This is a genomic window from Pigmentiphaga daeguensis (assembly GCF_039523035.1).
GTDB lineage: Bacteria > Pseudomonadota > Gammaproteobacteria > Burkholderiales > Burkholderiaceae_B > Pigmentiphaga > Pigmentiphaga daeguensis.
On the sequence record NZ_BAAAEN010000021.1, the window covers coordinates 57,345 to 112,059 of the forward strand.

The 54,715-nt window shown below is 67.0% G+C and carries 56 protein-coding genes, 2 tRNA genes and 2 pseudogenes (2 of these 60 only partly in view); 30 read left to right on the top strand and 30 right to left on the bottom strand.

From position 1 onward, the window contains the following. Positions 1-620: the 3' portion of a hypothetical protein gene (locus ABD104_RS22325; protein ID WP_343928222.1), read on the top strand. The gene continues 250 nt to the left of window position 1, outside the view; the window shows 620 of its 870 coding nt (coding positions 251-870); the start codon falls outside the window, past its left edge; the stop codon is at positions 618-620. A gap of 18 nt (positions 621-638) precedes the next feature. Here the strand turns inward: ABD104_RS22325 and ABD104_RS22330 are convergent, their stop codons facing one another. Beyond that, the gene (locus tag ABD104_RS22330) at positions 639-1,421 is read right to left on the bottom strand and encodes an IclR family transcriptional regulator (RefSeq protein ID WP_087841109.1); all 783 of its coding nucleotides are present in this window, start codon (positions 1,419-1,421) and stop codon (positions 639-641) included. Positions 1,422-1,520: 99 nt separating this feature from the next. Here ABD104_RS22330 and ABD104_RS22335 point away from each other — a divergent pair, with 99 nt between their 5' ends. The 6 genes from ABD104_RS22335 to purB are packed head-to-tail and all read left to right on the top strand — an operon-like array spanning position 1,521 to position 6,795. Then, complete coding sequence (locus tag ABD104_RS22335) at positions 1,521-2,687, top strand: CaiB/BaiF CoA transferase family protein (protein ID WP_087841108.1); 1,167 nt, start codon at positions 1,521-1,523, stop codon at positions 2,685-2,687. 47 nt (positions 2,688-2,734) lie between these two features. Then, positions 2,735-3,250, top strand: coding sequence for a cysteine dioxygenase family protein (locus ABD104_RS22340; RefSeq protein ID WP_338619158.1), 516 nt, complete (start codon positions 2,735-2,737; stop codon positions 3,248-3,250). After that, complete coding sequence (locus tag ABD104_RS22345; RefSeq protein WP_343928223.1) at positions 3,243-3,983, top strand: enoyl-CoA hydratase/isomerase family protein; 741 nt, start codon at positions 3,243-3,245, stop codon at positions 3,981-3,983. The genes ABD104_RS22340 and ABD104_RS22345 overlap by 8 nt, the downstream gene beginning before the upstream one ends. A 49-nt stretch (positions 3,984-4,032) precedes the next feature. Continuing rightward, a complete protein-coding gene (locus ABD104_RS22350; protein WP_343928224.1) occupies positions 4,033-5,004 on the top strand; it encodes a tripartite tricarboxylate transporter substrate binding protein in 972 nt (323 codons plus the stop codon). 32 nt (positions 5,005-5,036) lie between these two features. Continuing rightward, the gene (locus tag ABD104_RS22355) at positions 5,037-5,381 is read left to right on the top strand and encodes a carboxymuconolactone decarboxylase family protein (protein WP_338618829.1); all 345 of its coding nucleotides are present in this window, start codon (positions 5,037-5,039) and stop codon (positions 5,379-5,381) included. 55 nt (positions 5,382-5,436) lie between these two features. After that, the gene (purB, locus tag ABD104_RS22360; protein ID WP_132980283.1) at positions 5,437-6,795 is read left to right on the top strand and encodes an adenylosuccinate lyase; all 1,359 of its coding nucleotides are present in this window, start codon (positions 5,437-5,439) and stop codon (positions 6,793-6,795) included. A gap of 146 nt (positions 6,796-6,941) precedes the next feature. Here the strand turns inward: purB and lpdA are convergent, their stop codons facing one another. The 4 genes from lpdA to aceA form a co-directional block, all read right to left on the bottom strand. After that, a complete protein-coding gene (gene lpdA, locus ABD104_RS22365) occupies positions 6,942-8,369 on the bottom strand; it encodes a dihydrolipoyl dehydrogenase (RefSeq protein ID WP_279815071.1) in 1,428 nt (475 codons plus the stop codon). Between the two features lie 136 nt (positions 8,370-8,505). Beyond that, positions 8,506-9,738, bottom strand: a complete 1,233-nt coding sequence (odhB, locus tag ABD104_RS22370) for a 2-oxoglutarate dehydrogenase complex dihydrolipoyllysine-residue succinyltransferase (protein ID WP_343928225.1) — start codon at positions 9,736-9,738, stop codon at positions 8,506-8,508. 97 nt (positions 9,739-9,835) lie between these two features. Beyond that, entirely contained in the window at positions 9,836-12,703 is a 2,868-nt protein-coding gene (locus ABD104_RS22375) for a 2-oxoglutarate dehydrogenase E1 component (protein ID WP_343928226.1), read from the bottom strand. Between the two features lie 331 nt (positions 12,704-13,034). After that, positions 13,035-14,354: an isocitrate lyase gene (gene aceA, locus ABD104_RS22380; RefSeq protein ID WP_087841099.1), complete on the bottom strand. Its 1,320-nt coding sequence runs from the start codon at positions 14,352-14,354 to the stop codon at positions 13,035-13,037. Positions 14,355-14,728: 374 nt separating this feature from the next. Between aceA and ABD104_RS22385 the strand changes: the two genes are divergently transcribed. Next, positions 14,729-15,031, top strand: coding sequence for an ArsR/SmtB family transcription factor (locus tag ABD104_RS22385; protein WP_207222002.1), 303 nt, complete (start codon positions 14,729-14,731; stop codon positions 15,029-15,031). Then, positions 15,028-15,564 carry a rhodanese-like domain-containing protein gene (locus ABD104_RS22390; protein ID WP_343928227.1) on the top strand — a complete coding sequence of 179 codons (537 nt, stop codon included), beginning with the start codon at positions 15,028-15,030 and terminating at the stop codon, positions 15,562-15,564. Before ABD104_RS22385 ends, ABD104_RS22390 begins: the two co-directional genes overlap by 4 nt. A 135-nt stretch (positions 15,565-15,699) precedes the next feature. Here ABD104_RS22390 and gltA read toward each other — a convergent pair whose 3' ends face one another. The 7 genes from gltA to ABD104_RS22425 form a co-directional block, all read right to left on the bottom strand. Next, positions 15,700-17,010: a citrate synthase gene (gene gltA / locus ABD104_RS22395; protein WP_130358737.1), complete on the bottom strand. Its 1,311-nt coding sequence runs from the start codon at positions 17,008-17,010 to the stop codon at positions 15,700-15,702. A gap of 47 nt (positions 17,011-17,057) precedes the next feature. Continuing rightward, positions 17,058-17,318 (bottom strand): FAD assembly factor SdhE, encoded by a 261-nt coding sequence (locus ABD104_RS22400; RefSeq protein WP_192901812.1) that lies wholly within the window; start codon positions 17,316-17,318, stop codon positions 17,058-17,060. A gap of 7 nt (positions 17,319-17,325) precedes the next feature. Further along, positions 17,326-18,042, bottom strand: coding sequence for a succinate dehydrogenase iron-sulfur subunit (locus ABD104_RS22405; RefSeq protein WP_087841095.1), 717 nt, complete (start codon positions 18,040-18,042; stop codon positions 17,326-17,328). Between the two features lie 108 nt (positions 18,043-18,150). Next, positions 18,151-19,929: a succinate dehydrogenase flavoprotein subunit gene (sdhA, locus tag ABD104_RS22410; RefSeq protein ID WP_087841094.1), complete on the bottom strand. Its 1,779-nt coding sequence runs from the start codon at positions 19,927-19,929 to the stop codon at positions 18,151-18,153. Between the two features lie 3 nt (positions 19,930-19,932). After that, the gene (gene sdhD / locus ABD104_RS22415) at positions 19,933-20,316 is read right to left on the bottom strand and encodes a succinate dehydrogenase, hydrophobic membrane anchor protein (RefSeq protein WP_087841093.1); all 384 of its coding nucleotides are present in this window, start codon (positions 20,314-20,316) and stop codon (positions 19,933-19,935) included. Further along, complete coding sequence (sdhC, locus tag ABD104_RS22420) at positions 20,316-20,729, bottom strand: succinate dehydrogenase, cytochrome b556 subunit (RefSeq protein ID WP_087841092.1); 414 nt, start codon at positions 20,727-20,729, stop codon at positions 20,316-20,318. Before sdhC ends, sdhD begins: the two co-directional genes overlap by 1 nt. A gap of 215 nt (positions 20,730-20,944) precedes the next feature. After that, positions 20,945-21,685, bottom strand: a complete 741-nt coding sequence (locus ABD104_RS22425) for a GntR family transcriptional regulator (protein ID WP_207958678.1) — start codon at positions 21,683-21,685, stop codon at positions 20,945-20,947. Between the two features lie 382 nt (positions 21,686-22,067). Between ABD104_RS22425 and ABD104_RS22430 the strand changes: the two genes are divergently transcribed. Beyond that, positions 22,068-23,054, top strand: a complete 987-nt coding sequence (locus ABD104_RS22430) for a malate dehydrogenase (protein WP_087841090.1) — start codon at positions 22,068-22,070, stop codon at positions 23,052-23,054. Positions 23,055-23,528: 474 nt separating this feature from the next. Then, a complete protein-coding gene (locus tag ABD104_RS22435; protein WP_343928228.1) occupies positions 23,529-24,524 on the top strand; it encodes an HpcH/HpaI aldolase/citrate lyase family protein in 996 nt (331 codons plus the stop codon). A 15-nt stretch (positions 24,525-24,539) separates the two neighbouring features. On the opposite strand, the gene ABD104_RS22440 is transcribed toward ABD104_RS22435, so the two are convergent. The 3 genes and pseudogenes from ABD104_RS22440 to ABD104_RS22455 form a co-directional block, all read right to left on the bottom strand. Next, on the bottom strand, positions 24,540-25,496 hold the full coding sequence (locus ABD104_RS22440; RefSeq protein ID WP_343928229.1) for an NAD(P)-dependent oxidoreductase: 957 nt from the start codon (positions 25,494-25,496) through the stop codon (positions 24,540-24,542). A gap of 4 nt (positions 25,497-25,500) precedes the next feature. After that, positions 25,501-26,459, bottom strand: a pseudogene (locus ABD104_RS30350) (Bug family tripartite tricarboxylate transporter substrate binding protein). Between the two features lie 38 nt (positions 26,460-26,497). Further along, positions 26,498-27,658: a mandelate racemase/muconate lactonizing enzyme family protein gene (locus ABD104_RS22455; protein WP_132980288.1), complete on the bottom strand. Its 1,161-nt coding sequence runs from the start codon at positions 27,656-27,658 to the stop codon at positions 26,498-26,500. Between the two features lie 117 nt (positions 27,659-27,775). Here ABD104_RS22455 and ABD104_RS22460 point away from each other — a divergent pair, with 117 nt between their 5' ends. Then, complete coding sequence (locus tag ABD104_RS22460) at positions 27,776-28,681, top strand: LysR family transcriptional regulator (protein WP_343928232.1); 906 nt, start codon at positions 27,776-27,778, stop codon at positions 28,679-28,681. A gap of 12 nt (positions 28,682-28,693) precedes the next feature. Here the strand turns inward: ABD104_RS22460 and ABD104_RS22465 are convergent, their stop codons facing one another. Continuing rightward, positions 28,694-28,897 (bottom strand): hypothetical protein, encoded by a 204-nt coding sequence (locus tag ABD104_RS22465; protein ID WP_087841084.1) that lies wholly within the window; start codon positions 28,895-28,897, stop codon positions 28,694-28,696. Between the two features lie 153 nt (positions 28,898-29,050). On the opposite strand from ABD104_RS22465, the gene ABD104_RS22470 reads away from it, so the two are divergent. Beyond that, entirely contained in the window at positions 29,051-29,914 is an 864-nt protein-coding gene (locus ABD104_RS22470; protein WP_343928233.1) for an amidohydrolase family protein, read from the top strand. Then, positions 29,914-30,378: a MarR family winged helix-turn-helix transcriptional regulator gene (locus ABD104_RS22475; RefSeq protein WP_343928234.1), complete on the top strand. Its 465-nt coding sequence runs from the start codon at positions 29,914-29,916 to the stop codon at positions 30,376-30,378. The genes ABD104_RS22470 and ABD104_RS22475 overlap by 1 nt, the downstream gene beginning before the upstream one ends. Here the strand turns inward: ABD104_RS22475 and ABD104_RS22480 are convergent. From ABD104_RS22480 to uvrB, 11 genes are all read right to left on the bottom strand, one after another. Further along, positions 30,360-31,913 carry a TonB-dependent siderophore receptor gene (locus tag ABD104_RS22480; protein ID WP_087841081.1) on the bottom strand — a complete coding sequence of 518 codons (1,554 nt, stop codon included), beginning with the start codon at positions 31,911-31,913 and terminating at the stop codon, positions 30,360-30,362. The two genes, ABD104_RS22475 and ABD104_RS22480, sit on opposite strands and share 19 nt — an antisense overlap. A gap of 71 nt (positions 31,914-31,984) precedes the next feature. Further along, the gene (gene iscX / locus ABD104_RS22485; protein ID WP_087841080.1) at positions 31,985-32,176 is read right to left on the bottom strand and encodes a Fe-S cluster assembly protein IscX; all 192 of its coding nucleotides are present in this window, start codon (positions 32,174-32,176) and stop codon (positions 31,985-31,987) included. 30 nt (positions 32,177-32,206) lie between these two features. Next, a complete protein-coding gene (fdx, locus tag ABD104_RS22490; protein ID WP_087841079.1) occupies positions 32,207-32,548 on the bottom strand; it encodes an ISC system 2Fe-2S type ferredoxin in 342 nt (113 codons plus the stop codon). A gap of 45 nt (positions 32,549-32,593) precedes the next feature. Further along, the gene (gene hscA / locus ABD104_RS22495) at positions 32,594-34,456 is read right to left on the bottom strand and encodes a Fe-S protein assembly chaperone HscA (RefSeq protein WP_343928235.1); all 1,863 of its coding nucleotides are present in this window, start codon (positions 34,454-34,456) and stop codon (positions 32,594-32,596) included. 15 nt (positions 34,457-34,471) lie between these two features. Continuing rightward, entirely contained in the window at positions 34,472-35,005 is a 534-nt protein-coding gene (gene hscB, locus ABD104_RS22500) for a Fe-S protein assembly co-chaperone HscB (RefSeq protein ID WP_087841077.1), read from the bottom strand. Further along, positions 35,005-35,328: an iron-sulfur cluster assembly protein IscA gene (gene iscA / locus ABD104_RS22505; protein WP_087841076.1), complete on the bottom strand. Its 324-nt coding sequence runs from the start codon at positions 35,326-35,328 to the stop codon at positions 35,005-35,007. The genes hscB and iscA overlap by 1 nt, the downstream gene beginning before the upstream one ends. Before the next feature lie 9 nt (positions 35,329-35,337). Further along, the gene (gene iscU / locus ABD104_RS22510) at positions 35,338-35,724 is read right to left on the bottom strand and encodes a Fe-S cluster assembly scaffold IscU (RefSeq protein ID WP_087841075.1); all 387 of its coding nucleotides are present in this window, start codon (positions 35,722-35,724) and stop codon (positions 35,338-35,340) included. A gap of 15 nt (positions 35,725-35,739) precedes the next feature. Beyond that, positions 35,740-36,951, bottom strand: a complete 1,212-nt coding sequence (locus tag ABD104_RS22515) for an IscS subfamily cysteine desulfurase (RefSeq protein WP_087841074.1) — start codon at positions 36,949-36,951, stop codon at positions 35,740-35,742. Positions 36,952-36,983: 32 nt separating this feature from the next. Further along, positions 36,984-37,487, bottom strand: a complete 504-nt coding sequence (locus ABD104_RS22520; RefSeq protein ID WP_087841073.1) for an Rrf2 family transcriptional regulator — start codon at positions 37,485-37,487, stop codon at positions 36,984-36,986. Positions 37,488-37,726: 239 nt separating this feature from the next. After that, complete coding sequence (locus ABD104_RS22525; protein ID WP_087779776.1) at positions 37,727-38,218, bottom strand: low molecular weight protein-tyrosine-phosphatase; 492 nt, start codon at positions 38,216-38,218, stop codon at positions 37,727-37,729. Between the two features lie 249 nt (positions 38,219-38,467). Beyond that, on the bottom strand, positions 38,468-40,615 hold the full coding sequence (gene uvrB, locus ABD104_RS22530) for an excinuclease ABC subunit UvrB (RefSeq protein ID WP_087841072.1): 2,148 nt from the start codon (positions 40,613-40,615) through the stop codon (positions 38,468-38,470). 149 nt (positions 40,616-40,764) lie between these two features. On the opposite strand from uvrB, the gene ABD104_RS22535 reads away from it, so the two are divergent. From ABD104_RS22535 to ABD104_RS22565, 8 genes are all read left to right on the top strand, one after another. Then, on the top strand, positions 40,765-41,967 hold the full coding sequence (locus tag ABD104_RS22535; RefSeq protein ID WP_087841071.1) for an amino acid aminotransferase: 1,203 nt from the start codon (positions 40,765-40,767) through the stop codon (positions 41,965-41,967). Positions 41,968-42,164: 197 nt separating this feature from the next. Further along, positions 42,165-42,240: transfer RNA gene (locus ABD104_RS22540), tRNA-Asn, on the top strand. Positions 42,241-42,399: 159 nt separating this feature from the next. Further along, a complete protein-coding gene (locus ABD104_RS22545) occupies positions 42,400-42,684 on the top strand; it encodes a ribbon-helix-helix domain-containing protein (protein ID WP_087841070.1) in 285 nt (94 codons plus the stop codon). A 41-nt stretch (positions 42,685-42,725) separates the two neighbouring features. Further along, positions 42,726-42,977, top strand: a complete 252-nt coding sequence (locus tag ABD104_RS30355; protein ID WP_371696010.1) for a type II toxin-antitoxin system RelE/ParE family toxin — start codon at positions 42,726-42,728, stop codon at positions 42,975-42,977. Positions 42,978-43,192: 215 nt separating this feature from the next. Beyond that, the gene (locus tag ABD104_RS22550) at positions 43,193-44,161 is read left to right on the top strand and encodes a Bug family tripartite tricarboxylate transporter substrate binding protein (protein ID WP_087841068.1); all 969 of its coding nucleotides are present in this window, start codon (positions 43,193-43,195) and stop codon (positions 44,159-44,161) included. Positions 44,162-44,202: 41 nt separating this feature from the next. Continuing rightward, positions 44,203-44,562: a DUF2946 family protein gene (locus ABD104_RS22555; RefSeq protein WP_343928236.1), complete on the top strand. Its 360-nt coding sequence runs from the start codon at positions 44,203-44,205 to the stop codon at positions 44,560-44,562. A gap of 67 nt (positions 44,563-44,629) precedes the next feature. Next, positions 44,630-45,118 (top strand): copper chaperone PCu(A)C, encoded by a 489-nt coding sequence (locus ABD104_RS22560; protein ID WP_343928237.1) that lies wholly within the window; start codon positions 44,630-44,632, stop codon positions 45,116-45,118. A 137-nt stretch (positions 45,119-45,255) separates the two neighbouring features. Next, a complete protein-coding gene (locus ABD104_RS22565; RefSeq protein WP_087841065.1) occupies positions 45,256-46,074 on the top strand; it encodes an alpha/beta hydrolase in 819 nt (272 codons plus the stop codon). Positions 46,075-46,087: 13 nt separating this feature from the next. Here ABD104_RS22565 and ABD104_RS22570 read toward each other — a convergent pair whose 3' ends face one another. After that, positions 46,088-46,687: an IMPACT family protein gene (locus ABD104_RS22570; RefSeq protein WP_087841064.1), complete on the bottom strand. Its 600-nt coding sequence runs from the start codon at positions 46,685-46,687 to the stop codon at positions 46,088-46,090. Between the two features lie 73 nt (positions 46,688-46,760). Here ABD104_RS22570 and ABD104_RS22575 point away from each other — a divergent pair. The 4 genes and pseudogenes from ABD104_RS22575 (at position 46,761) to rnhA (ending at position 49,190) form a co-directional block, all read left to right on the top strand. Then, positions 46,761-46,836 (top strand) — tRNA-Asn (locus ABD104_RS22575). 178 nt (positions 46,837-47,014) lie between these two features. Continuing rightward, positions 47,015-48,424 carry an MATE family efflux transporter gene (locus ABD104_RS22580; protein WP_132980357.1) on the top strand — a complete coding sequence of 470 codons (1,410 nt, stop codon included), beginning with the start codon at positions 47,015-47,017 and terminating at the stop codon, positions 48,422-48,424. An 85-nt stretch (positions 48,425-48,509) separates the two neighbouring features. Beyond that, positions 48,510-48,629, top strand: a pseudogene (locus ABD104_RS22585) (DUF5710 domain-containing protein); the annotation flags it as partial. 93 nt (positions 48,630-48,722) lie between these two features. After that, the gene (gene rnhA / locus ABD104_RS22590; RefSeq protein WP_343928245.1) at positions 48,723-49,190 is read left to right on the top strand and encodes a ribonuclease HI; all 468 of its coding nucleotides are present in this window, start codon (positions 48,723-48,725) and stop codon (positions 49,188-49,190) included. A gap of 20 nt (positions 49,191-49,210) precedes the next feature. Here rnhA and ABD104_RS22595 read toward each other — a convergent pair whose 3' ends face one another. Further along, on the bottom strand, positions 49,211-50,128 hold the full coding sequence (locus tag ABD104_RS22595) for a LysR family transcriptional regulator (RefSeq protein WP_279819954.1): 918 nt from the start codon (positions 50,126-50,128) through the stop codon (positions 49,211-49,213). Between the two features lie 121 nt (positions 50,129-50,249). Between ABD104_RS22595 and ABD104_RS22600 the strand changes: the two genes are divergently transcribed. Continuing rightward, on the top strand, positions 50,250-51,224 hold the full coding sequence (locus ABD104_RS22600; RefSeq protein ID WP_279819952.1) for a Bug family tripartite tricarboxylate transporter substrate binding protein: 975 nt from the start codon (positions 50,250-50,252) through the stop codon (positions 51,222-51,224). Between the two features lie 51 nt (positions 51,225-51,275). Then, complete coding sequence (locus ABD104_RS22605) at positions 51,276-52,463, top strand: alpha/beta hydrolase family protein (protein WP_279819950.1); 1,188 nt, start codon at positions 51,276-51,278, stop codon at positions 52,461-52,463. On the opposite strand, the gene ABD104_RS22610 is transcribed toward ABD104_RS22605, so the two are convergent. Then, complete coding sequence (locus ABD104_RS22610; protein WP_233146089.1) at positions 52,460-53,764, bottom strand: pyridoxal phosphate-dependent aminotransferase; 1,305 nt, start codon at positions 53,762-53,764, stop codon at positions 52,460-52,462. The genes ABD104_RS22605 and ABD104_RS22610 overlap by 4 nt on opposite strands. Positions 53,765-53,935: 171 nt before the next feature. Between ABD104_RS22610 and imuA the strand changes: the two genes are divergently transcribed. Continuing rightward, complete coding sequence (imuA, locus tag ABD104_RS22615) at positions 53,936-54,688, top strand: translesion DNA synthesis-associated protein ImuA (protein WP_343928238.1); 753 nt, start codon at positions 53,936-53,938, stop codon at positions 54,686-54,688. Then, positions 54,618-54,715: the 5' portion of a Y-family DNA polymerase gene (locus ABD104_RS22620; protein ID WP_343928239.1), read on the top strand. Its footprint extends 1,372 nt past the window's final position; the window shows 98 of its 1,470 coding nt (coding positions 1-98); its start codon is at positions 54,618-54,620; its stop codon lies beyond the right edge, outside the window. The genes imuA and ABD104_RS22620 overlap by 71 nt, the downstream gene beginning before the upstream one ends.

The following is a 54,715-nucleotide window of genomic DNA, read 5'->3' on the forward strand; positions in this document are numbered from 1 at the left end:
ATGTCGACACGCTGGTGCGCGCCGGCCGCCATCTGTGCACGGGCGGCGGCATACGCGCCGGCACCGCCATCGTGGCCGGCAGCGACATCGAAGCCGCGGGCAACCTGGCCAGCGGCGGCCATATCCGCGCCGGCGGCGACATCTCGGCCGGCTGGGGCATCGAGGCAGCCACCCAGCTCGACGCGGGCGGGCATTGCCGCGCCAAGTGGGACATCCAGGCCGGCGGCGACATCGTGGCCGGGCTGATGCTCCAGGCCGACGGCAGCATCCAGGCCGGCCACGCGCTGCGCAGCGGCCGCGGCATCAAGGCAGGCGCCGACATCGGCGCCGGGCACGACCTGGTGGCCGTCCAGGGCATCCTGGCCGGCGGCAACGTCACGGCCGGCAATCACATCGAATCGGCATGGGGCATCAAGGCCCTGGGCGACATCCTGGCCCAGGGCTCGATCCGGGCCGGCGAAGGGGTCGAGGCGGGCGGCGAGATCGGCTGCGGAGCGGGCTACGGCATCTATGCCGGCCTGCAGGTCCGGCGCGACGCCTGGGCGGACAGCGCCCGCGTCCAGGCCCGGCAACGGCCGGACGGCCTGGTCAGCGGCCATTGGGCCGGCAGCGCGTGCTGAAAGCCGCTGGCGGGAGCGTCAGGGCCGCCAGGCGCTGGCCACGTGGGACAAACCATGGTCCGGCCCGCCGGACAGGCCCTCGGACAATTCCCGGGCGGCCAGGAGCACGCGCTCGGAGAACTCGCGCAAGCGGCGCGGCTTGAATCTCGCATCAGGTCCGGAGACGCCGATGGCCGCGATGACGTGGCCCATGCCGTCTCGTATCGGCGCCGCCACGCCGCTGACCGCCTCGCGCCACTCGCAGCGATTGACGGCGTAGCCCCGCTTGCGGATCTGCGCCATCTCGGCCGCGAAGGCGGCCGGATCGACGATGGTGTGAGGGGTATATGCCACCAGCTCCTGCGACATGGCCTGCAGCCACTGCGCAGTGCGAAAGGCGATCATCGCCTTGCCGGTGGCCACGCAATGGGCGGCCGCGCGTCCGCCTATCTGCGAATAGGCCCGGACCGGATTCAGGCTTTCGACCTTATGGACGTAGACGACCTCCTTCTGGTCGAGGACCGACAGGTGCACGGACTCGCCCGTGGCGTCCATGAGGGCATCCATGACGCCTTCCGCGTGGCGGCGCAGGTCGAACCCCGACAAGGCGGCCGAGCCCAGCTCCCAGAGCTTGATCGAAATGCTGTACGAACCGCCGTCGTGGCGGATCACGTAGCGCTGCCCGGCCAGCGCCTGCAACAGCCGGTGCGCGTTGCTCTTGGGCAGGCCCAGCGCCCGGGCGATGTCCGTGACGCCCATGGCGCCCTGGCTGCGCGCCAGCAACTCGATGACGGCCAGCCCCTTGAGCAAGGTGTTGTTCATGGTGATGCCTCGCTAGATCGTTCCATATTCTAGAACAGTTGTACCTCTTTTGAGAACGCTCATAAGCTCTCTCCAATTCGACAAGGAGACATAGCCCTCATGAGCGACATCGAACCCCGCGAACTGCCGTTGGCCGGCATCACCGTCATCGAGTTCTGCTCGATCGCGGCCGGCCCGTTCTGCGGCATGCTGCTGGCCGACCTGGGTGCCGAGGTCGTCAAGGTGGAGGCGCCCGGGGGCGACGCCATGCGCGCCTGGCCGCCGCTCAGCGAGGGATACAGCGAGAACTTCGCCTCGCTGAACCGCAACAAGCGCTCGGTGGTGCTGGACCTGAAGAACCCCGCGGACGCCGCCACCGCGCGCGCGCTGGTGGACAAGGCCGACGTCCTCATCGAGAACAACCGCCCCGGCGTCATGGACCGCCTGGGACTGGGCTACGCGGCGCTGTCGGCGCGCAATCCCGCCCTGGTCTATTGCTCGATCTCCGCCTACGGGCAGAGCGGCCCGCGCGCCCAGGAAGGCGGCTTCGACCTGACCATGCAGGCAGCCGCCGGCGTGATGAGCGTGACCGGCGATTCGGACGCGCCGGTCAAATGCGGCGTCCCGATCTCCGATTTCTCGTCGGGCCTGTACGCGGCCTTCACCGTGGCTTCATCGCTGCTGAAAGCGGTACGGACCGGCCGTGGCGCGCACCTCGACATTCCCATGTTCGGCTGCACGCTCGCCATCGGCGCGCTGCAGACCAGCGAATACTTCGGCACGGGCGTGAACCCGCGCAAGCTGGGCTCGGCCCACCCCCGCAACGCCCCCTACCAGGCCTATCGCGCCGCGGACGGCCATTTCGCGATCGCCGCCGGCAACGACAACCTGTGGCGCGCGGTCGTGCGCGCCGTCGAACTTCCCGAGCTGGCGCACGACCCGCGCTTCGGCAGCATCCTGGACCGGGCGCGCAACCAGGAGGCGCTGAAGGACATCCTGGAGACCCGCTTCGCGCTGCACGGCGTGGACTATTGGATCGATGTCTTCCGGCAGGCCGGCGTGCCCCATGCCCGCATCAACGACTACGCGTCGGCGCTGGCCGACCCCCAGGTCGAGCACATGGACTGGGTACGGGGACTGCGCCTGCCCGGCGGACGCGAAACGCGCACCTTCGCTTCGCCGGTCCGCCTGGACGGACGATCGCCGCCGATACGGCGTACCCCGCCCGCGCTGGGCGAACACGACGACGAAATCCGCAACGCCTTGAACCGGGAGCCCCAGGCATGACCGCCACGATCCCCCTACCCGGCCGGCTGGCCGCCTTCGTCCGCGGCATGGACGCCGCCCTCGGCACCGCGCCGGACGAGCCTCATGCCGTCGAGGCCTGCGCGGCGTTGCTACGCGAGCTCGTGGCTCATGACGACTGGCTGCCCGGGGACTGCTCGCGTCCGCACCCGGTCCATTATCAGCAATACCTGCTGCACCGGGATCCCGCCGGCCGCTATTCGGTGGTCAGCTTCGTCTGGGGCCCGGGACAGCGCACGCCCATACACGACCATTGCACCTGGGGCGTGATCGGCATGCTGCGCGGCGCCGAATACTCGCGCGCCTATGCCCGCGAAAACGGACGCCTGGTCCCCGCTGCCATCGAAGAGCGCATTGAGCCCGGGCAAACCACTTGCGTGTCCCCGTCCATCGGCGACATCCACCTCGTGCGCAATGCCTACGACGATCGGGTCTCGATCAGCATCCACGTCTACGGTACGGACATCGGCAAGCAGTCCCGCTATGTCTACGACGCCGAGACCGGCGCCGCCAAGTCCTTCGTCTCCGGATACGCCAATGCTTGAAGCCTTGCTCCAGATCGAGACCGATGCCGGCTCGGGCGTGCGCCGCCTCGTGCTCGACCGGCCGGCCTGCGGCAACGCCCTGTCGGCCGCCCTCGTCGCCGCGCTGTCCGAGGCCGTAAACGCCTGCGTCCGGGACGATGTGCGCTGCCTCGTGATCGAGGGCGCGGGCCGTCACTTCTGCACCGGCGTGGACCTGTCGGCCCTGGACCGGGAAACCGACGACTCCCTGCTTGCACGTTTCATCCGCATCGAACTGCTGCTGCAGGCCGTGCACCGGGCTCCCTTCGAAACGGTCGCCGTCGCCCACGGCCGAGTCGCCGGCGCCGGTGCCGACCTCTTCGCCGCCTGCCGGCGCCGGCTCATACGCGACGACGTTTCGTTCGCCTTCCCGGGCGCCGCCGGCTTCGGCCTGGTGCTCGGCACGCGCCGCCTGGCTGCGCTGGTGGGCGGCGACACGGCCCAGGACTGGATACGCTCCGGTCGCTGGATCGACGCCGACGAGGCCTTGGCGGCCGGCCTTGCCCAGGCACGCATCGATGCGGCGCGGAACCGGGATGTGCCTGCCGCGCACGCCCCGGACGCCGGCACCCAGGCCCTGCTGGACCAGGCGATGCGGACGGCGCAGGCCGACGATCCTGACCTTGCGCTGCTGGCCCGCTCGGCCGCCCGGCCAGGGCTCAAGCAACGCATCCAGGAGTACGCCGCGCGCGTGCGCGCGGCCAGGCAGCAGTAATCCCTTCCACCACAAGCGCCCTCGCAGAGGCGCCCGACAGGAGACATCCATGCTTCATCGTCTTGCCGCAGGCGCGGCACTGGTATTGCTGAGCCCGTTGTCCCAGGCGGCTTCCGATACCGCGTCCTTCCCGACCCGCGCGGTCAAGATCGTGGTCGGCTATACGCCCGGCGGCGGCACCGACATGACGGCCCGCCTGCTCGCGCAGCAGCTCGGGGAAAAACTCGGTCAATCCGTGATCGTCGAGAACCGGCCCGGCGCGGGCCAGAACATCGGCGCCACCTACGTTTCCCGGGCCGACCCCGACGGCTATACCCTGTTCCTGAGCTCGTCGGCGCTGGCGATCAACGTCAGCCTGTTCCCCAAGCTCGACTACGACCCCGTCAAGAGTTTCGCGCCCATCGCGGTATTCGGCCAGAGCCCCAACCTGCTCGTGGTCTCCAGCAAGCTGCCGGTCAAGGACGTCAAGCAGCTCGTCGCCTATGGCAAGCAGCATCCGGGGGCGTTGAACTTCTCCTCGTCCGGACACGGCAGCACCCAGCACCTGTCCGCCGAGCTCTTCAAGCTGCGGACAGGCATCTCGGCCACGCACGTTCCCTACAAGGGGTCGGGGCCGTCCATCAACGGCGTGCAGACCGGCGAGGTCCAGTTCACCTTCATCAACATCCCGTCCATGTCCGCGCTGATGGGTAGCGACAAGGTCAAAGTGCTCGGGCTGACCAGCTCGAAGCGGTCCGCCGCCGTGCCCGACATTCCCACGCTGGCGGAGGCCGGCGTGAACGGCATGGACGTGGCCGCCTGGTACGGCCTGCTGGCGCCGGCCGGCACCCCGCCGACCATCGTCAGGCGCCTGAACCAGGCGGTGAACGACGCGCTGGCGGACGAGAAATTCCGCAACCAGCTGATGCAGGCCGGGGTCGAGCCCATGAACAGCACACCGGAATTCTTCGCCTCTTTCCTTGCCGACGACATCGCCCTCTGGAAGAAGGTGATCAGTGCCGCCGGCACCAAGGTCGATTGACACGTCCCCATCCCCATAGACAGGAGCAACACATGTTCGAGAACTGGAAGGAACTGCTGGGCACCCTGCGCCAGTCGTCCAACAAGCTGGGCAACACCAACCCCAAGGTACTGGAGGCCTACCGGGGCCTGAATGCCGCGCTGGGCACCAACGACGCGCTGGATGCCAAGACGCGCGAGCTGATCGCACTGGCCGTGGCCGTCACCACCCGCTGCGACGGCTGCATTTCCTCGCATGCCGCGGCGGCGGTCAAGGCCGGCGCCACCGAAGCCGAAGTCAGCGACGCGCTGGGAACGGCCATCGCGCTGAATGCCGGCGCGGCCTACGTCTATTCGCTGCATGCCATGGAAGCCTTCCAGCAGAACGCCTCCGCGTGAAAGCGGATTGCGCCCGGCATCGCCCATTCACGCCCATCGACAGGAGACAAACCCCATGAGCGCCTACGTCATCGACAGCGCGCTGTTCCGAGACCAGTTCAGCACCGCCGCCACCCGGGCCATTTTCAGCGACGAACAGACCGTCCAGAAATGGCTGGACGTGGAAGCCGCCCTTGCTCGCGTGCAAGCCCGCATGGACATCATTCCCCGGCACGCCGCCGACGAGATCCAGGCCAAGGCCAGGGTGGAGCTCATCGACCTGGCGGAACTGAAGCAGGAAATGGATCGCACCAGCCACCCCATCGTTCCGCTGCTGCGGGCCATGAAGAAAGTGTGCGACGGCGACACCGGGGAATTCATCCACTGGGGCGCGACGACGCAGGACATCGTCGACACCGGCACCATCCTGCAGGTCAAGGAAGCGCTGGAACAGATCGAGGGCAACTACCGCCGGGCGCATGCCCATGTCATCGCGCTGGCCGAGCGGCATCGCGACCAGACCATGGCGGGACGCAGCCACGGCCAGCAGGCCTTGCCCATCACCTTCGGCTTCAAGGCCGCGGTATGGGCGGCCGAGATCGGCCGCAACCTGGAGCGCCTGCGGCAGATGAAGGAACGGGTGCTGGTCGGCCAGTTCTCGGGCGCGGTCGGGACGCTGGCCGCCCTGGGCGACCGCGGCATCGAGGTCCAGGAGGCCCTGTTCAAGGAACTGGGCCTGGCCTGCCCCGAGATCTGCTGGCACGTGGCGCGCGACGGCATCGCCGAACTGGCCTGCGTGCTGGCGATCTGCACCAGCACCGCCGGCAAGATCGCCCACGAGATCTACAGCCTGCAGAAGACCGAGACCGCCGAACTCGAAGAGCCCTTCACCCTGGGCAAGGTGGGCAGCAGCACCATGCCCCACAAGCGCAACCCGCCCGCCTGCGAGGGCATCGTGGCGATCTCGCGCGTCGTCCGCAGCACCGTGGCGCTGGGGCTGGAAGGCATGATGGCCGAGCACGAGCGCGACAAGATCGTGCTCCAGACCGAACGCGAGTTCGTCACCCGCCTGTGCTGCATGGCCGACGCGGCCTTCGCCAAGCTGGCCTACGTCACCGCCGGCCTGACCGTCCGGGGCAACAACATGGAACGCAATCTGTTCGTGCAGAAGGGCCTGCTGCTGTCCGAAGCCGTCATGATGAAGCTGGGCGACCACCTGGGCCGGCAGGAAGCCCACGAGCTGGTCTACGAGATCTGCATGGACGTATTCGAGCGCGGCGGCACGTTCAAGGACGGCCTGCTGGCCAACCCGACCATCGCCCGCCACCTCAAGCCCGAGGACATCGACCGCATGCTGGATCCCCAAGCCTACACCGGCGCCGCCGGCGCCTTCGTCGACCGCGTCGTGGCCGCCCACCGCGGCGCCACGGCCTGACCACCCTTCAAGGCAAAAAAAACGGCCTCACGGCCGTTTTTTCTCAGCATCCCGACTCCAGGGCACAGCGGATCCGGCTCCGCCGGTCCGCCAGTACCGCCCCCTTCAGGGGGCGCCCGAAGGGCGTAGGGGGTGGGCTTCCCTTGTCAGAAATTCAAAGAGCGCTTGTCCACCGCCAGCGCGGCTTCCTTGACCGCCTCGGACAGCGACGGGTGCGCATGGCAGATGCGGGCGATGTCTTCCGACGCCGCGCGGAACTCCATGGCCACCACGCATTCCGAGATCAGTTCGGAGGCCTGCGGGCCGATGATGTGCACGCCCAGGATCTCGTCCGTCTTGGCGTCGGCGATGACCTTGACCATGCCGGTCGTGTCGCCCAGCGCGCGGGCGCGGCCGTTGGCCAGGAACGGGAAGGTTCCGGCCTTGTAGGCGCGGCCTTCGGTCTTGAGCGCCTGCTCGGTCTGGCCCACCCACGAGATCTCGGGCGAGGTGTAGATGACCGACGGAATCGTGTTGAAGTTGACGTGGCCATGCTGGCCGGCGATGCGCTCGGCCACGGCAACGCCCTCTTCCTCGGCCTTGTGCGCCAGCATGGGTCCGCGCACGACGTCGCCGATGGCCCAGACGTTGGGCAGGCCGGTGCGGCAGTCCTCGTCGACCACGACGAAGCCCCGCTCGTCCAGCTTCAGTCCCACGCCTTCGGCGTTCAGGCCCTGGGTATTGGGCACCCGGCCGATGGACACGATCAGCTTGTCGACGACCAGCGACTGCTCGGCGCCGGCGGCGTCGGTGTACTTGACCGTGACGTTCTTGGCGGACGACTTCACGTCGGAGATCTTCACGCCCAGGTTGATCTTCAGGCCCTGCTTGGTCAGGACCTTCAGCGCTTCCTTGGCGATCTGCTCGTCGGCGGCGGGCAGGAAGGTCGGCATGGCTTCCAGGATGGTCACCTCCGAACCCAGGCGGCGCCACACGCTTCCCAGCTCCAGGCCGATCACGCCGGCGCCGATCACGCCCAGGCGCTTGGGCACGGCACCGATGGCCAGCGCGCCGTCGTTGGACAGCACCTGCTTTTCATCGAACGGCAGGTCGGGCAGCGCGCGCGGGCTGGAACCGGTCGCCACGATCACGTGCTTGGCGACGAGTTCTTCCTCGGCCGGGCCGGAAACCTTGATGGACCAGCCGCCGTCGACCTGGCCCGAGAACGCGCCCGTGCCGTGGAAGAAAGTGACCTTGTTCTTCTTGAACAGGAACAGGATGCCGTCGTTGTTCTGCTTGACGACGGTGTCCTTGCGGCTGATCAGCTTGTCCAGGTCCAGGCCCAGGCCCTTGACCTCGATGCCGTGATCGGCAAAGTGATGGCCGGCATGCTCGTAGTACTCGGACGATTGCAGCAGCGCCTTCGAGGGAATGCAGCCCACGTTGGTGCAGGTGCCCCCCGGGGCCGGACCGCCCTTGGCATTGCTCCAGGCGTCGATGCAGGCCACCGACATGCCCAGTTGTGCGGCGCGGATCGCGGCGATGTACCCGCCAGGACCGGCACCGATGACGACGACGTCGAATTGCTTACTCATTTCATTTTTCCAGTTAGAAGGACCCAACTACCCCAAGTGCCAACGCGGGTCTCAACCCAGGGCACCGCCGATCCGGCTCCGCCGGTCGGCCAGTGCCGCCCCCCTGGGGGGGCGCGCGTAAGCGCGTAGGGGGGGATTAAATGTCTAGCAGCAGGCGCTGCGGGTCTTCCAGGGCTTCCTTCATCGCGACCAGGCCCAGCACGGCCTCGCGGCCGTCGATGATGCGGTGGTCGTAGGACATCGCCAGGTAGTTCATCGGGCGGATGACGATCTGGCCGTTCTCCACCACGGCTCGGTCCTTGGTGGCGTGCACGCCCAGGATGGCCGATTGCGGCGGGTTGATGATGGGGGTCGACAGCATCGAGCCGAAGGTACCGCCATTCGAGATCGAGAACGTTCCGCCGGTCAGGTCGTCCAGGCTGAGCTTGCCTTCCTTGGCCTTCTGGCCGAATTCGGCGATCTTCTTCTCGATGTCGGCCAGGCTGAGCTGGTCGGCGTTGCGCAGGATGGGCACCACCAGGCCGCGCGGGCTGCCGACGGCGATGCCGATGTCGAAGTAGCCGTGGTAGACGATGTCCTTGCCGTCGACCGAGGCGTTGATGATGGGATAGCGCTTGAGCGCGGCCACGGCGGCCTTCACGAAGAAGGACATGAAGCCCAGCTTGACGCCGTGTTCCTTCTCGAACTTGTCCTTGTACTTGGCGCGCAGGTCCATCACGGCCTGCATGTTGACCTCGTTGAACGTGGTCAGGATGGCGTTTTCCGCTTGCGATTGCAGCAGGCGCTCGGCCACGCGGGCGCGCAGCCGGCTCATCGGCACGCGCTGCTCGGGACGGCCGTTGACCAGGGTCGCGGCTTCGTTGACGATGGGCGCGGCGGCGGGCTTGGAGGCCGGGGCGGCGGCGGCACCCAGGGCGTCGCCCTTGGTGATGCGGCCACCGCGGCCCGTGCCTTGCACGGACTCGGGGGCGATGCCCTGCTCGGCCAGCAGCTTGGCGGCGGCGGGCGACGGGATCGAGGTGGCAGGCGCGGCAACCGGGGCGGCGGCAGGAGCCGCTGCGGGAGCCGGCGCGGCGGCGGCCGGAGCGGGCGCAGCGGCGGCGGGCGCGGCGGCGGCACCGGCCTTGCCTTCCGTGTCGATCTTGGCGATCACTTCTTCCGAGGTAACGGTGCTGCCGTCGGCCTTGACGATCTCGGCCAGCACGCCGTCGGCGGGGGCCGGCACTTCCAGCACGACCTTGTCGGTCTCGATCTCGATCACGATTTCATCGCGCGAGATGGCTTCGCCCGGCTTCTTCTTCCAGGTCAGCAGCGTGCCTTCCGACACCGATTCAGAAAATTGGGGGACTTTTACGTCGACTATAGCCATGTCAGTTATTCCGCAAGTATGGGGAGTTCTTTCTTGGACCGGCGCCACGCGGCCGGGAGCCGGGGCCGCCTGCAAGCGGCGGTCCCGGACGTAAGGATCACTTGGTCAGCACGATGCCCTTGAGTCGGCCGAAGGCCTGGTCGAGCAGCGCCTTGAGCTGTTCCATGTGCTTGGAGTAGTAGCCGACGGCCGGCGAGGCCGAGGCCGGGCGGCCGGCGTAGGCGAGCTTCTGGCCTTCGCCCATGTTCTCGTACAGGTGATGCTGCACGTAGAACCACGGGCCCTGGTTCTGCGGCTCGTCCTGCACCCAGATCACCTCGGTGGCGTTCGGGTACTTCTTGAGCTCGGCGGCCAGGCTCTTGTGCGGGAACGGATACAGCTGTTCGACACGGGCGATGGCCACGTCGTTGGCGCCGCGCTCCTTGCGGGAGTTGACCAGGTCGTAGTAGACCTTGCCCGAGCAGACCAGCAGGCGCTTGACCTTGGAAGCGTCGATCGTCTCGTCGACTTCGCCGATCAGCGTCTGGAACGACCCCTTGCTCAGGTCGGACAGCGGCGAGGTGGCATCCTTGTTTCGCAGCAGCGACTTGGGCGTGAAGATGACCAGCGGCTTGCGGAACAGGCGGATCATCTGGCGGCGCAGCAGATGGAAGATCTGCGCGGCGGTGGTCGGCTGCACCACTTGCATGTTGGTATCGGCGCACAGTTGCAGGAAGCGCTCGATGCGGCCCGACGAGTGTTCGGGGCCCTGCCCTTCGTAGCCGTGCGGCAGCATCAGCACCAGGCCCGACTGGCGGCCCCACTTGGCTTCGCCCGAGCTGATGAACTGGTCGATCACGACCTGGGCGCCGTTGGCGAAGTCGCCGAACTGGCCTTCCCAGATCACCAGCGAGTTGGGCTCGGCGGTCGAGTAGCCGTACTCGAAGCCCATGACGGCCTCTTCCGACAGCAGCGAATCGATGACGCGGAACGGCGCCTGCGCTTCGGACACGTTCTGCAGCGGCACGTACACGCCCGAATCCCAGCGCTCGCGCTTCTGGTCGTGCAGCACGGCATGGCGGTGGGTGAAGGTGCCCCGGCCCGAATCCTGGCCGGTCAGGCGCACCGGGTAGCCGGCGGCCACCAGGCTGGCGAAGGCCAGGTGCTCGCCCATGCCCCAGTCCAGGTTCATTTCACCGCGCGCCATGGCGCGGCGGTCGGCCAGGACCTTCTCGACGATGGGGTGGACCTTGAAGCCTTCCGGCACCGTCGTGATGCGCTCGCCCAGGCGCTTGAGCTCGGCCTGCGGCATGGCGGTGTCGGCGGCGTCCGTCCACTTGCGGCCCAGGAAGGGCGACCAGTCGACGGCGTACTTGTTCTTGTAGTCGGTCAGGACGGGATCGACCGTGTGGCGGCCTTCGTCCATGGCGGCGCGGAAGCGCTTGACGTATTCATCGCCCTCGTCCGGGCCGATCACGCCCTGCACCGCCAGCTTGTCGGCGTACAGCTTGCGGGTGCCGGGGTGCTGGCCGATGCGCTTGTACATCAGCGGCTGGGTCAGCGCGGGCGTGTCCTGCTCGTTGTGGCCCAGCTTGCGGAAGCAGACGATGTCGACCACGATGTCCTTCTGGAACTCGACGCGGAAGTCCAGGGCCAGGCGGGTGGCGAACACGACGGCTTCGGGATCGTCGCCGTTCACGTGCAGCACCGGCGCCTCGATCATCTTGACCACGTCGGTGCAATACAGCGTGGAGCGGGTGTCGCGCGGATCGGAGGTGGTGAAGCCGATCTGGTTGTTGATGACCAGGTGCACCGTGCCGCCCGTGCCGTAGCCGCGGGTCTGCGCGAGGTTCAGGGTTTCCATGACGACACCCTGGCCGATGAAGGCCGCGTCGCCGTGGACCAGCACGGGCAGCACCTGCTTGCCGCCTTCCATGCCGCGGCGCTCCTGGCGCGCACGGGCGCTGCCCTCGACCACGGGGTTGACGATTTCCAGGTGCGACGGGTTGAACGCCAGCGACACGTGGACGGGACCGCCGCGGGTCGAGATGTCGCTCGAGAAGCCCTTGTGGTACTTCACGTCGCCGGCAGCCAGGCCGCCGTCGTCATACTTGCCTTCGAATTCGGCGAACAGGTCCTTGGGCATCTTGCCCAGCGTGTTCACCAGCACGTTCAGGCGGCCGCGGTGGGCCATGCCCAGCACCACTTCCTGGATGCCGCATTCGCCGGCATGCTGGATCAGCTCGTCGATGGCCGCGATGAAGCTTTCGCCGCCTTCCAGCGAGAAGCGCTTCTGGCCGACGTACTTGGTGTGCAGGTAGCGTTCCAGGCCTTCGGCGGCGGTCAGGCGGTCCAGCACGTGCTTCTTCTGCTCGGCCGTCAGGCTGGGCGTGGCTTGCGTGCTTTCCAGGCGTTGCTGGATCCAGCGCTTGATGACCGGGTCGGACACGTGCATGAACTCGACGCCGATGCTGCGGCAGTACGTGTCGCGCAGCGCCTTCACGATCTCGCGCAGCGTCATGTGCTCGGCGGTCGTGAAGTAGGTGTTGGTGGCGGAGTAGACCTTGTCCATGTCCGCTTCGGTCAGGCCGTAGAAGCTCGGCTCCAGCTCGGGGATGGCCGGGCGCTCCTGGCGCTGCAGCGGGTCGAGATCGGCCCAGCGCGCGCCGAGATAGCGGTAGGCGGCGATGATGGACTGGACGTGGACCTGCTTGCCCGCGACAGACAGGTCGCTTTCGGCGGTACGCGGCAGGAAGGCATTGGCGCGCGCGCGCTGGGCAAAGGATTCGATGACCGGCGCATGGGCCTGGTCGCGGGTGGATTCCTGGCCGTCAACCGCCGGCGTGTGCTGCAACTGGTCGAAGTAATTGCGCCAGTTGTCGGGAACGGAACCCGGATTGTCGAGGTAGGCCTCGTAGAGTTCTTCCACGTACGGCGCATTACCCCCGAACAGATACGAGGTGCTGGATTCTTGGATGCTGGACATGATTTGCGCTTCACCTTGCCGGGTGTTTCACCCGTTCGATGCAGGACGGACCTTCCGCGACACGGCTTGGCCGATTAGCGGATAGCTAGTGCAGAAGGCGGTTGATGGAACCTTTCGGTTGGAAGGAATTAAATCAATAAACCTGTAAAGCATAGCACTTAGGGACTTCCCTCGCTCGGAAAAGCCAGGCGAGTGTGGCGGTTTGAACGACAGCCACTGTACTGGATGACCCCGCGCATGTCCTTAAGTTCCGGTGCTGCAACGCAGCGCCTGTCCGCTCCCGATGCGGTGCATGCACCACACCGGGAGCGCCATCACGCCCTCTTCACGCTCACGCCACTTTCTGCTCGGCATGCTCCTCGAATTGCTCGGCCTCGGTCGAGCCGTGCAGCGCGGTGGTGGACGACCGCCCGCCCTCCACCGCCTGCGTCACCGCGTCGAAATAGCCGGTGCCGACCTCGCGCTGGTGCTTGACCGCAGTGAAGCCGCGCTCGGCTGCCGCGAACTCCTTCTGCTGCAGGGCAACGAACGCCGTCATCTGCTCGCGGGCATAACCGTAGGCCAGGTCGAACATGCCGTAGTTCAGCGCATGGAAACCGGCCAGCGTGATGAACTGGAACTTGTAGCCCATGGCGCCCAGTTCGCGCTGGAACCTGGCGATCGTGGCGTCGTCCAGGTTCTTCTTCCAGTTGAACGACGGCGAGCAGTTGTAGGCCAGCAGCTTGCCCGGATACCGGCTGTGAATGGCCTCGGCGAAGCGGCGCGCGTAGTCCAGGTTGGGGGTCGAGGTCTCGCACCAGATCAGGTCGGCATACGCCGCATAAGCCAATCCGCGGGAGATGGCCTGGTCGATGCCCGCCCGCGTGCGGAAGAAGCCTTCGACCGTGCGCTCGCCGGTAATGAACGGCCGGTCGTTCTCATCGACGTCGCTGGTGATCAGGTCGGCCGCGTCGGCGTCCGTGCGGGCCAGCAGCAGCGTCGGCACGCCCAGCGTGTCGGCGGCCAGGCGCGCGGCGATCAGCTTGGAGACGGCTTCGCGCGTGGGCACCAGGACCTTGCCGCCCATGTGGCCGCACTTCTTGACCGAAGCCAGCTGGTCCTCGAAATGCACGCCGGAGGCGCCCGCGTCGATCATGGCCTTCATCAGCTCGAAGGCGTTCAGGACGCCCCCGAAGCCGGCCTCGGCATCGGCCACGATGGGTGCGAAATAATCGATGTAATCCGGGGTGCCCGGCCGGCCGCCCTCCATCCACTGGACCTGGTCGCAGCGCTGCAAGGCGTTGTTGATGCGGCGCACGACCGACGGGACGGAGTTGGCCGGATACAGGGACTGGTCGGGATACATCTCGCCCGCCAAGTTGGCGTCGCCCGCGACCTGCCAGCCGGACAGGTAGATGGCGCGCAGCCCGGCCTTGACCTGCTGCATGGCCTGGTTGCCCGTCATCGCGCCCAGCGAATTGACGAAAGGCTCCTCGTTCAGCATCTTCCAGAGCTTCTCGGCGCCACGGCGGGCCAGGGTGTGCTCGGGCTGCACCGAGCCCCGCAGCGCCACGACGCGTTCGGCGTCGTAGCCCCGGCGCAGGCCCTTCCAGCGCGGGTTCTCGCGCCACTCCTGCTCCAGCTTCTCGATTTCGGCGTTGCGTTGTGACATGAATGTCTCCTTCAAGGGTAGGGAACGACGGTTGGAAATCCTGGCGGCCGCGGTGCCGGGTAAGAAACAATCTATAGATATGCTGCAACGCAATCAATCTTTCTTCTCTTGTATAAGAATTATTTTTTATTTAATAAAATCAATAACTTAAAATTTAAATTCCATGATGAGAAACAAAAAACCGGCCTATGAAAGCCGGTTTTTTTGCGAAGCAACGATTGGCTTCGCGCGATTTTGCGATGTGCGGGATCGAACCAAGATACGAGAATTGGCCATCTTGATGGACAATTTCCGCCCATTTATTTAGAATTATCTAAATTAGATTTTACTAATTAATCAAGACCATGCCCTCATCCCCGGAAGACAAACGCTTCATGCAAGAAGGAGCCGCCCAGGCCGCGGCGCTGCTGCGCTCGGTAGGCAACGAATCCCGGCTGCTGGTGCTGTGCCTGCTGATCGAACACGGCGAGCTCACCGTGGGCGAACTGCTGGCCCAGGTGCCGCTCAGCCAGTCCGCGCTGTCCCAGCACCTGGCCAGGATGCGCGACGAAGGCCTGGTCTCGTTCCGCAGGACGTCCCAGACCCTGCACTACCGCATCGCCAACCCCGACGTGGCGCGGCTGATCGCCACGCTCAAGGCGATCTTCTGCCCCCCTTCCAAGGACAGCACATCATGACGCCCCGCCTGCTTACCCCCCACGCCGCCTCCGCCCTGCTCGACCAGGGCGCCCTGCTGGTCGACATCCGCGATGCCGACGAACACGCGCGGGAACGCATCCCGGGCGCGCGCCACATACCGCTTGCCCGGCTGGCCGACGCCGGGCCGCTGGCGGCCCCCGGCACGTCCATCGTCTTTCACTGCCGATCCGGCAACCGCACGCGCATGCATGCGCAGGCGCTGGCCGCCCAAGCCCCTGGCGACGCCTGCATCCTGGAAGGCGGACTCGATGCCTGGAAACGCGCCGGCCTGCCCGTGGTGCGGGATCGCTCCCAGCCGCTGGAACTCCAGCGGCAGGTCCAGATCGTTGCCGGCACGCTGGTCGTGCTGGGCGTGGTCCTGGGCGTGACGATCAGTCCCTGGTTCCAGTTGGTGTCCGGGCTGGTCGGTGGCGGGCTGGTATTCGCCGGGCTGTCCGGCTTCTGCGGCCTGGCCCGTGTGCTGGCCAGGCTGCCGTGGAACCGGCGCGGCCTGGCCGCCCGAAGCCTCTGACCCGCGGCGATGCCCCCCCCCAAGGGGGCACTCTTTCCTCTTGGGACGGGCCCGGCGATGAAAAAAACCCGCCTGCAAGCAGGCGGGTTTCGGGGAAGGACCTCGCTCGCCGGCGGCAAGCCGCCGGCCAAGGGATCAGCGCTTGCCCAGGTCCGGCACGTCGCGCGCGGGCGAACCGGTGAACAGCTGGCGGGGACGGCCGATCTTGTAGTCGGGATCGGAGATCATTTCGTCCCACTGCGCGATCCAGCCCACGGTGCGGGCCAGCGCGAAGATGGCCGTGAACAGCTGGGTCGGGATGCCGATGGCGCGCTGGACGATACCCGAATAGAAATCGACGTTCGGGTACAGCTTGCGCTGGACGAAGTAGTCGTCTTCCAGGGCGATCTTTTCCAGGGCCATGGCCAGCTTGAACAGCGGGTCGTCCTGCAGGCCCATGGCTTCCAGCACTTCGCGGCAGGTTTCCTGCATCAGCTTGGCGCGGGGGTCGTAGTTCTTGTAGACGCGGTGGCCGAAGCCCATCAGGCGCACGCCCGAATCCTTGTCCTTGACCTTGGCGACGAACTCGCCCAGCTTGTCGACGCCGCCGGCGGCCAGCAGGTCTTCCAGCATCTGCAGCGCCGCTTCGTTGGCGCCGCCGTGGGCCGGGCCCCACAGGCAAGCCACGCCCGCCGCGATGGCCGCGAACGGGTTTGTGCCCGACGAACCGCACAGGCGCACGGTCGAGGTCGAGGCGTTCTGCTCGTGGTCGGCGTGCAGGATGAAGATGCGGTCGAGCGCGCGCTCGATGACCGGGTTCACGACGTACTCCTCGCACGGCGTGGCGAACATCATGCGCAGGAAGTTGCCGGTGTAGGACAGGTCGTTCTTCGGATAGACGTAGGGCTGGCCGACCGAGTACTTGTAGGCCATGGCCACCAGCGTGGGCATCTTGGCGATCAGGCGGATGGCCGAGATCTCGCGGTGCTTGGGCTGGGTGATGTCGATCGAGTCGTGGTAGAACGCCGACAGCGCGCCGACCAGGCCGGTCAGCACGGCCATCGGGTGGGCGTCGCGGCGGAAGCCGCGCAGGAAGAACTGCAGCTGCTCGTTGACCATGGTGTGATGGGTCACCAGGTGCTCGAAGTCAGCCTTCTGCTTGGCGTTGGGCAGTTCGCCGTTCAGGATCAGGTAGCTGGTTTCCAGGAAGTCGCACTTGACCGCCAGTTGCTCGATCGGATAGCCACGGTACAGCAGCTCGCCCTTGTCGCCGTCGATGTAGGTGATGCTGGACGAGCAAGCGGCCGTCGACATGAAACCAGGATCGAGGGTGAACATCCCGGTTTGCGCGTACAGCTTGCGGATATCCACGACCGACGGGCCGATCGTGCCTTCATAAACCGGAAACTCGGCACCCTGGCTCCCATCGGAGAAGGTCAGGGTCGCTTTCTTGTCGGACAGTTTCATCGGATGTTCCTCTTCCATCAAAATCAATTCACATGGACTCCGGCCGCTCACACCGAGCGCAGCCGCTTCAGCAAGTCCCGCATGGCTGGCGTAGCAAGGTCTCCCTCGGGTTCCTTGCGAGCCAACAGATAGTCCATCAGCTCGTTGTCGGACAGCTCGAGCAACCGGGTCAGCTCCGCCACGTCGGCGTCGGTAAGCCGGGATTCGTACGCATCCAGGAAACGCGTCAGTATCAGGTCGTTCTCGAGCAGTCCACGCCGGGCGCGCCAGCGCAGGCGCGTCCGGTCATGCAGGGAAAACTCCGGCACCACGGCGTCAGATCGCCCGCCGGGCCATCATTTCCTTGATCTTGCCTATTGCCCGGGTGGGGTTCAGCCCCTTGGGACAGACATCGACGCAGTTCATGATGGTGTGGCAACGGAACAAACGGTATGGATCCTCGAGGTTATCCAAACGTTCCCCGGTCGCTTCGTCGCGGCTGTCCGCCAGGAAGCGGTATGCCTGCAGCAGCCCGGCCGGACCCACGAACTTGTCGGGGTTCCACCAGAACGACGGGCACGACGTCGAGCAGCAAGCACACAGAATACACTCATACAGGCCGTCCAGCTCTTCGCGGGCCTCCGGCGACTGCAGGCGCTCCTTCTCGGGCGGCGGCGTGTCGTTGATCAGGAACGGCTTGACCGAGTGGTACTGGTTGAAGAAGTGGGTCATGTCCACGATCAGGTCGCGGATGACCGGCAGGCCGGGCAGCGGCTTGAGCACGATGGGCTGCTTCAGGTCGAGCAGGTTGGTCGTGCACGACAGGCCGTTCTTGCCGTTGATGTTCATGGCGTCGGACCCGCACACGCCCTCGCGGCACGAGCGGCGGAAGGACAGGCTGTCGTCGACGTCGTTCTTGATGCGCACCAGCGCGTCAAGCAGCATCTTGTCGTTCGGGCCCAGCTCGACCTCGAGCTTCTGCATGTAGGGACGCTCGTCCTTGTCGGGGTCGTAGCGGTAGATTTCGAACTTCACAACACGTTTAGCACTCATCAGAGCACTCCAAAAAAGTTGGGGTCCTCACCCTGGGCGCCGCGGATCCGGCTTTGCCGGTCCGCCAGCGCCGCCCCCTGGGGGGCGCGCGTCAGCGCGTAGGGGGGGTTAAAAAGTCCTAGCTTTGGGCGGGAAGCTGTCGACGGTCAGCGGCTTCATCGTCACGGGCTTGTAGTCCAGGCGGTTGCCTTCGGAGTACCACAGCGAGTGGCGCAGCCAGTTCTGGTCGTCGCGCTCGGGGAAGTCGCTGTGCGCATGGGCGCCGCGGCTCTCGTTGCGAGCCGCGGCCGACACGATGGTCGCCTTCGCCACTTCGATCAGGTTCTCCAGCTCCAGCGCTTCCACGCGTGCCATGTTGAAGACCTTGGAATGGTCCTGGAAGGCCACGCTCTTGGCACGCTCGGCCAGTTCCAGGATCTGCCCCACGCCCTCGTCCAGCAGCGCCTGGGTGCGGAACACGCCGCAGTGGCGCTGCATGGAGTTGCGGATGTCGTTGGCGACGTCCTGCACGCGCTCGCCCTGCTTGCGGCTTTCCATCGCGTCGACGCGGCCCAGCGTGAAGTCGGCGGCGTCGCCCGGCAGGGCCTTGTGGCTGCGGCGCTTCAGATCGGCGCCGACGATGTGGTTGCCGGCCGCGCGGCCGAACACCACCAGGTCGAGCAGCGAGTTCGTGCCCAGGCGGTTGGCACCGTGCACCGACACGCACGCGCACTCGCCGATGGCGTACAGGCCGTTGACCACGGCATTGGGATTGCCGTCCTTGGGCACGACCACCTGGCCGTGGTAGTTGGTCGGGATGCCGCCCATCTGGTAGTGGATGGTCGGAACGACCGGGATCGGTTCCTTGATGGGATCGACGTTCGCGAACTTGATCGCGATCTCGCGGATCGACGGCAGGCGCTTGTTGATGGTCTCGGCGCCCAGGTGGTCGAGCTTGAGCAGCACGTAGTCGCCGTTGGGGCCGGCACCGCGGCCTTCCTTGATTTCCTGGTCCATCGAGCGCGAGACGAAGTCGCGCGGCGCCAGGTCCTTCAGCGTGGGCGCGTAGCGCTCCATGAAGCGTTCGCCATCCTTGTTCAGCAGGATGCCGCCCTCGCCGCGCACGCCTTCGGTGATCAGCACGCCGGCACCGGCCACGCCGGTGGGATGGAATTGCCAGAACTCCATGTCTTCCAGCGGCAGGCCCGCGCGCGCCGCCATGCCCAGGCCGTCGCCGGTGTTGATGAAGGCGTTGGTCGAGGCGGCCCAGATCCGGCCCGCGCCGCCCGTGGCCAGCACGGTGGTCTTGGCTTCGAAGATGTAGATCTCGCCGGTTTCCATTTCCAGCGCGGTCACGCCCACCACGTCGCCCTCGGCGTCACGGATGAGGTCCAGCGCCATCCATTCGACGAAGAACTGGGTACGGGCGGCGACGTTGCGCTGGTAGAGGGTGTGCAGCAGCGCGTGGCCGGTCCGGTCGGCGGCGGCACAGGCGCGCTGCACCGGCTTTTCGCCGAAGTTGGCGGTATGGCCGCCGAACGGACGCTGGTAGATCGTGCCGTTGGGGTTGCGGTCGAACGGCATGCCGAAGTGCTCGAGCTCGTAGACCGCGTTGGTGGCCTCGCGGCACATGAATTCGATGGCGTCCTGGTCGCCCAGCCAGTCCGACCCCTTGACGGTGTCGTACATGTGCCAGAACCAGTTGTCCTCACTCATGTTGCCCAGCGAGGCGCCGATGCCGCCCTGCGCCGCGACGGTGTGCGAACGGGTCGGGAACACCTTGGAGAAGACGGCGACGCTCAGGCCGGCCTGGGCCAGCTGCAGCGAGCAACGCATGCCGGATCCACCGGCGCCGACGACCACCACATCGAACTGGCGGCGCGGAAGAGAAGATTTAACGGCGGCCACGACTTAGATTCTCCACAGAATTTGAGCGGCATAGACGACGGAGCCGACCAGCCACAGAACGGTCAGGACTTGCAGCGCCAGGCGGATGCCCGTCGGCTTGACGTAGTCCATCCAGATGTCACGCACGCCGATCCAGGCGTGATAGGCAAGCGACAGGAAGGCCAGCATGGCCAGCAGCTTGCCCAGGGGGAAGCTGAGCACTTCGAAATTGAACAGGCGCACCCAGTTTTCGTAGGTAAATTCCGGAGTGACCAGCGCGCCGATGCCCAGCACCAGCGTGTAGACGACCAGGATGACGGCGGTGATGCGCTGGAGGATCCAGTCCTTCACGCCGTAGTGCGCGCCGACGACCAGGCGCTTGGGACCGATATTTTGCGGGGCCGACATCAGAATACTCCGAACAGTTTCAAACCGAAGACGACGGTCAGCGCCAGGCTGACGACCAGCACGATGCCCGCGGTGCGCTGGGCGGTGTGCTTTTCCAGTCCCTTGTGCAGATCCAGCGCCAGGAACCGGATGCCCGCACAGAAATGATGCAGGTACGCCCAGATCAGGCCCAGCAGGACGATCTTGACCAGGGGATGGGAAACGAAATCGTGGAACTGCGCGAAGCCGATCTCAGAAATCAGGCTGCGCTCGAACAGCGGCAACAGCACCAGCGGCAGCGCCAGGAACAACGCGAAGCCGGAAACGCGGTGCAGGATCGACACCTTGCCGGCCAGCGGCAGCCGGTAGCGCGCGATCTGCGTGATATTGATGTTTCTGAACTGTGGGCGGGGTTTTGCGGCAGAGTCGGACATCACGACCTCGGGTAAAGTAAGCGAACCATGAAAAAAACCATTGTTGCGAGACTGGGCGTCAGGAGTCGTCTAGGAAAACCGGGCCGGCAGGCCAGGCTCTCGTCGGGGTTCCAGGAGCCGGCGTCGCAAAGCCGCCCGAAAGCCGCCGAGTAAGGCAAACCCTGCTATTTTCGCCCATTCAGCGCCACCGTATCAAATCGTGTCCCAAAACGGCATCAATTGAGGCTGTTCCGGTAGTGGTAGCGCGAAGTCAGATACAGCCCACGGCGCATCTCGACCGGGCGATCGCCGTAGGTGAACGAGATCCGCTCCACCTGCAGCAGAGGCGTTCCCGCCTCGATATCCAACAGCTCGGCCTCCGGCTCTCCGGCCGGGACCGCGCGGATCTTCTCGTCGGCGCGGATCATCCGCACGCCGAACTCGCTTTCGAACAGGCCGTACATCGGGCCCTTGTATTCGGCCAGGCGTTCGGCCGTCAGCCCCCTGAACAGGGAACCCGGCAGCCAGATCTCGTCGATGACGGTGGGGACCTCGCCGAATGACAGCACACGGCGTACCAGCACCACGCTGTCGCCCGCGCGCAGCTCGAGCGCCTTGGCCACCTCGGCTGGCGCGCGCAGGCGGCGGCACTCCAGGAAGCGGCTGCGCGAGCGGGCGTGCTGCCCGTCGTCGGGCGCCAGGCGCAGGAAGCGGAACCGGACGCGGTCCTCGTGATGGGTGGCGACGAAGGTGCCCTTGCCCTGCCGGCGCAGCAGGATGTTGTCGGCGGCCAGTTCGTCGATGGCCTTGCGCACCGTGCCCTGGCTGACCTTGAAGCGGGCAGCCAGGTCCAGCTCGCTGGGGATGGCCTCGCCCGGCTTCCATTCGCCGCGATCCAGGCTTTGCAGGATCAGGCCCTTGATTTGCCTGTATAAAGGACTGAATGCCGCGCCCGGGGCACCCGGCTCCGGGGCCATGGCCGGGCCAGCCGTCGCGGGCGCGTCGGTCGAGGCGGACAGGCAGGGCGGATGGGGCTTGAACGGCATGGCCGGGATTGTGTCACAGCGTAACCCGCGATGTCCAACCAAACCCGTAAAAAATCTTATGTCTTATATAAAACATAAGATATGTTTATTGACGCTCAACGGCGATTTTCCTACACTCCCACGATCATGCCGACCCACGCTTGCCGCGCCGCCCGCAGCACCCTGGCGCCCAGCCGCCCTGGCCTGGCCTGGCCGTGGCCGTCGATCTCCCGTCCCCGGTTCTCCATCGTGTATCGCGCCGTGCCCTTCCCTCGCGGAGTTACACTGCGCGTCGCGTCATTCTCACTCACCCCCATCCTCTTCGGAGACTCATATGACCAAGCCCGCAATGCGCGTCGCCGTCACCGGCGCCGCCGGCCAGATCGGCTACGCCCTGTTGTTCCGCATCGCTTCCGGCGAAATGCTCGGCAAGGACCAGCCGGTCATCCTGCAGCTGCTGGAAATCCCCGATGAAAAGGCGCAGAAAGCGCTCAAGGGCGTCATCATGGAGCTCGAGGACTGCGCCTTCCCGCTGCTGCAGGAAGTCACCGCCCACAGCGACCCCATGACCGCCTTCAAGGACGCCGACGTGGCCCTGCTGGTGGGCGCGCGCCCCCGCGGCCCCGGCATGGAGCGCAAGGACCTGCTGACCGTCAACGCGCAGATCTTCACGGCCCAGGGCAAGGCCCTGAACGCCGTCGCCAGCCGCAACGTCAAGGTGCTGGTCGTGGGCAACCCCGCCAACACCAACGCCTACATCGCGATGAAGTCGGCCCCGGACCTGCCCGCCCGCAACTTCACCGCCATGCTGCGCCTGGACCACAACCGCGCCCTGTCGCAACTGGCCGCCAAGGCCGGCTGCGCCGTCGGCGACATCGAGAAGCTCATCGTCTGGGGCAACCACTCGCCCACGATGTACCCCGACTACCGCTTCGCCACCCTGGCCGGCAAGCCCGCCCTGTCGGTGGTCAATGACGACGAGTGGAACCGCAACGTGTTCATCCCCACCGTCGGCAAGCGCGGCGCCGCCATCATCGACGCCCGCGGCCTGTCCTCCGCCGCCTCCGCCGCCAACGCCGCCATCGACCACGTCCGCGACTGGATCCTGGGCAGCAACGGCAAGTGGGTCACGATGGGCGTTCCGTCGGACGGCTCGTACGGCATCCCCGAAGGCATCATCTACGGCGTTCCCGTCATCACGAAGAACGGCGAATACGCGGTCGTCAAGGACCTCGAGATCGACGCCTTCTCGCGCGAGCGCATGGACCTGACGCTGAAGGAACTGACCGAAGAGCGCGACGGCGTCAAGCACCTGCTGTAAGGGAAGCCCACCCCCCTACGCCCTTCGGGCGCCCCCTCAAGGGGGCGATGCGGGTGGACCGGCAAAGCCGGATCCACCGCATCCTGGGGTAACACCGGGCTGGCGTAGAACGGCGTTCTTTTGGCCCGGCAAGGAAGCACGCGAGTACGATATCGTCTCGCGTGCTTTTTTTCGCCCCCCTACCCCTGCGGCGCGACAATATTCGCTGCCGCAGGCCGTGTCCGGGGCGGGCCTGAGGCGGGGCGCATTCGGCGCCGCCGTCGTCGGCAGGCTTGGCGGGGAAGCAAGGGCGCAGCTGTTCGAGCGCGGCAGTAGGGACAGTCCGGGGGACTGTCCCCGCGCGAGTTCTGCGACCGCCCCGCCAAGCCTGCCGACGACGGGAAGTCCCGCGCAGCGGGACCGGCGTCGCTGCGCCCCGCCTCAGGCCCGCCCCGGACACGGCCGTCTCAAGAACTCAGACAGAACATCGCACCCATGAAACACCCCTCCGAAGTCCTCCACCAGTCAGCCAAGCCCCCCGCAGTCCTCCCCGTCTGCGACCACTACGCCGGCTCCGAAAAGCTGATGCAGAAAAGCCTGGAACGCCAGGCCCAGGCCGGCCCCGTGTTCGACGTCACCCTGGACTGCGAGGACGGCGCTGCCGTCGGCCGCGAGGCCGAGCACGCCGAAATGGCCGCCCGCCTGGCCGCCAGCGATGCCAACCGCCACGGGCGCGTCGGCGTGCGCGTGCACGACGTCAACCACCCCTCCTTCATCAGCGACCTCGACATCCTCATCGGCATCGCCGGCCCCCGGCTCGCCTACATCACCGTCCCCAAGGTCAACTCCGCCAACGACGCCCTCAACGCCGCCGAATCCATCGAACGCATAGGCATGGAAATGGGACTGGACCGCAAGATCCCCGTCCACGTGCTGATCGAGACCCACGGCGCACTGCGCGAAGTCTTCCGCATCGCCGCCCATCCCGCCATCGAATGCCTGTCCTTCGGGCTGATGGACTTCGTGTCCTCGCACCACTGCGCCATTCCCGCGCACGCGCTGACCGCCGAAGGCCAGTTCGACCATCCGCTGATCGCGCGCGCCAAGCTCGAGATCTCGGCCGCCTGCCACGCCTACGGCAAGGTGCCCTCGCACAACGTCGTCACCGAACTGAACGCACCCGACGTGATCTCGCGCGCCGCCCGGCGCGCCGGACAGGAATTCGGCTATACGCGCATGTGGAGCATCCACCCCTCGCAGATCGACCCCATCGTCGAAGCCCTGTCGCCCACCGCGGCCGACGTCGCGGACGCCGAGCGCATCCTGCTGGCCGCCGCCCGCGCCGACTGGGGCCCCATCCGCGACGGGGATCCGCAAGCCGGCCGGCTGCACGACCGCGCCAGCTACCGCTACTACTGGGACGTGCTGCGGCGTGCCCATGCCGCCGGCGTGGACGTGTCGGCCGAGGCACGGCGCCAGTTCTTCTCCTGAACCGGGCCGCCGGCGTCAGTTGCCGCCGGCCTCCAGGAAGCGGGCGAGCAGCCCCAGGAAACGGTCGACGACCTCTTCGCGGTTGCCGTCCGAGGTCCCGGCCATGTGGGGCGTCACGAGGAAATCCTCGCAATCCCACAGGGGATGGTCCGGCGGCAGCGGCTCGGTATCGAAGACGTCCAGGTGGGCGTGGCGCACCAGGCCGCGCTCATGGGCAGCCAGCAGCGCCTGCGTGTCGATCAGGGGGCCGCGCGCCACGTTGACCACGCCCAGCGGCCGCTCGGCCCGCAGCGCCTCCAGCGTGCCCATGTTGAACAACCCCCGCGTGGCCGGCGACAGCGGGCAGGCGAAGAACACCCAGTCCACCTGCCCCACCCATTCGTGGAAGCGCTCGTAGCCGCCGGTGGCGACCACGCCGGCCACGGGTTCCGCGCTCTGGCGCAGCACCCGCAGCGGCATGCCGAGGGTGGACAGGTATTGCCCGATGCGGCTGCCGATCTCGCCCCACCCCACCACCATGGCCTCGGTGCTGCGCAACGCGCGCACCTCGTCGTGCGCCATCGGCTGCCAGCGCTTCTCCAGTTGCTGGCGGCGCGCCACGTGCAGCCGGCGGGCGAAATACAGGAACCCCGCCAGCGCCGTCTGCGCCACCGCGCCGGCGTTGGCGCCGGCGGAGTTGGTGACCTGCACGCCGCGCGCGCGCAGGTCGTGGTAGATGCGCCGGTCGGCGCCCGAGGCATAGGTGTGGACCCAGCGCAGCCTGGGGGCGGCAAGCATCGCGTCGTAGAACGCCGCGGTGGCCGGCGCCAGCCAGTCGTCGGTGGACGGCCAGACGATGTCGCGCGTCAGGAAGACCACGTCGGCCTGGTCGGCCTGCCCGATGCCGACCAGGTCGACCCGGCCGGGCCAGCGTGCCAGGAGGCCGGCGTCGGCCAGTTCCCGCGCGCCGCGTTCCGAACAAAGAATATTCATTGCCTTATTTCTTCTGCAGCGACATCAGGAACTGCCGCCGGTCGGCGACTTCGCCGGCGACGAAGCGCTGCAGGTCCGGTTGCGACAGGGGCATGCTGTCCTGCATGTTCTCGCGCATGAACGTCTTCCACGAGGGCCGCTTCTCGACATCCTCCATGCCCCGCACCAGCCGCGCCGTGACCGCGGGCGGCGTACCCTTGATCACCATCACGCCGCGCCACAGCGTTTCCACCACATCGTACCCCTGCTCGCGAAAGGTCGGCACGTCGGGAAAGAACTCGTTGCGCGACTCGCTGCTGATGCCCAGCAGGCGCACGTCGCCGCTGCGGATCTGGGCCATGGCCGTGCTGGGCGTGATCACCGCGGCATGCAGGTGTCCGCCCATCAGCGCCAGCAGCGCCTGGTGCCGCCCTGGTAGGGAATCCAGGTGGACTTGAAGCCGGCCTTCTGCTCCAGGCGGTACAGCACGTATTGGTGGAATCCGGCGGTGGCGTAGCCGCCGATATTGACCTTGTCGGGCTGGCGCTTCAGTGCCTCGACCAGGTCCTTCAGGCTGTGGTACGGGCTGTCCTTGCGCACCGCCACGCTGGACGGCTCGGTCTGCAAGGCGCGCAGGAAAATGAAATCGGACGGCTGGAAACGGCTGTCCTTCTCGGCCATCAGGAACGACGTGGACCCGGTGGCCGACACGACCGTGTAACCGTCGGCCGGCGCGTTCAAGGCCATGTTCATGCCCACCGCCCCCGTGCCGCCGGGGCGGTTCTCCACCACCACCGTCTGCCCGAGCACGTCGCCCAGTTCCTTGCCCAGCGCGCGCATCATCGTGTCGAGCGGCGAGCCGGCTGCGGAGGTCGTGATGAAGTGCAGCGGGCGCTCGGGCCATTCCGCCGCCCGTGCCGGCGACGCCGCCAGCATCATCCCCGCCAGGGCGCAGGCGCCCCACCAACGGACCGGAAAATTCATGATCGTCTCCTTGCTTGTCGTTGTCGTGGAACGCGCGGTCAGAACGTGGCTTGCAGATCGTCCTCGCTGTGCCGCAGGCTGCGCGTCGGATACGGACGCGAGGGCATGGACCGCAGCGCCGCCTCGTCGATGTCCAGCCCCAGTCCGGGCAGCTCGGGCACCCGGATGTGGCCGTCCACCGGCACGAGCGCCTGGCGCGAGATGCGCTGCGAGAACTCCTCGAAAGGAACGAAGTACTCGGTGATCGTGAAGTTGGGCATGCAGGCCGCCGCGTGCACCGTGGCCGACAGCGACAGCAGCGTCGAGTTGTAGTTGTGCGGGGACACCGCGATCATCTCGGTCTCGGCCTGCGCGGCGATGAACAGCAGTTCCAGGATGCCGCCGCAGTTGGACACGTCCGGGTTAATGATGTCGGCGGCCCGGCTGCGGAACACGCTGCGGAAATCCGCGCGGCCATACAGCGCCTCGCCCGTCACCACCGGGATGGTCGTGGCCTGGCGCACTTCCTGGATCGCCTCCATGTTCTCCTTCTGGCACGGCTCTTCTATCCAGTACGGATTCAGCGGCTCCAGTTGTCGCGCCAGCTCGATGGCATGCACCGGCGCCAGCCGGCGGTGCAGGTCGAGCAGCAGCTCGACGCCCGGGCCGACCGCGTCCCGCACGGCGCGCACCACCGCGACGGCGTGCAGTATGTGCTCGCGCGGAATATAGGTACGCCAGGGCCGCGGCAGCGGGTCGAACTTCAGCGCGTCGAAGCCGGCGGCCACCACCTGCTCGGCCGCACGGGCATAGTCATCGGGCGTCTTGAGCTTGTACCCCCACCCGTTCGCGTAGACACGCACGCGCTCGCGGCACCGCCCGCCCAGCAGCCGGTGCACGGGCTGCCCGAGCAGCTTGCCCACAGCGTCCCACATCGCCATCTCGATGCCCGACAGCGCGCTCCAGAACTCCAGGGAAGAGCGGCGCTGGGCATAGTCGTCGAACGCCACCTGGCAGAAATACCGGATGTTGAAGACGTCGCGCCCCACCAGGTAGCGCAGCAGTTCGCGCGCCTGCGCCGCCACGGCCTCGTCGCGGTCGTACTGGCTGTAGCTTTCGCCCCAGCCGACGGTACCGTCCTCGAGCTCGAGCCGGATGAAGATGAGGTTCTTGCGCCAGCCGGGATGAACGGTCAGGCACTCGGCGTTTCGCACTTTCACGACTTGCCCCTTGCATGGGTTGGAATGCCGCCAGCGTACGCAAGCCCAGGTTATTTGAAAATGATATGGATATGAGATATATCGATATCAGATTCGCATCCCCCTTATCCCCCCATCATGAGCAAATCCCTGGAACTTCGCCACCTGCGCGCCGTGCTGGCCACCGCCGAGACCGGATCGCTGCACCAGGCGGCCATTGCCCTGGAAACCTCCCAGCCCGCCCTGTCGCGGCTGCTGCGCGAGGCCGAGGAACGCATGGGCGTGCGGCTGTTCGAGCGCTCGGCCCAGGGCAGCCGAGCCACGGCGGCGGGCGCCCTGGCCGAGCAGGTGGCGCGCCGCGTCGCCGCCGACGTGCGGCGCCTGCAGGACATGGCGCGGGACGGCCGCTGGCACCTGCGCGTGGGGTGCATTCCCCGCGCGCTGGACCTGGTCGTGCCCGGCCTATTGCATCGCCCCGCCGGCGCGCTGGCCGACGAGGTCGAGATCGACCTGCGGGAAGACGACAGCCTGACCCTGCTCGCAGCCCTGGCACGGGGGGAACTGGACCTGGCGATCCTCTCGCTGTTCGGGGAAATGCCGCCTAACCTGCTCTCGCGCCAGCTCTACCTGGACCGCAACGTGTTCGTGTGCGGCGTACCCGGCCCGGACATGCCCGACGGACCGCTGACACCCGGGGCCCTGGCGCGGCATCCGTTCGCCGCGCCGGCGCCGGAGACCCCCTCGCGGCTGGAGTTCGACCGCTATTGGCAGCACCACGGCGTGCCGCCCCCCGCCTGCCGGGTGGCGGCGCGGACCTACGACGCCATCGCCAGCGTGCTGCCGACCACGCCCATGCTGGCCGTCATGCCGCGGCAGGTCGCGCGGCGCCATGCCGGTAACGGCAGCCTCAGGATATTGAAGGTCGCGCACGCCCTGCCCGAGCGCCCCATCCACGTGGTCTGGCCCAGGCAGGCGCTGCAACCGGTCACAGACCAGCTCATCGCCCTGATCCGGCCGGCGCGGCCACGGCGCGGACGGCCGTGACCGGAGCCGGGACTACTGGTCGTTCAAGCTGGCCTTGGCGGCTTCCTCGGGGGTCAGCCCGTCGTAGAACTGGTCGGTGAACCACTCGGCTTCCTGCTCGATGTAGTCCTGGGCCTCTTCGCGGCTCGCGCCCGCGGCCACCAGGAAGCCCTCCACTTCGGTGCACCACTGGATCAGGGCTTGCAGGTCGGGATCGTTGTCTTTGTCGGTAGCCATAGGCCGGTTCCATCGAAAATCACGCCACATGGCATTCCGGCAAGAATAGCGCAAGTCCCCATCGCGGTCTTGTTCTAGGGTTTCCCCTCCTGACACCCGCCGCCAGCCTCCGTATAGTTATGAAAAATATCTATTATGTTTCATAACTATCTCATGAACATCGACGACCTCATCGCCATCGACATCCATGTCCACGCTGAAGTGTCCTGCCGCTGCGCGCCCGATGCCTTCGGCAAGGAATTCGACGAGGCCGCCGAGAAATACTTCAAGTTCACGCACCGGCCCACCATACCCGAGACCATCGCGCGCTATCGCGAAAAACGCATCGGCCTGGTCATGTTCACCGTCGATGCCGAAGCCAACCTGGGCCGGCGGCGCATCCCCAATGAAGAAATCGCGGAAGCGGCGCTGGAGAACAGCGACATGATGCTGGCCTTCGCCAGCATCGATCCGCACAAGGGCAAGATGGGCGTGCGCGAGGCACGCCGGCTGATCCAGGACTACAAGGTCGCGGGCTTCAAGTTCCACCCCACCGTCCAGGGCTTCTACCCGAACGACGAACTGGCCTACCCCCTGTACGAAGTCATCGCCGAGGCCGGCCTACCCGCCATCTTCCACAGCGGGCATTCGGGCATAGGCACCGGCATGCCGGGCGGCGGCGGGCTCAGGCTGAAGTACTCCAATCCCATCCACCTGGACGACGTGGCGGCGGATTTCCCCGACATGAAGATCATCATCGCCCATCCCTCATGGCCCTGGCAGGACGAGGCGCTGTCGGTCTGCCTGCACAAGCCCAATGTCTACATCGACCTGTCGGGCTGGTCGCCCAAGTACTTCCCCAAGGAACTGGTGCAATACGCCAACACCCAGCTCAAGCACAAGATGCTGTTCGGCTCGGACTTCCCGCTGATCACGCCCGAACGCTGGATGCAGGATTTCGAGACCGCGGGCTTTCGCCCCGAGGTCCATCCGCTCATCCTGAAGGACAACGCGGCCAAGTTGCTGGGTTTCGCCTGATGGCGCAGGAGCCCCTGGACCAGACCTTCCTGCTCGGCCTAGTGGGCCACAGCGCACGGCTGGCCTCGTCCGGCATCCGCCCCCTGTTTGCCCAGCGCATGGCGGACCACGACCTGCGGCAGGCGGAGTTCGCCGTGCTGTCGCTGCTGGACGCCAATCCGGGCATCAGCCAGAAGCGCCTGGCCGACGCCATCAATGTCTCGCCGCCCAACATGGCGGCCGTGCTGGCGCGGCTGCTCGAACGCGGCCTGGTCCGCCGCGAGCGCCAGCCCACGGACCAGCGCATGCAGATCCTGCTGCTGACGCCGGCCGGAACCCGCCTCTACCGCAAGGCTGCCGCGACGGCGCTGGACCTGGATCAGGAGGCCACGGCCATGCTGGCACCTGCCGAACGGCGGGAATTGCTGCGGCTATTGAAGAAAATGAACGAGGCGCAGGCCGCGTCTCAGGGCCAGGGCACCTGATAGTTCAGGATGGCCGACACCGAGCGGCGGCCGCCGGCGGTGCACGAATCGGTGTAGCAGTACGACGCGTAGCTGGTATCGAACATGTTGTTCGCGCTGGCGCGCAGCTTCAGGCCCTTCAGGTCCGGGCTCAGGTGGGCAAAGTCGTAGTTGATGCCCGCATCCACCAGGGTATAGGCCACGGCCAGGCCCGGCTGGGCCACGTTGCTGTAGACCGCGCCCGCGCGCCCCACCCTGCCGTCCAGGCTCAGGCCGGCGAAACTGCCGCGCGTGACGGCGTATCTGGCCCCCACGGAAACACGCTGCTCGGACACGTCCGCATAGCGATTGCCGAGCATGGCCGCGTAGGCGTCCTCGCTCGCGCCGATCACGGTCGAGCTGGTGACCGCGTAGGTGGCCACGAGGTTCAGGCCCTGCAGCGGCTGCATCCGGCTCTCGACCGTGGCGCCGCGTATGCGCAGTTCGGCCCAGGCGCTGCACCCTGCCACGGCGCAGCCTTCCTGCGCCTCGGAGGTCTGGGCATTGTTCTGGATCTGGTTGAACGCCGTGATGGTCATCAACTGCCCGAGCGCCGGCGGCTGGTAGCGCACGCCGGTCTCGTACTGCTGGCTGGTGGCGGACGCGGCGGTGCCGGCCTGGGGCGCGTAGCTTTGCGAATAGTTCACGTACGGCGCCAGGCCGATGTCGAACTGGTAGCGCAGCCCCAGCCGGCCGCTGTAGACGTCGTCCTCGCGCAGGCCGGTGCCGTCGTTCCCGGCGGCGTTCAGGTCGATGGTGCGGTGGGTATTCTGGTCGCGCCGCCCGACCATGGACAGGACCCACCGCCGGTACTGCACCTGGTCCTGCACGAAGAATCCCAGCTTGCTTTCTTCCGCGAACGAGCGCGCGGCAATGCGCGGCTGGCCGATGGCCGTGCCGTAGGCCGCATCGAAGATGTCCAGCGACGGCGACGGCGCGATCCGGCTTTCGTAGATGTCGCGCGACTTGACGTAATCGAAGCCGAACTTGAACGTGTGCTGGAATCCCAGCGTCGTGAACCGGGCCTGCGCCTGCGAGCCGACGTTGAAGGTGCCCAGCCCCGGCCCCAGCGCATCCTGCGGCGCCGGCGATCCGTTGATCCAATCCACGGCGGGCTGGTTATCGGGCCGGCCATAGCGGACGTTCTGCTTGACCACCCAGGTGTCGTCCAGCTTCTGCTCGAACTCGTAGCTGGACTGTTTCCGGTTCGCCTGGTCGTAGGCCTGGGTACCGGTACGGGTGTCCACCGACATGTCCGCCCCGGGGTTCCAGGCCGGCGCGGTCGGTACCCTGACCGTGCCCTCGTCCGTCACGGCATAGACGATGGGCACCGGCGTATAGGGCAGCTCGGGCTCGGGCGCGGCCGGCTCCGGCGGCACGGCCGGACCCGCGGGCACCATCGAGGCGGCGGCGGGTTCTTGCAGGGAAACCGCGGGCGCGCACGCGCCCAGCGCCAGCAGCGCCGCCGTCGACGCCAGGATGGGCACGGCCCGCGTCAGGAAATGCAGAAACGTCACTCGCATGCTCGTCCGTATCGCCGTGGTCCGGACTCGGCCGGCTCTCGCGGCGCACGCCGGCACCGCCGGCCCTAGGCCTCGGCTATCCACGCCATCTGTATGGCTTCGAGAATTTTCTCTCCGGAACGTTTCGGATCGTCATCGAAGCCAGGAAGTTCCAGCACCCAGTTGTGCAAGTCGGTGAAACGCACCTGCTCCGGGTCCACGTCGGGATGGGCGTCGGCCAGCGCCGCGGCGATTTCGTAGATGTCCGTCCACTTCATCGGGGTTCTCCTGGCCTTGCGCCGGCATCGTCAATGATTCTCGGCGGCGTGGTTGATGGTGTACTTGGGAATCTCGATCGTCAGGTCGGCATCCTCGATCACGGCCTGGCAGGACAGGCGCGAGGTGGAAGTCAGGCCCCAGGCCTTGTCCAGCAGATCTTCCTCGTTGTCCGTGGCGGATTCGAGCGAGGAAAAACCCTCGCGCACGATCACGTGGCAGGTGGTGCAGGCGCACGACAGTTCGCAGGCGTGCTCGATCTCGATGTGATGGTCGAGCAGCACGCGGCAGATGGATGTGCCCGAGGGCGCGTCCTCGATGACCGCGCCTTCCGGGCAGAGTTCGGCGTGCGGAAGCACGGTGAGTTTGGGCATGATGGCAACCTGATAATGATGCGAACGGAAGCGCCGGGCGCTTCCTTACACGATTTCGTCCACGCGGCGCCCCGACAGCGCGCGGCGTATGCTGCGGTCCATCCGGCGGGCGGCGAAGTCCTCGGTGGCCTGCGCCAGCGCCTCGACCTGGGCCCGTACCGTCTCGCTGTCGTCGCTGGCCGCGGCGCTGGCGGTGCGCGCCAGCTGGGCCCGGATCGCGGCCTGTTCATCCGGATCCAGCAGGTCGGCGTCGGCCTGCAGCGCCGCCTCGACCGACTCGACCAGGCGCCGGGCCTCGACCTGCTGCTCGCGCAGCGCGCGCAGCTTCATGTCCACGTCGGCGCTGTTCATGCCGTCCGCCAGCATGGCCGCCACTTCGTCATCCGACAGTCCGTACGAGGGCTTGACCGAGATCGAGGCTTCCACGCCCGAGCTCTGCTCGCGCGCCGTCACGCTCAGCAGCCCGTCGGCGTCGACCTGGAAGGTCACGCGGATGCGGGCGGCGCCGGCCACCATGGGCGGAATGCCCCGCAGCTCGAAACGGGCGAGCGAGCGGCAATCGGACACCAGCTCGCGTTCGCCCTGGACCACGTGGATGGCCATGGCCGTCTGGCCGTCCTTGAATGTCGTGAAGTCCTGGGCGCGCGCCACCGGGATCGTGCTGTTGCGCGCGATCACGCGCTCGACCAGCCCCCCCATGGTTTCCAGGCCCAGCGACAGCGGGATCACGTCCAGCAGCAGCCACTCGTCGTCGGCCGTGCGGTTGCCCGCCAGCAGATTGGCCTGCATGGCGGCGCCCAGCGCCACGACCTGGTCCGGATCGAGATTGATCAGCGGGTCGGTGCCGAACAGATCGGCCACCATGCGGCGCACGATGGGCATGCGAGTCGCGCCGCCCACCATGACCACGCCCTTGACCTCGTCAGCGGCCAGGCCGGCGTCGCGCAGCGCCCGCCTGGCGCTCGACAGCGTGCGGGCCACCAGCGGACGCGCCAGGATCTCGAAATGCTCGCGCGTCAACGCCAGCGCCAGCGTGCGGCCGCCCGACAGCGTGGCGGCCAGTTCGGCCTGCTCCGCGTCGGTCAGCGCCTCGCGCGCCTGGCGCGCCGCGACCAGCAAGGCGCGCTGGTCTTCCGGCCCCAGCCCGGACAGCTTGCGGTCGTTCACGGCCCACGCCACGATGGCGGCGTCGAAATCGTCGCCGCCCAGCGCCGTGTCGCCGCCCGTGGCGATGACTTCGAACACGCCCTTGGACAGGCGCAGGATGGAGATGTCGAACGTGCCGCCGCCCAGGTCGTAGACCGCGTAGATGCCTTCGGCCGCGTTGTCCAGGCCGTAGGCGATCGCCGCCGCCGTCGGTTCGTTCAGCAGCCGCAGCACGTTCAATCCGGCCAGCCGGGCGGCGTCCTTGGTCGCCTGCCGCTGGGCGTCGTCGAAATACGCGGGCACGGTGATCACCGCGCCCACGAGATCGTCGCCCAGGGCATCCTCGGCCTGCTGGCGCAGCTTGGCCAGGATCTGCGCCGACACCTCGACCGGACTCTTGTCGCCCTGCACGGTACGGATGCGCACCATGCCGGGGGCATCGACGAACTCGTACGGCACGTGCAGCCGCTGGGCGTCCTCCAGCCCGCGCCCCATGAAGCGCTTGACCGACACCAGCGTATTGTGGGGATCCTGCGCCTGGGCCGCCAGCGCCTTGCGCCCGATCTGGACGTCGCCGCCCGGCAGGTAGCGCACCGCCGAGGGCAGCAGCGCATGGCCCTCTTCATCGCGCAGGACCTCGGCGGCGCCGCTGCGTACCGACGCCACCAGCGAGTTGGTCGTGCCCAGATCGATGCCCACCGCCAGACGGCGCTGGTGGGGGGCGTCGGACATGCCGGGTTCGGCTATCTGCAAAAGCGCCATGCGTTCCTGTTGTTCTCAGTCTTGTTCCGCCAGAGCATCGACGGCGAGGTCGATCTCTTCGGAGAATTTTTCAATGAACATCCACTCCCGCACGCGGGCGGCGGCAGTGGCATAGTCATGCTGTTCGTCCAGCAGCCGGCCAACCTCGGCCGTCATGCGCTTGCGCGCGGCGGCCAGCTCTCCCGCCAGGGCTTCCAGCGCGGCCGGGTCGCGGGCCGACCGGGCCTCGTCCAGCGCCTCCCGCCACTCCATCTGCTGCATCAGGAAGGCCGGGGTCATGGCCGTGTTGGTCTCGACCTGCAGGTCGACGCCCGCGCGCTCGCACAGGTAGCGCGCCCGGGACAAGGGCGCGCGCAGCACCCGATAGGCCTCGTTCGCGCGCGAGGCCCACTGCATGGCCACGCGCCGCTCCTGGGCCGAGCCGGCCGCGTGCCGGTCCGGGTGGACCCGCGCCTGGACCTCGCGCCAGGCCCGGTCCAGCGCATCGCGGTCGATGGCGAAACCGGGCGCGAGGCCCAACAGCTCGAAGTGATCGGGATCGTGTTGCATCAGACGGTGAAAGACTCACCGCAGCCGCAGGATGCCTTTTCGTTCGGGTTGTTGAACTTGAAGCCCTCGTTGAGCCCCTCGCGCGCATAGTCGAGTTCGGTGCCGGCCAGGTACGGCAGGCTCTTGGGATCGACGTACACCTTCACGCCCTGGCTCTCGAACACCTGGTCGTCGGCCTGGGCCTCGTCCACGTATTCGAGCTTGTACGCCAGGCCCGAGCATCCGGTGGTGCGCACGCCCAGCCTCAGCCCTATGCCCTTCCCCCGTTTCTGGAGGTAGCGGCTGACGTGGCGCGCGGCGCGTTCGGTCAACGTTACCGACATGGCTTCCTCTTAGCTGTTTCCGTGCTTGGCACGATAGTCGTTCACGGCCGCCTTGATGGCGTCCTCGGCCAGGATCGAGCAGTGGATCTTGACCGGGGGCAGCGCCAGTTCCTGGGCGATCTGCGTGTTGCGGATATCGAGCGCCTGGTCCAGCGTCTTGCCCTTGACCCATTCGGTCACCAGGGAGCTGGAGGCGATGGCCGAACCGCAGCCATAGGTCTTGAAGCGCGCGTCCTCGATGACGCCCTGCTCGTTGACCTTGATCTGCAGTTTCATCACGTCGCCACAGGCCGGCGCGCCCACCATGCCCGTTCCCACGGAGTCGTCGCCCTTCTCGAAGGAGCCGACGTTGCGGGGGTTCTCGTAGTGATCGATGACTTTTTCGCTATAGGCCATGTTTTTTCTCCTGGTTCAGTGTGCAGCCCACTGCACCGTGTTGATGTCGATGCCGTCCTTGACCATTTCCCACAGCGGGGACATTTCGCGCAGCTTGTCGACCTTGCCGCGGATCAGCTGGACGGTGAAGTCGATTTCCTCTTCCGTCGTGAAGCGGCCGAGGGTGAAGCGGATGGAACTGTGCGCCAGCTCGTCGCTGCGGCCCAGGGCGCGCAGCACGTACGAGGGTTCCAGGCTGGCCGAGGTGCAGGCCGAGCCGCTGGAGACCGCCAGCTCCTTCACCGCCATGATCAGGGACTCGCCCTCGACGTAGTTGAAGCTGACGTTCAGGTTGTGCGGGATGCGCTGCTCCATGTCGCCATTGAGGTAGACCTCTTCGATGGTCGAGAGGCCTGCCCACAGCCGGTCGCGCAGCATGCGCACGCGCTCGTTTTCCGTGGCCATCTCTTCCTTGGCGATGCGGAAGGCCTCGCCCATGCCGACGATCTGGTGCGTGGCCAGCGTGCCCGAGCGCATGCCGCGCTCGTGGCCGCCGCCGTGCATCTGCGCCTCGATGCGCACCCGCGGCTTGCGCCGCACGTACAGCGCGCCTATGCCCTTGGGACCGCACATCTTGTGCGCGCAGAAGGACATCAGGTCGACTTTCAGCGTGGCCAGGTCGATGACGACCTTGCCGGTGGCCTGGGCGGCGTCGACGTGGAAGATCACGCCCTTCTCGCGGCAGATCTCGCCCAGCTTCTCGATGTCCTGGATGACGCCGATCTCGTTGTTGACGTACATGACCGAGGCCAGGATCGTGTCCGGGCGGATCGCCGCCTTGAAGGCCTCCAGGTCGAGCAGGCCGTTTTCCTGCACGTCCAGGTAGGTGACCTCGAAGCCTTCCCGCTCCAGTTCGCGGCAGGTGTCCAGCACCGCCTTGTGCTCGGTCTTCACCGTGATGATGTGCTTGCCGCGCTCGGCGTAGAAATGCGCCGCGCCCTTGATCGCCAGGTTGTCGGACTCCGTGGCGCCCGAGGTCCACACGATTTCGCGCGGATCGGCGTTCACCAGGGCGGCAACCTGCTCGCGGGCGATTTCGACGGCCCGTTCGGCATCCCAGCCGTAGGCATGACTGCGCGAGGCCGGGTTGCCGAATTTTTCGTACAACCACGGGACCATGGCGTCGACCACCCGCGGATCCACCGGCGTGGTCGCCGAATAATCGAGATAAACCGGCGTTTTGATCATGACATCCAACCCTTGTGTTGCTGCGCCGGCCCTCAGGCCGTCGCGGTGGATTCGGGAGCGCCCGAGCGGCGATCCATCAGCACCGACTTGGCGGCGTTGGCTTCCTGCAACTCGCGCATGCGCTGCTGGTCGACCAGGTCCTGCAGGGACACCGAGTCCAGGTACTCGACCATCTTGCGGTTGAGCGTGGACCACAGTTCATGCGTCATGCACTTACCGGCCTTGCCGTCGTTGCCGCGGGAACAATCCTGCTTGCCGCCGCAGTCGGTGGCGTCCAGCGGTTCGTCGACGGCGAAGATGATGTCGGCCACGGTAACGTGGCGAGCCAGCTTGGCCAGCGAATAACCACCGCCCGGACCGCGCATGCTGTCGACCAGTTCATGCCGGCGCAGCTTGCCGAACAACTGCTCCAGATAGGACAGCGAAATGTTCTGGCGCTGGCTGATGGCGGACAGGGTGACCGGGCCGCTGTGCTGGCGCAGCGCCAGATCGATCATGGCAGTGACGGCGAAGCGTCCTTTGGTGGTGAGTCGCATTCGAAACCCCTGAGGTGAACCGGCGGGAGCAAATCCTTAACGATTTGCTCAAGTATAGCCAATTCCCGAATGTTTTTCTAGGGATTAATTCGGGAAATTACCAGGGGGTGATGCTGCGGCGCAAAAATTCGGTCGGGGGGCCAGCCGCGGCGTCTGGCGACGGGGCCGTCGCCGGCAAAACAAGGCCCGGACGCGATCCGGGCCTGCAATGAGGGACAGAACGAAACGGCGACCTGGAGTCAGGCCGCCTGGTACTGGGTGGCGCGCTTGCGCACGACTTCCAGCAAACCCTGGCAGGCGTCCTCGATATAGTCGAGCACCTTGGCGAAGCCTTCCGGCCCGCCGTAGTACGGATCCGGGACGGTGGCTTCCTCGTATTCGTTGGCGAAGCGCATCAGCAGCATCAGCTTGTGCTGATATTGCTTGGGCGCCTGCTGTTGCAGCAAGGACAGGTTGTCCCAGTCCATTGCCAGGATCATGTCGAATTCGCGGAAATCGTCCACACGGATCTGGCGCGCGCGGATTTCGCTGATGTCATAGCCACGCTTGCGGGCGGCAGCCTGCATACGGGCATCGGGCGGCTCGCCAATATGGAAGGCGTGCGTCCCGGCCGATTCTATACGGACAACGTCGGAAAGACCGGCGTCCTTCACCAAGCGGCGAAACACGCCCTCTGCGCTCGGCGAGCGACAGATGTTGCCCATGCACACAAACAGTACCTTGGTCATCATGTCCAGAAGTGTGCGGGAAAACCCCGGATAGTTCAAGCTTTTTTTATAAGCACATGAAAATGTGGTGCTTTAAAAACCTCTTTAGAATCAGGGCGTTACCTTTCACGCGTTAGCGATTGGGCACCATGGGCAAACACCGCGCACAATAGCGGTTCCACGGACGAATCCTTGTCTCGCCCCGTTCGAGCACCAAATCGGTGCACAACTATCTCGCGATGCACAAGTCCGCCGCACCCGCCAACGGGTGCTTCACGCGCGCGCCGGCCCGGCGGCGTTCAGGGCGTCCTCGTCGGCCTGCTGCCCGCCCGCGCCGAATACCTTCTGCTTGAGCGCCAGCAACTGGTCGCGGGCCTGCGCGGCTTTCTCGAACTCCAGGTTGCGCGCGTACTCGAGCATCGCCTTCTCCAGCTTCTTGATCTCCTTGGCGATCTGCTTCTCGCCCATGGCCTCGAAGCGGGCCGCCTCGAGCGACTCGCCGCCGTCCATGCCATCCGACGGCGCATAGACGCCGTCGATCAGGTCCCGCACTTCCTTCTTGACCCCTTGCGGGACGATGCCGCGTTCCTCGTTGAAGCGCAACTGTTTCTCGCGGCGGCGGGTGGTCTCGTCCAGCGCCCGCCGCATCGAGTCGGTCATGTGGTCGGCATACAGGATGGCCTTGCCGTTCAGGTTGCGCGCCGCCCGCCCTATGGTCTGGATCAGGCTGCGCTCGGACCGCAGGAAGCCTTCCTTGTCGGCGTCCAGGATGGCCACCAGCGACACCTCGGGGATGTCCAGCCCTTCGCGCAGCAGGTTGATGCCGACCAGCACGTCGAAGGTGCCCAGGCGCAGGTCGCGCAAGATTTCCACGCGCTCGACCGTATCGATGTCCGAGTGCAGGTAGCGCACCTTCACGCCGTGGTCGGTCAGGAAGTCCGTCAGGTCCTCGGCCATGCGCTTGGTCAGCGTGGTGATCAGCACCCGGTCGTTGCGGGCCACCCGCTCGTTGATCTCGCCCAGCACGTCGTCCACCTGGTTCAGCGCGGGCCGGATCTCGACCACGGGATCGACCAGGCCGGTCGGCCGCACCACCTGCTCGACCACGGCGTCGGCATGCTTCTTTTCGTAGTCCGCCGGAGTGGCCGAGACGAAGATGGTCTGGCGCATCTTGGACTCGAATTCCTCGAACTTCAGCGGCCGGTTGTCCATCGCGGACGGCAGGCGAAAGCCGTAGTTCACCAGGGTTTCCTTGCGCGAGCGGTCGCCCTTGTACATGGCGCCGACCTGCCCCACCGTGACGTGGCTCTCGTCGATGATCATCAGGGCGTCGTGCGGCAGGTAGTCCACCAGCGTCGGCGGCGGATCGCCCGGCTTGGCGCCCGACAGGTGCCGCGAGTAGTTCTCGATGCCCTTGCAGAATCCCAGCTCCTGCAGCATCTCGAGGTCGAAACGGGTGCGCTGTTCCAGGCGCTGGGCCTCGACCAGCTGGCCGTTGTCGACGAAGTAGCGGGTACGCTCGCGCAGCTCTTCCTTGATGGTCTCGATCGCGCGCAGCACGGTGGCGCGGGGCGTCACGTAATGCGAGCCCGGGTAGACCGCGAAGCGCAGGATCTTCTGCCTCACCTTGCCGGTCAGCGGATCGAACAGCTCCAGCGTCTCGACCTCGTCGTCGAACAGCGTGATGCGCAGGGCCAGCTCGGCGTGTTCGGCCGGGAAGACGTCGATCAGCTCGCCCCGGACCCGGAACGTGCCGCGCATGAACTCCGTATCGTTACGCGTGTACTGCATGGCCACCAGCCGCGCGATGATGTCGCGCTGCCCCATGCGGTCGCCGGTGCGCAGCAGCATCACCATGTCGTGATAGTCGTCGGGATTGCCGATACCGTAGATGCACGAAACGCTGGCCACGATGATGGTATCGCGGCGCTCGAGCAGGCTCTTGGTGGCCGACAGGCGCATCTGCTCGATGTGCTCGTTGATGGACGAATCCTTCTCGATGAAGAGATCGCGGGTCGGCACGTAGGCTTCGGGCTGGTAGTAGTCGTAGTACGAGACGAAATACTCGACCGCGTTGCGCGGGAAGAATTCCCGCATCTCGGCGTAGAGCTGGGCGGCCAGCGTCTTGTTGGGCGCCAGCACGATGGCCGGACGCCCCATGCGGGCGATCACGTTGGCCATGGTGTAGGTCTTGCCCGAGCCGGTCACGCCCAGCAGGGTCTGGTACATCAGGCCGTCCTCGATGCCTTCGCACAGTTGCGCGATGGCCGTCGGCTGGTCCCCGGCGGGCGGATAGGGCTGGTAGAGCTGGAAAGGGCTGCCGTCGTAGGTGACGAAACGGGGCTCGAAGCCTTGCTCGCCGGCGGCTGCCGCCACCACCGCGGCGGCGTCGTTCAACCCATCGGAAGGCGTAGTCTGCATGCTAGACTCTTGTTTCATCAGGAAAACTTCGGCAGCGAAAGGGTCCCAGAGTTCCGGACCCCGATGCGTTTCGTATTGTAAAAACCAACCTGCCATTATCCCCTGCACCACTTCTCCCTTCAACCCCGCGCGCTTAACGGACGCTTTTCATGACTTCGCTCTTCGCCGCCGTAGAACTGGCCCCTCGCGACCCCATCCTGGGCCTTACCGAACAATTCAACGCCGACACCCGCAGCAACAAGGTCAATCTCGGCGTGGGCGTGTACTACAACGACGAAGGCCGGATTCCCCTTCTGAAGGCGGTTCGCAAGGCCGAGCAGGCGCGCATCGACGCGGCCGCCGCGCGCGGCTACCTGCCCATCGAAGGGCTGGCGGGCTATAACCGCGCGGTGCAGGAGCTGCTGCTGGGCGCCGACTCCCCGCTGATCGCCGCGGGCCGGGTCCTGACGGCCCAGAGCCTGGGCGGCACGGGCGCGCTCAAGATCGGCGCCGACTTCCTCAAGCGCCTGGTTCCCCAGGCCAAGGTCGCCATCAGCGACCCGAGCTGGGAAAACCATCGCGCGCTGTTCGAGTACGCCGGCTTCGAGGTCGTCAACTATCCCTACTACGACGCAGCCACCCACGGCGTGAACTTCGCCGGCATGATCGCCGCGCTGGAAAGCTACCCCGCCGGCACGGTGGTCGTGCTGCATGCCTGCTGCCACAACCCGACGGGCGTGGACCTGACCGCCGACCAGTGGACCAAGGTGGTCGAGGTGGTCAAGGCGCGCCAGCTCATTCCCTTCCTGGATATCGCCTACCAGGGCTTCGGCGACGGCATCGACGCCGATGCCACGGCCGTGCGCCAGTTCGCCGACGCCGAACTGACCTTCCTGATCAGCTCGTCTTTCTCGAAGTCCTTCTCGCTGTATGGCGAGCGCGTGGGCGCCCTGTCCCTGGTCGCCGCCGACAAGGAAGAAAGCGGCCGCGTGCTGAGCCAGCTCAAGCGCGTGATCCGCACCAACTACTCCAACCCGCCCACCCATGGCGGCACGGTGGTCGCCCAGGTACTGACCTCGCCCGAACTGCGGGCCGAATGGGAAGCCGAGCTGGGCGAGATGCGCGAACGCATCCGCGCCATGCGCGCCGCCCTGGTCGCCAAGCTCAAGGAACGCGGCGTTGCGCGGGACTTCGGCTTCGTGCTGCAGCAGCGCGGCATGTTCTCGTATTCGGGCCTGACGGCCGCGCAAGTGGACCGCCTGCGCGAAGAGCACGGCATCTATGCCGTCTCGACCGGCCGCATCTGCGTGGCCGCGCTCAACAGCCGCAACATCGATGCCGTCGCCGACGGCATCGCCGCTGTGTTGAAGTAACCCCCCTACGCGCTTACGCGCGCCCGGCATGGTGAGCCCCCAGCCGCTACGCGGCAGCCCCCCGAGGGGGCCGGGGCCCGCCTTGGGGCGGCCCGGCGCCGGACCCCGCGGGGCGGCACTGGCGGACCGCCAGAGCCGGATCCGGGATGCCCTGGTTGCGCTCTAGCGTTGGGGCATGCTATAGTTTTGGGCTCGATTCCCCGATAGCTCAGTCGGTAGAGCGACGGACTGTTAATCCGCAGGTCACTGGTTCGAACCCAGTTCGGGGAGCCACAGATTCAAGCAAAAAGCCCTTACGGTTTCGCCGTAAGGGCTTTTTGCTTTTCCCTTGCCATTTGGCCTTCTCGCGTCCGACCGGCCTCTCGCGGCGGAGGACTTGAGCGCTTCAGTATGAAAAAGTATGATTTATGAAGATGTTATCGGGAGTGATTCATGCCCACTACGCTGGAACGCCTGACAATCACCATGCCATCGGAAATGGCCGCCTCCATCAAGCAAGCCGTGGATGACGGCGAATACGCCTCGACCAGCGAGGTCGTACGTGAGGCCTTGCGCGAATGGAAGACACGCCGCCAACTGATGCTCAATGAACTATCCGCCCTCAAGGCGGATATCGACCAGGGCTTGGTCGACGTAGCCGCAGGCCGAGTCAAGACCTTTGACGCGGACCGCATCATCGCCCGGGGGAAGCAGCTATTAGCCGCACGCTCCAAATAACCGACAGCGCCGAACAGGATCTGGCGGAAATCTGGTCGTATATTGCCGAGGGAGCTTCGGAGGCGACCGCTACCCGGTTCCTGAACAAGCTGTACGGAACGTGCGAGCGATTGCTGGCATACCCTCTGGGACATCCGGAACGGCGACAACTCGGGCGGGACCTGCGTGTGGTCTTCCACGGGGCCTACGCCATCTACTATCAGGCAAGCGAAACCGCAGTCGTGATCGTGCGCGTTTTGCACGGCATGCGCGACCTTGGAGCCATCGCCGACCAAGGTGGGTTCGATATCTAAAGCCACGGCTGCCACCACGCCTGGAACCGCGCTGGCGCGGGCGGTTCCCGCCTGAAACTTCATTCAACATTCAATCTTGATCAACACCGGACCGTCCGGTAATTTGCCGCAGCACGGCCGGTCCGGCGCCTGTGTTCCGCAGCATGTCAGGCTCCGGCCGTTCCCATGACGAGGCGGCGAGCATCCATCGCGCCCGCACCACCGGAGAAGACACCATGCAGAGACGCGCCTTGCTGTCGGCCGCGCTGGCGGGCCTGGCCTGCGCGGCCGCCGCGCCCGTCAGGGCCGATACGTTCCCTTCCCGCCCCATCCGCTTCGTCGTGCCTTTCGGCCCCGGCGGCGGCACCGACATCGTCGCGCGGCTCATCGCTCCCTACCTGTCGGCCGAACTCGGCCAGCAGGTGGTGGTGGAGAACCGTCCCGGCGCGGGCGGCGTGATCGGCTCCAACATGGTGGCCAAGGGCCCCGCCGACGGCTACACCATCCTGTTCGCCGACAGCGCGCGCACGATCGCGCCGTCCATGCAGAAGGACCTGCCGTTCGACATCGCGCGCGACCTCGATCCCATCGGCCTGATCGGCGGTACCCCCCTGCTGCTGCTTGCCCATCCCCAGGCACCGGTCAAGACCCTGGACGAGCTGGTCAAGTACGCCAAGGCCAATCCGGGCAGGCTGACCTACGGCAGTTCGGGCAACGGCACGCCGCAGCACTTCGCCGTGGAGCTCTTGAAGTCGGCCGCGGGCATCGATCTGGTGCACGTGCCCTACAAAGGTGCGGCCGCCGTGGTGGCCGACGCCGTCGGCGGGCAGATCAACCTGGCCTCGGCCACCTATGCGCCGTCGGCCGAATACATACGCAGCAACCGGCTGCTGCCGCTGACGGTGATGGAACCCAGGCGCCTGCCCGCCCTGCCCGAGGTGCCGGCCGCGGCCGAGCGCTATCCCGAAGTGATCATGAGCATCTGGTTCGGCATCATGCTGCCCATGGGGGTCGAGCCGGCCGTCCGCGCGCGGCTGGCCGAGGCGGTCGGCAAGGTCGTCGCCAACCCCGAGTACGCCGACAGGCTGCGCGCCGCCGGCTTCGAACCGATGCGAGAGACCGCGCCCCAGATGAAAGCCCGCATCGAACGCGAGGTGAAACTGTTCGGCGACGTCGCGCGCAAGGCGGGCATCAAGCCCGAGTAGCGCGGCAGGCCCCGGAGCGGGACTGGGGTATCATCCCGCCCATGGCCGTTCATGCTTCCCCGCGCTTCGTCTGGCTGGCACTGCTGTGCGTGCTCTGGCACACGGCCAAGCCCGTCGCGCACGCATCGGCGGGCCCGCCGCCATGGCTGTCCGTGCTGTGCACGGCGCAGGGCAGCGTTCCCGCGCCCCAGGATCCGCGCGACGGCGATCCGCATGCGCTGGCCGCCCTGCAATGCCCGCTATGCCTGGCCGGCGCCCATGCCGCCCTGCCCCCGCCCGCCGTGCAGGCGCAGATCGCGCCCGCGCGCGACCTCGGCCAGGCCTGCCGGCCCACCCGGGCCCTGCCGTCCCTGCCCATCCCGCCCCACCTGCATTTCTCGTCCCGCGCGCCGCCGGCCTGAGCCCATGCTCTCCTCGACGCGCCACGCCGGCAGGCTTTGCCGGCCATATTTCCAAGACGAGACCCTCATGCAGATTCGTACGTTCACCCTGTCGCTGCTGTTTTCCATGCTGGCCGCCGGCCAGGCCGTCGCCCACGACTATACGGCCGGCGCGATCCAGATCAACCACCCCTGGAGCCGGGCCACCGTCACCGGCCAGCCCGCCGGAGGCGGTTTCCTGAAGCTGACCAACAAAGGGGCCGACGACAAGCTGATCGCCGTCCGCGCCGACATCTCGGCCACCGCCGAACTGCACACCATGCAGATGGACGGCGACATCATGCGCATGCGCCAGGTCGACGGCATCGCCCTGCCCGCGGGCCAGACCGTCGAGCTCAGGCCCGGCGGCTACCACATCATGTTCATGCGCCTGAAAGCGCCGCTCAAGGAAGGCACCAGCTTCCCCGCCACCCTGGTCTTCGAGAAGGCGGGCGAGGTCAAGGTGGACTTCAAGGTCGAGCCCGCCGGCGCCGGGGCAGGTTCGGGCGGCCATGGAGCGGGCGGCCATCGCCACTGACGCGGCGGTCCGTGCCGGGAAGGCCGGCACGGGTCTTGCAATCGAACGAGAAAGGATGAATTCTTCTATTTCGGACACTTTTGGTTGCAAACCGTGCCCTCGATAGCCCTGCCCCCTGCCCGGACCGGAACTGCCGAATGACTGCGCTGTACAACGGAATGACCCGGGAAGCGCTGGACGCTTCCTACAACAATTCCGCCGCCGTGCTCAACAGCGCGGTGCTGATGGCGGAATTCGACGAACGCAGCGCCAAGCTGCGGGCCGCCCATCCCCAATACCTGGACCTGCGCTACGGCCCGGCTCCCCGCAACCGCATCGACTATTTCCCCGCGGCCCGTCCGGGACCGCTCATGGTCTTCATCCATGGCGGCTACTGGCAGACGCGCTCCAAGGAAAACTTCAGTTTCCTGACCGCCGGGCCGCTGGCCCATGGGCTGCACGTCGCGCTGGTGGGCTATACCCTGGCGCCCGAGCAGTCCCTGGACGGCATCGTCGGCGAAATACGCGCTGCCTTGGGATGGCTGGCACGGCAGGCCCCACAATGGGGCACCGATCCCGAACGGATGATCGTCAGCGGATGGTCCGCCGGCGCCCACCTGGCGGCCATGGTCCTGGACGAGCCGGGGGTATGCGGCGGCCTGGCCATCAGCGGCGTCTACGATCTCGAGCCCATACGCCTGAGTTACCTGAACGACAAGCTGCGCCTGTGTCCGCCCGACGTCCGGCGGCTCAGCCCCCTGCATCGCCCGCTCAGCCAGCGCGAGCTGGTCCTGGCCTACGGCGCCTCCGAACTGCCCGAGCTGCAACGCCAGTCCGAGACCTTCGCCGCCGCGCGGGCGGGCTTGCCCGGCGAACTGCTGCGGCTGCCCGATCGCAACCACTTCACCATCCTGAACGACCTGGCCTCGCCCGAAGGCATCCTGACCCAGCGCGCGTGCCGCCTGGCGGGGCTGTAGGAACGGCCCCGCCTCACGCCTCGTCCCGCACGGCCAGGACGGCGCGGCCCCGGCTCAGGTCGGACAGCATCGTTCGCAGCGCCTCCAGGCGCGGCCGCGGCACGCTCAATGCCAGCGTCGCGCCCTGTTCGTCGAAAAGCTCGCCGAGGACCTCGGCGCCGTGCTCCTTCAGCCGCGCCTTGAACAGCGGCAGCTCGGCGAAGGTGCAGGCGACCTCGGCCTCGGCCAGGTCCAGCAGCGGCACCCGGCGCCCCAGCCGCAGGCAGTTGGCCGCGCAGCCGCCATAGGCGCGCGCCAGGCCGCCCGCGCCCAGCAGCGTGCCGCCGAACCAGCGCACCACCAGCACCGCCACGCGATCGCAGGACTGCCCGTCTATGGCCTGCAGGATGGGGCGGCCGGCCGTCCCGCCCGGCTCGCCGTCGTCGTTGAAACGGTACGCGGCGCCGATGCGATAGGCCCAGCAGTTATGCGTGGCCGTGGGGTCGGCATGCCGGGCGAAGAAAGCCAGCGCCTCGTCGGCGCTGGCCACGGGCGCCGCGTGGGCGACGAACCGGCTCTTGCGAACCTCCTCGCGGTAGCTGCAAGGCGCCTCGAGCGTGAAGAGGGAACTCATGCGGCGAGTTTACCGCGCCCCTTGCGCCTTGCTTTGACGAACGTCATTTTTCTGCTATATTTGCGGGCTCCTTTCCCCGATAGCTCAGTCGGTAGAGCGACGGACTGTTAATCCGCAGGTCACTGGTTCGAACCCAGTTCGGGGAGCCAAGATTAAAAATGAAAACGGACGCCCCCGGGCGTCCGTTTTCATTTGTGCGGTCCGGTCGCTCGGCAGGGATAATGCGGGGACCAATAAAAAAACAGGGACCAATAAACAGAGACAACACGTCAGAGACAACACGTGCCAGCCAACGCTTCCCCCCTCACCCATCGGCGCGTGCTTGCGATGGCCCTGCCCATCGTCCTCGCCAACCTGACCCAACCCCTGATGTCCGCGGTGGACACCGCCGTGGCGGGCCACCTGCCCGGCCCCGAATACCTGGCTGGCGTGGCGCTGGGGGGCCTGCTCTTCAGCTTCCTGTTCTGGGGCTTCGGCTTCCTGCGCATGGGCACGACCGGGCTCGTCGCCCAGGCCTGGGGCAAGGGCGACGAACAGGCGCTGGCCGCCAGCGTGGTGCGGGCGGTATCCCTTGCGCTGGCCATCGGCCTGGCGCTGCTGGTGTTGCAGCGGCCCCTGATCTCGCTGGTGCTGGGCCTGCTGGGCGGCAGCGCCGAGGCCACGCGCCAGGCCATCGCGTATTGCTCGGGCCGGATCTGGGCGGCGCCGCTGGCGCTGGTCAACTACGTGGTGCTGGGCTGGCTGCTGGGGTGCCAGCGCGTGCGGCTGGCGCTGGCCCTGCAGATCCTGATCAACGTGGTCAACCTGGGCGCCGTGCTGCTGTTCGTGCATGGCTTCGGCCTGGGCGTGGCGGGCATAGGCGCGGCGACCGCGGTGGCCGACGGCGCCGGCACGCTGGCGGGCGGCATCCTGCTGTGGCGCTCGCACCGCGCCGCCTGGCCGCGACTGCGCCTGGCGGTCTTGCGCGACGCCGCCGCGATGCGGCGCCTGGTCGGCATCAATTTCCACATCTTCGTGCGCACGGCCTGCCTGCTGGCCAGCATGGGATGGTTCGCCCACCTGGGCGCCACCCAGGGCGACATGGTCCTGGCCGCCAACGCGCTGCTGCTGAATTTCCTGACCTTCATGGCCTTCGGCCTGGACGGCTTCGCCCATGCGGCCGAGGCGCTGGTGGGCGCCGCCGTGGGTGCGGGCGACCGCCCGGGCCTGCGGCGCGCCGTGCGGCTGTGCATGAGCTGGGCCTTCGCCGGCGCGCTCGCCTATGCCCTGGTCTACCTGGCCGTGGGTCCATGGATAGTGAGCCTGCTGACCGACCAGGCGGCGCTGCGCGAGACCGCCGGCCGCTTCCTGCCCTGGCTGGCGCTGGCGCCCATCGCCTCGGTCGCGGCCTACCTGTACGACGGCATCTTCATCGGCGCCACCCAGACCCGCGCGCTGATGCGGGCCATGCTGGTCTGCGGCGCGGCGTTCCTGGCGCTGTCGCTGGGCTTGCTGCCGCGGCTGGGCAACCATGGACTGTGGCTGTCCTTCCTCGCTTTCAATGCCCTGCGCGGCCTGACGCTGCACCTGGCCGCGCCGCGCACGCTCTATCGCGAGTTCCGGACCGGGCGGCCGCACGGCTGGACAACGTGTAACCAGTTATCCCCGCATCCTGTGGACAACGTTGGGGACAGCCCTGGAACAGGACGAAGCGACCCGCATCACAGCAGGCTCCGAGGTTCCCCGCCCACGAAATGAGCAAGGCCCGTTCCCGGCGTGCCGCCTTGACAACCGCTTGCCGCGCCGATTAAGGTCTCGCCCCTTGCATAGAATTGGTGACTCCATGGTTGTCTGGCTGAAAGTGCCCTTTGCCGAGAAAGACGAAGCCAAGGCGCTCGGGGCCAGATGGTCGCCAGCGCAGAAGAAGTGGTACGTCAAGGACGGCGCCGATGCCGCGCCCTTCCAGCGCTGGCTGGATGCCGACGCGCCCTCGCCAGCTCAGGCGCCCCCCGCGCCGCAGCCCACGGGGGACGAAACGCCCCCGGCCGGCGGCGCCATCGTCTACTGCGACGGCGCCTGCCGCGGCAACCCCGGCGGCCCAGGAGGCTGGGGCGCGTGGATCCGCACCACCGAGGCCACCGTGGAAATCTTCGGCGGCTCGCCCGACACCACCAACAACCGCATGGAACTGACCGCCGCCATCGAAGCGCTGCGCTGGCTGCCGCAGGCCTGCGAGGTGGTCGTCTACACCGACTCGCAATACGTCGTGAACGGCATGACGCAATGGCGCCACGGCTGGGTACGCAAGAACTGGAAGGACGTCAAGAACGTCGAGCTGTGGAAGGCGCTGATCGCCGAGGCCGACCGGCATCGCGCAACCTTCCGGTGGGTGCGCGGACATAGCGGGCATCGCGGCAACGAACGCGCGGATGCGCTGGCCAACGAAGGGCTGGACCACGCCAAGCGTACCGGCCGCGGCGAAGTGGTGGTGCGCATCGTGGCCGAGCACGGCGCCGCAGGATAACGGCCGGCTATCGGCGGACCTCAGGCAGGCAGCCGGATCGCCCGGTCAGAAGCCCCCAGGTCCCTGAGCGTGTCGACCAGGATCTCCTGGAACTTCGTGATGCCCAGGCTGATGGGCCGATCGATGCGCCGCACGAGATAGCGCGACAGAAACAGGCCCTTCACCGGGCCGCCGTCGAAGTCCCCGCGCTTGATGTCGGCGCCTATGCCGGAGTACGGCGAAATGTGGGCCCCTACCCCGCGGCGCACGAGATCCTTGATGACCTGGAAGGCATCGGTCTCCACCGTCACGTTCAGCGCCACGCCCAGGCGCGCGGCCTCGCTCTCGATGTGCTGGCGCGCCAGTTGCGCGCGTCCGGGCTGGATCAGCGGCAGCCCGGCCAACTCCTTCAGCGAGTAGGTCCTGAGCGCATGCCGGCTTTTGCGGCGGCGGGGCATCATCACCCAGAACTCCTCGTCGCACAGGTGCGTGCTGACGAGCAGCGGATTGGCGCCCCCGGCCAATACCGCGAGGTCGAGCCTGTCGGCCAGCAGCCGGTCGCGCAATTCGTTGCTCAGGCCCTCGTACAGGTCGAACGTGGCCTGCGGGTACATCTTCTGGAACGCGGCCGCGACCGTGCCGATCACGAAGCCGCCCAACGAAGGCGGAAAGCCGATCCGCAGCGTGCCGGCGACAGTGGTGCTGGACGCGATGACGTTGGCGCGGACTTCGCGCACCAATCGGAAGATGGCCTCGGCTCCCGACAGCAGCCGCATGCCGGCCTCGGTCGGTTCGACGCCGCGGCTGTGGCGGAACAGGAGCTGCACGCCCAGTTCGTCCTCCAGCAGCAGCACCTGCCGCGTCAGCGCGGGCTGTGCGATGTGCAGCGCCACCGAGGCCTTCGTGAAGCTCTTCAACTGCGCGACGCGCACGAAATACCGGAGTTGAACCAGATCCATCGCTGCCTCGCCATGCGTTTTCGCTATCGAATTATTTTATAGCTCGCCCCGAAAAACGGCATTTCTCCTGCGCCGCGAGTCCGTCCAGAATGTCCTGGCACATGAACAAGACGGAGACACCATGCAACGCCATCTCATCGCGCCGCGCCTTGTCCTTGCCGCCGCGTCGCTGCTGATCGCGGCCACGGCGGGCGCGCAGGCCTATCCCACCCGGCCGATCCGGCTGATCGTGCCCTTCCCCGTGGGCGGTTCCACGGATACCTATGCCCGCCTGGCCGGCAAGCTGCTGGGCGAGGCGCTGGGCCAGCCCGTGATCGTGGACAACCGCGCCGGCGCCACCGGCCTGATCGGCAGCCGATTGGTCAAGGATGCGCCAGCCGACGGCTACACGCTGCTCTACACCACCAACAGCGCCCACGTCATCGGCCCGCTGCTGCACAGGCAGCACACCTTCGACCCGGCCGCCGATTTCACGCCCATCACCGAGGCGCTGCGCTTTCCCGCCTACCTGGTGGCCTCGGCCAAGCTGCCGGCCAGGACCTTCAAGGAATTCCTCGCCCTGGCCAAGTCCCGGCAAGGCGCGTTGAGCTACGCCAGCGCGGGCACCGGCGGCGGCAGCCACCTCGCCTGCGAACAGATGCTGGATGCGGCGGGCATCAAGGCCCTGCACGTGCCCTATTCGGGCGCGGGGCCGGCACAGACCTCGGTCATCGCCGGAGAGGTGGACTTCCTGTGCGACTCCGTCGGCAATTCGCAGTCCATGGTCCGCGCGGGCAAGATGCGGGGACTGGCGCTGGCCGCCGCGCAGCGCTCGCCCGCCATCCCCGACATCCCGACCATGCGCGAGGAAGGCGTCCCGGTGGAGGCCTACGTCTGGCAAGGCGTCTTCGCGCCCAAGGGATTGCCCGCCGGCATACGGGACAAGCTGGCGGCGGAGATCGCCCGGGTCATGCGCATGCCCGAGATGCAGGCCCGCCTGCAAAAAGACGGCTACGACCTCGTGCTCCAGCCGCCCGACCAATTCGCCAGGGACCTGGTCGCCGAGCAATCGATGTGGGCCAGGCTGATCGCCGAGAAGAATATCAAGGCCGACTGACCTTCGCCGGCGCCACCGCACTTTCCACGCAACCACGAATGGACATCGACCATGTTTGAATACTTCGGCGACAACTACACCTGGAATATGGCCGTCAACCTGGCGCTCGGCATGGGCGCCGAGATCGGCGAGCTCGACGACGCCTCCGGCCCCGTCAAGGAAGCGTCGCGCCGCGGCGACCCGCATGCGGCCGAGATCCTGTTCGCCGCCTGGACCGGGCTGGCCGACCGCGTGAAGGCGCTGGCGCAGCAGGACCTCCAGCACGATCGCACCTACAGCGCGGGCCGCAAGTTCAAGCGCGCCGCCATCTACTACGTGCAGGCCGAACGCATGCAGGCGCCGCGCTTCCCTGGCCGGGACGCGGCCTTCCGCAACATGCTCGAGTGCTTTCGGCGCTACGCCGAGCTGACCGGCCAGCCCGTCGAATGGGTGGACGTGCCCTACCAGGGCACCACCCTGCCGGCCCTGTACGTCCCGGCGCGCGAGATACCGCCCGGCGGCGCGCCCTGCATGGTGCATTTCGACGGACTGGACGTGACCAAGGAGATCCTGTACCTGATGGGCATGGGCGAGGCCTTGCGCGAGCGCGGCGTGTCCGTGCTGCTGGTGGACAACCCCGGCGTGGGCGAGGCCTTGCGCCTGCAGGGCCTGACCAATTTCCCCGAGGCCGAGGTGCCCGCCTCGGCCTGCGTCGACTACCTGGAGGGACGCGACGACGTCGATGCCTCGCGCATCGGCATCATGGCATTGTCGCTGGGCGGCTATCACGCGCCGCGCGCCGCCGCCTTCGAACCCCGCCTGCGCTGCTGCGTGGCCTGGGGCGCCAACTACGACTGGGGCGCGACCCAGCGCTACCGCCACCAGAGCCAGGACCCGCGGCTACCCGTTCCGCATTACTGGGAACATGTGATGTGGGTGTTCGGCCAGACCACCATGGAAGGCCTGCTGGCCACGGCGGACCGCATGACGCTGGAGGGCGTGCTGCATCGCATACGCTGCCCCATCCTGGTCACGCACGGCGAGAACGACCGGCAGATCAAGCTGGTCCAGGCCGAACGCCTGGTCGCCGAATGCGTGAACAGCCCCAAGGCGGAGCTGTTCGTCCATACGCTGCGCGATGGCGGCGCCGAGCATTGCAGCGTCGACAACCTGGCGCTGGGCGTGGACGCCATCGCTGACTGGATCGGCGCAACCATGCGGGAGCTTGGGCAGCGCCCGCAGGATCGACGCCCGCGCTAGCCGGCCTTCGCCCCGAACTTGGCCGGCACGACGACGGCACGATCGTCCGCGCCGGCCTCGGGCGACGCCGGCGCCTTCCTGGCGTGCTTGAGGCGGTAGTCCTCGAGGAACTTGGCGATGCGGCCGATGGCCTCGCGCAGATCCGCCTCGTGCGGCAGGAACACGATGCGGAAGTGGTCGGGATGCGGCCAGTTGAACCCCGTTCCCTGCACCAGCATCACCCGCGTGGCTTCCAGCATCTGCAGGAAGAACTGGCGGTCGTCCTCGATGGGATACACCTCGGGATCCAGCCGCGGGAACATGTAGAGCGCGGCCTGCGGCTTGACGCAGGTCACGCCGGGAATGGCGGTGATCAATTCATAGGCCAGGTCGCGCTGCTGGCGCAGCCGGCCCCCCGGGGCCACCAGGTCGTTGATGCTCTGGTAGCCGCCCAGCGCGGTCTGGATCGCCCACTGGCCCGGCACGTTCGCGCACAGCCTCATGTTGGCGAGCATGTTCAGGCCGTCGATGTAATCGCGCGCGGCGCGCTTGTCGCCCGAGACCACCAGCCAGCCCGCGCGGTAGCCGCAGGCGCGGTAGCTCTTGGACAGCGAGTTGAAGGTCAGCGTCAGCACGTCGGTGGACAGGCTCGCCAGCGCGGTGTGGCGGGCGTCGTCGTACAGCACCTTGTCGTAGACCTCGTCGGCCAGGATGACCAGCCCGTGCTCGCGCGCGATGGCGACGATCTCCTGCAGCACGTGGTCGGGATAGACCACGCCGGTCGGGTTGTTCGGGTTGATGACCACGATCCCCTTGGTGCGCGGGGTGATCTTGGCCCGGATGTCGTCCAGGTCGGGAATCCAGCCCTTGGCCTCGTCGCACAGGTAGTGCACGGGCGTGCCGCCCGACAGGCTCACGACCGCCGTCCACAGCGGGTAGTCCGGCGCGGGCAGCAGCAACTCGTCGCCGTCGTCCAGCAGCGCGTTGGTGGCCATCGCGATCAGGTCGGAGGCGCCGTTGCCCAGGTAGATGTCTTCCAGTGTCACGCCCTGCACGCCCTGCGCCTGGGTGTAGTGCATGACCGCCTTGCGCGCGGCGAAGATGCCCTTGCTGTCCGAATAGCCCGCCGAGTTGGGCAGGTTGCGGATCATGTCGAGCTGGATTTCCTCGGGAGCGTCGAAACCGAACACGGCCAGGTTGCCGATGTTGAGCTTGATGAGCTTCTGGCCTTCGTCTTCCATCTGCTTGGCCCTGTCCATGATGGGGCCGCGGATGTCGTACAGGACGTGGGCTAGTTTGTTCGATTTGTTGATGGGTTTCATGCACGGTCTTCCGGAGAGTGGGGCAGCAGCGCTCCCAAGCCAAGATACTAGAACATAGAACACGAAATCCCCAAAAAGCGGGGGGCCGCCTCGGCGTTGCGATGGCTTTCCACGGCTTGACTCGATCACTGTATATTTATACAGTATCCTGCCGTAAACCGTTGTTGTCCCATGCCTTCTGCCGGAATCTCCACGCCGCGCGCCAGCACCGCGATCCATCCCCTCCTGTGGCGGGGATCGCAGCTTGCCCGCAACTGCCGCCCCGGCCTGGATACCGGCCATGCCGAGCTTTCCCGCCAGTTGCCCGACGGCGGGTGGCCGCTGGGCAGCCTGACCGAACTGCTGCTGCCGCAGCCGGGCATAGGCGAAATCCGCCTGTTGCTGCCGGCGCTGCGGCAATTGCCCGCCCAACGCAGCATCGTCCTGCTCCACCCGCCCCACCAGCCGTCCGTCCAGGCTTGGCAAGCCCATCGCTTCGCCAGCCGGCAACTGCTGTGGGTCGCGCCCGCCCACGCGGCCGACGCCCTGTGGGCGGCCGAGCAAGTCCTCAAGCAAGGGCATTGCGGCGCCCTGCTGTACTGGGCCTCCCGCCCGCCCGCGACCGCCCTGCGCCGGCTGCACCTGGCCGCCCAGGCCGGCGATACCGCCTTCTTCCTGTTCCGCCCCGCCGAATCGGCCCGCCAGGCATCGCCCGCGCCGCTGCGCCTGCTGTTGCATCCCGCCGGCGACCAACTGCGCGTGGACATCCTCAAGCGCCGCGGCCCCGTCCACGACACCAGCCTGCTGGTGCCGCTCGCGCCTTCGCGCGCGGCTCCGGCCGCGGGTTCGATTCCCGCCTTTTCCGAGCCTTCCCATGCGCCTGTGGATCAGCGTCTACCTGACGCACCCCAGCCTCGACGCACTGAGCCCGTCCTGGCCGGATGACGCGGCCGGCCCGCTGGTGGTCCTCGA

What these genes read in the sequence shown, in the direction of transcription:
- ABD104_RS22330 (WP_087841109.1), bottom strand. Translation starts at nt 1,421, where the DNA reads ATGAACAACACCTTGCTCAAGGGGCTGGCCGTCATCGAGTTGCTGGCG.
- ABD104_RS22335 (WP_087841108.1), top strand. Translation starts at nt 1,521, where the DNA reads ATGAGCGACATCGAACCCCGCGAACTGCCGTTGGCCGGCATCACCGTC.
- ABD104_RS22340 (WP_338619158.1), top strand. Translation starts at nt 2,735, where the DNA reads ATGGACGCCGCCCTCGGCACCGCGCCGGACGAGCCTCATGCCGTCGAG.
- ABD104_RS22345 (WP_343928223.1), top strand. Translation starts at nt 3,243, where the DNA reads ATGCTTGAAGCCTTGCTCCAGATCGAGACCGATGCCGGCTCGGGCGTG.
- ABD104_RS22350 (WP_343928224.1), top strand. Translation starts at nt 4,033, where the DNA reads ATGCTTCATCGTCTTGCCGCAGGCGCGGCACTGGTATTGCTGAGCCCG.
- ABD104_RS22355 (WP_338618829.1), top strand. Translation starts at nt 5,037, where the DNA reads ATGTTCGAGAACTGGAAGGAACTGCTGGGCACCCTGCGCCAGTCGTCC.
- purB (WP_132980283.1), top strand. Translation starts at nt 5,437, where the DNA reads ATGAGCGCCTACGTCATCGACAGCGCGCTGTTCCGAGACCAGTTCAGC.
- lpdA (WP_279815071.1), bottom strand. Translation starts at nt 8,369, where the DNA reads ATGAGTAAGCAATTCGACGTCGTCGTCATCGGTGCCGGTCCTGGCGGG.
- odhB (WP_343928225.1), bottom strand. Translation starts at nt 9,738, where the DNA reads ATGGCTATAGTCGACGTAAAAGTCCCCCAATTTTCTGAATCGGTGTCG.
- ABD104_RS22375 (WP_343928226.1), bottom strand. Translation starts at nt 12,703, where the DNA reads ATGTCCAGCATCCAAGAATCCAGCACCTCGTATCTGTTCGGGGGTAAT.
- aceA (WP_087841099.1), bottom strand. Translation starts at nt 14,354, where the DNA reads ATGTCACAACGCAACGCCGAAATCGAGAAGCTGGAGCAGGAGTGGCGC.
- ABD104_RS22385 (WP_207222002.1), top strand. Translation starts at nt 14,729, where the DNA reads ATGCAAGAAGGAGCCGCCCAGGCCGCGGCGCTGCTGCGCTCGGTAGGC.
- ABD104_RS22390 (WP_343928227.1), top strand. Translation starts at nt 15,028, where the DNA reads ATGACGCCCCGCCTGCTTACCCCCCACGCCGCCTCCGCCCTGCTCGAC.
- gltA (WP_130358737.1), bottom strand. Translation starts at nt 17,010, where the DNA reads ATGAAACTGTCCGACAAGAAAGCGACCCTGACCTTCTCCGATGGGAGC.
- ABD104_RS22405 (WP_087841095.1), bottom strand. Translation starts at nt 18,042, where the DNA reads ATGAGTGCTAAACGTGTTGTGAAGTTCGAAATCTACCGCTACGACCCC.
- sdhD (WP_087841093.1), bottom strand. Translation starts at nt 20,316, where the DNA reads ATGTCGGCCCCGCAAAATATCGGTCCCAAGCGCCTGGTCGTCGGCGCG.
- sdhC (WP_087841092.1), bottom strand. Translation starts at nt 20,729, where the DNA reads ATGTCCGACTCTGCCGCAAAACCCCGCCCACAGTTCAGAAACATCAAT.
- ABD104_RS22425 (WP_207958678.1), bottom strand. Translation starts at nt 21,685, where the DNA reads ATGGCCCCGGAGCCGGGTGCCCCGGGCGCGGCATTCAGTCCTTTATAC.
- ABD104_RS22430 (WP_087841090.1), top strand. Translation starts at nt 22,068, where the DNA reads ATGACCAAGCCCGCAATGCGCGTCGCCGTCACCGGCGCCGCCGGCCAG.
- ABD104_RS22435 (WP_343928228.1), top strand. Translation starts at nt 23,529, where the DNA reads ATGAAACACCCCTCCGAAGTCCTCCACCAGTCAGCCAAGCCCCCCGCA.
- ABD104_RS22440 (WP_343928229.1), bottom strand. Translation starts at nt 25,496, where the DNA reads ATGAATATTCTTTGTTCGGAACGCGGCGCGCGGGAACTGGCCGACGCC.
- ABD104_RS22460 (WP_343928232.1), top strand. Translation starts at nt 27,776, where the DNA reads ATGAGCAAATCCCTGGAACTTCGCCACCTGCGCGCCGTGCTGGCCACC.
- ABD104_RS22465 (WP_087841084.1), bottom strand. Translation starts at nt 28,897, where the DNA reads ATGGCTACCGACAAAGACAACGATCCCGACCTGCAAGCCCTGATCCAG.
- ABD104_RS22470 (WP_343928233.1), top strand. Translation starts at nt 29,051, where the DNA reads ATGAACATCGACGACCTCATCGCCATCGACATCCATGTCCACGCTGAA.
- ABD104_RS22475 (WP_343928234.1), top strand. Translation starts at nt 29,914, where the DNA reads ATGGCGCAGGAGCCCCTGGACCAGACCTTCCTGCTCGGCCTAGTGGGC.
- iscX (WP_087841080.1), bottom strand. Translation starts at nt 32,176, where the DNA reads ATGAAGTGGACGGACATCTACGAAATCGCCGCGGCGCTGGCCGACGCC.
- fdx (WP_087841079.1), bottom strand. Translation starts at nt 32,548, where the DNA reads ATGCCCAAACTCACCGTGCTTCCGCACGCCGAACTCTGCCCGGAAGGC.
- hscA (WP_343928235.1), bottom strand. Translation starts at nt 34,456, where the DNA reads ATGGCGCTTTTGCAGATAGCCGAACCCGGCATGTCCGACGCCCCCCAC.
- hscB (WP_087841077.1), bottom strand. Translation starts at nt 35,005, where the DNA reads ATGCAACACGATCCCGATCACTTCGAGCTGTTGGGCCTCGCGCCCGGT.
- iscA (WP_087841076.1), bottom strand. Translation starts at nt 35,328, where the DNA reads ATGTCGGTAACGTTGACCGAACGCGCCGCGCGCCACGTCAGCCGCTAC.
- iscU (WP_087841075.1), bottom strand. Translation starts at nt 35,724, where the DNA reads ATGGCCTATAGCGAAAAAGTCATCGATCACTACGAGAACCCCCGCAAC.
- ABD104_RS22515 (WP_087841074.1), bottom strand. Translation starts at nt 36,951, where the DNA reads ATGATCAAAACGCCGGTTTATCTCGATTATTCGGCGACCACGCCGGTG.
- ABD104_RS22520 (WP_087841073.1), bottom strand. Translation starts at nt 37,487, where the DNA reads ATGCGACTCACCACCAAAGGACGCTTCGCCGTCACTGCCATGATCGAT.
- ABD104_RS22525 (WP_087779776.1), bottom strand. Translation starts at nt 38,218, where the DNA reads ATGATGACCAAGGTACTGTTTGTGTGCATGGGCAACATCTGTCGCTCG.
- uvrB (WP_087841072.1), bottom strand. Translation starts at nt 40,615, where the DNA reads ATGCAGACTACGCCTTCCGATGGGTTGAACGACGCCGCCGCGGTGGTG.
- ABD104_RS22535 (WP_087841071.1), top strand. Translation starts at nt 40,765, where the DNA reads ATGACTTCGCTCTTCGCCGCCGTAGAACTGGCCCCTCGCGACCCCATC.
- ABD104_RS22545 (WP_087841070.1), top strand. Translation starts at nt 42,400, where the DNA reads ATGCCCACTACGCTGGAACGCCTGACAATCACCATGCCATCGGAAATG.
- ABD104_RS22550 (WP_087841068.1), top strand. Translation starts at nt 43,193, where the DNA reads ATGCAGAGACGCGCCTTGCTGTCGGCCGCGCTGGCGGGCCTGGCCTGC.
- ABD104_RS22555 (WP_343928236.1), top strand. Translation starts at nt 44,203, where the DNA reads ATGGCCGTTCATGCTTCCCCGCGCTTCGTCTGGCTGGCACTGCTGTGC.
- ABD104_RS22560 (WP_343928237.1), top strand. Translation starts at nt 44,630, where the DNA reads ATGCAGATTCGTACGTTCACCCTGTCGCTGCTGTTTTCCATGCTGGCC.
- ABD104_RS22565 (WP_087841065.1), top strand. Translation starts at nt 45,256, where the DNA reads ATGACTGCGCTGTACAACGGAATGACCCGGGAAGCGCTGGACGCTTCC.
- ABD104_RS22570 (WP_087841064.1), bottom strand. Translation starts at nt 46,687, where the DNA reads ATGAGTTCCCTCTTCACGCTCGAGGCGCCTTGCAGCTACCGCGAGGAG.
- ABD104_RS22580 (WP_132980357.1), top strand. Translation starts at nt 47,015, where the DNA reads ATGGCCCTGCCCATCGTCCTCGCCAACCTGACCCAACCCCTGATGTCC.
- ABD104_RS22595 (WP_279819954.1), bottom strand. Translation starts at nt 50,128, where the DNA reads ATGGATCTGGTTCAACTCCGGTATTTCGTGCGCGTCGCGCAGTTGAAG.
- ABD104_RS22600 (WP_279819952.1), top strand. Translation starts at nt 50,250, where the DNA reads ATGCAACGCCATCTCATCGCGCCGCGCCTTGTCCTTGCCGCCGCGTCG.
- ABD104_RS22605 (WP_279819950.1), top strand. Translation starts at nt 51,276, where the DNA reads ATGTTTGAATACTTCGGCGACAACTACACCTGGAATATGGCCGTCAAC.
- ABD104_RS22610 (WP_233146089.1), bottom strand. Translation starts at nt 53,764, where the DNA reads ATGAAACCCATCAACAAATCGAACAAACTAGCCCACGTCCTGTACGAC.
- imuA (WP_343928238.1), top strand. Translation starts at nt 53,936, where the DNA reads ATGCCTTCTGCCGGAATCTCCACGCCGCGCGCCAGCACCGCGATCCAT.